The organism is Leptothrix sp. (in: b-proteobacteria), assembly GCF_965250675.1.
Lineage (GTDB): Bacteria > Pseudomonadota > Gammaproteobacteria > Burkholderiales > Burkholderiaceae_C > Sphaerotilus.
The window spans coordinates 113,612-155,613 of the sequence record NZ_CBDFPH010000009.1; the positions used below are offsets into that span (position 1 = coordinate 113,612).

45 protein-coding genes, 4 pseudogenes and 1 riboswitch (1 of these 50 cut by a window edge) are annotated in these 42,002 nt (G+C 68.3%); of the genes and pseudogenes, 35 read left to right on the forward strand and 14 right to left on the reverse strand.

What is annotated here, in order from left to right; translation table 11 throughout:
* A riboswitch (FMN riboswitch) is annotated at positions 1 to 34 on the forward strand (it extends 136 nt beyond the left edge of the window).
* Positions 35 to 124: 90 nt separating this feature from the next.
* Positions 125 to 613, forward strand: a complete 489-nt coding sequence (locus tag AC5IG3_RS13880; RefSeq protein ID WP_491906890.1) for a 6,7-dimethyl-8-ribityllumazine synthase — start codon at positions 125 to 127, stop codon at positions 611 to 613.
* Between the two features lie 22 nt (positions 614 to 635).
* Here AC5IG3_RS13880 and AC5IG3_RS13885 read toward each other — a convergent pair whose 3' ends face one another.
* Positions 636 to 1,646 (reverse strand): TRAP transporter substrate-binding protein, encoded by a 1,011-nt coding sequence (locus tag AC5IG3_RS13885; RefSeq protein ID WP_491906891.1) that lies wholly within the window; start codon positions 1,644 to 1,646, stop codon positions 636 to 638.
* A 63-nt stretch (positions 1,647 to 1,709) separates the two neighbouring features.
* On the reverse strand, positions 1,710 to 2,225 hold the full coding sequence (locus AC5IG3_RS13890; protein ID WP_491906892.1) for a gluconokinase: 516 nt from the start codon (positions 2,223 to 2,225) through the stop codon (positions 1,710 to 1,712).
* A 109-nt stretch (positions 2,226 to 2,334) separates the two neighbouring features.
* Between AC5IG3_RS13890 and gntR the strand changes: the two genes are divergently transcribed.
* The 8 genes from gntR to AC5IG3_RS13930 all read left to right on the forward strand — a co-directional run bounded on the left by gntR (position 2,335) and on the right by AC5IG3_RS13930 (position 10,002).
* Positions 2,335 to 3,369, forward strand: coding sequence for an HTH-type transcriptional regulator GntR (gene gntR / locus AC5IG3_RS13895; protein ID WP_491906893.1), 1,035 nt, complete (start codon positions 2,335 to 2,337; stop codon positions 3,367 to 3,369).
* Between the two features lie 119 nt (positions 3,370 to 3,488).
* Positions 3,489 to 3,785 (forward strand): hypothetical protein, encoded by a 297-nt coding sequence (locus AC5IG3_RS13900; RefSeq protein ID WP_491906894.1) that lies wholly within the window; start codon positions 3,489 to 3,491, stop codon positions 3,783 to 3,785.
* Positions 3,782 to 4,471 (forward strand): DUF2202 domain-containing protein, encoded by a 690-nt coding sequence (locus AC5IG3_RS13905; protein WP_491906895.1) that lies wholly within the window; start codon positions 3,782 to 3,784, stop codon positions 4,469 to 4,471. The genes AC5IG3_RS13900 and AC5IG3_RS13905 overlap by 4 nt, the downstream gene beginning before the upstream one ends.
* 321 nt (positions 4,472 to 4,792) lie before the next feature.
* The gene (locus AC5IG3_RS13910) at positions 4,793 to 5,758 is read left to right on the forward strand and encodes an efflux RND transporter periplasmic adaptor subunit (protein ID WP_491906937.1); all 966 of its coding nucleotides are present in this window, start codon (positions 4,793 to 4,795) and stop codon (positions 5,756 to 5,758) included.
* A 47-nt stretch (positions 5,759 to 5,805) separates the two neighbouring features.
* Positions 5,806 to 9,042 carry an efflux RND transporter permease subunit gene (locus AC5IG3_RS13915; RefSeq protein WP_491906938.1) on the forward strand — a complete coding sequence of 1,079 codons (3,237 nt, stop codon included), beginning with the start codon at positions 5,806 to 5,808 and terminating at the stop codon, positions 9,040 to 9,042.
* A 21-nt stretch (positions 9,043 to 9,063) separates the two neighbouring features.
* Positions 9,064 to 9,282 (forward strand): YgaP family membrane protein, encoded by a 219-nt coding sequence (locus AC5IG3_RS13920; RefSeq protein ID WP_491906896.1) that lies wholly within the window; start codon positions 9,064 to 9,066, stop codon positions 9,280 to 9,282.
* Between the two features lie 11 nt (positions 9,283 to 9,293).
* The gene (locus AC5IG3_RS13925) at positions 9,294 to 9,611 is read left to right on the forward strand and encodes a metal-sensing transcriptional repressor (RefSeq protein ID WP_491906897.1); all 318 of its coding nucleotides are present in this window, start codon (positions 9,294 to 9,296) and stop codon (positions 9,609 to 9,611) included.
* An 88-nt stretch (positions 9,612 to 9,699) separates the two neighbouring features.
* Positions 9,700 to 10,002: a high-potential iron-sulfur protein gene (locus AC5IG3_RS13930; RefSeq protein ID WP_491906898.1), complete on the forward strand. Its 303-nt coding sequence runs from the start codon at positions 9,700 to 9,702 to the stop codon at positions 10,000 to 10,002.
* Between the two features lie 33 nt (positions 10,003 to 10,035).
* On the opposite strand, the gene AC5IG3_RS13935 is transcribed toward AC5IG3_RS13930, so the two are convergent.
* The 4 genes from AC5IG3_RS13935 to AC5IG3_RS13950 are packed head-to-tail and all read right to left on the reverse strand — an operon-like array spanning position 10,036 to position 14,924.
* Positions 10,036 to 10,506, reverse strand: a complete 471-nt coding sequence (locus tag AC5IG3_RS13935; RefSeq protein WP_491906899.1) for an OsmC family protein — start codon at positions 10,504 to 10,506, stop codon at positions 10,036 to 10,038.
* Positions 10,503 to 12,284: a SulP family inorganic anion transporter gene (locus tag AC5IG3_RS13940; RefSeq protein ID WP_491906900.1), complete on the reverse strand. Its 1,782-nt coding sequence runs from the start codon at positions 12,282 to 12,284 to the stop codon at positions 10,503 to 10,505. Before AC5IG3_RS13940 ends, AC5IG3_RS13935 begins: the two co-directional genes overlap by 4 nt.
* A gap of 3 nt (positions 12,285 to 12,287) precedes the next feature.
* Positions 12,288 to 13,967 carry a bifunctional protein tyrosine phosphatase family protein/NAD(P)/FAD-dependent oxidoreductase gene (locus AC5IG3_RS13945; protein WP_491906901.1) on the reverse strand — a complete coding sequence of 560 codons (1,680 nt, stop codon included), beginning with the start codon at positions 13,965 to 13,967 and terminating at the stop codon, positions 12,288 to 12,290.
* Positions 13,968 to 14,015: 48 nt separating this feature from the next.
* The gene (locus tag AC5IG3_RS13950) at positions 14,016 to 14,924 is read right to left on the reverse strand and encodes an MBL fold metallo-hydrolase (protein ID WP_491906902.1); all 909 of its coding nucleotides are present in this window, start codon (positions 14,922 to 14,924) and stop codon (positions 14,016 to 14,018) included.
* 254 nt (positions 14,925 to 15,178) lie between these two features.
* Between AC5IG3_RS13950 and AC5IG3_RS13955 the strand changes: the two are divergent.
* The 3 genes and pseudogenes from AC5IG3_RS13955 to AC5IG3_RS13965 all read left to right on the forward strand — a co-directional run.
* Positions 15,179 to 16,331, forward strand: a pseudogene (locus tag AC5IG3_RS13955) (sigma-54 interaction domain-containing protein); the annotation flags it as partial.
* 101 nt (positions 16,332 to 16,432) lie between these two features.
* Positions 16,433 to 16,552 (forward strand): annotated as a pseudogene (locus AC5IG3_RS13960) (helix-turn-helix domain-containing protein); the annotation flags it as partial.
* Between the two features lie 25 nt (positions 16,553 to 16,577).
* On the forward strand, positions 16,578 to 17,765 hold the full coding sequence (locus AC5IG3_RS13965; RefSeq protein ID WP_491906903.1) for an MFS transporter: 1,188 nt from the start codon (positions 16,578 to 16,580) through the stop codon (positions 17,763 to 17,765).
* Here AC5IG3_RS13965 and AC5IG3_RS13970 read toward each other — a convergent pair.
* Entirely contained in the window at positions 17,744 to 18,361 is a 618-nt protein-coding gene (locus AC5IG3_RS13970; protein ID WP_491906904.1) for a Crp/Fnr family transcriptional regulator, read from the reverse strand. The genes AC5IG3_RS13965 and AC5IG3_RS13970 overlap by 22 nt on opposite strands.
* Positions 18,362 to 18,424: 63 nt before the next feature.
* Between AC5IG3_RS13970 and AC5IG3_RS13975 the strand changes: the two genes are divergently transcribed.
* From AC5IG3_RS13975 to AC5IG3_RS14030, 12 genes are all read left to right on the forward strand, one after another.
* Positions 18,425 to 18,937 (forward strand): hypothetical protein, encoded by a 513-nt coding sequence (locus AC5IG3_RS13975; protein WP_491906905.1) that lies wholly within the window; start codon positions 18,425 to 18,427, stop codon positions 18,935 to 18,937.
* A gap of 173 nt (positions 18,938 to 19,110) precedes the next feature.
* Positions 19,111 to 19,356 carry a cytochrome oxidase putative small subunit CydP gene (gene cydP / locus AC5IG3_RS13980; RefSeq protein WP_491906907.1) on the forward strand — a complete coding sequence of 82 codons (246 nt, stop codon included), beginning with the start codon at positions 19,111 to 19,113 and terminating at the stop codon, positions 19,354 to 19,356.
* Positions 19,346 to 20,914 (forward strand): cytochrome ubiquinol oxidase subunit I, encoded by a 1,569-nt coding sequence (locus AC5IG3_RS13985; protein ID WP_491906908.1) that lies wholly within the window; start codon positions 19,346 to 19,348, stop codon positions 20,912 to 20,914. Before cydP ends, AC5IG3_RS13985 begins: the two co-directional genes overlap by 11 nt.
* A gap of 11 nt (positions 20,915 to 20,925) precedes the next feature.
* A complete protein-coding gene (gene cydB / locus AC5IG3_RS13990; RefSeq protein WP_491906909.1) occupies positions 20,926 to 22,062 on the forward strand; it encodes a cytochrome d ubiquinol oxidase subunit II in 1,137 nt (378 codons plus the stop codon).
* A 2-nt stretch (positions 22,063 to 22,064) separates the two neighbouring features.
* Complete coding sequence (gene cydX / locus AC5IG3_RS13995; protein WP_491906910.1) at positions 22,065 to 22,202, forward strand: cytochrome bd-I oxidase subunit CydX; 138 nt, start codon at positions 22,065 to 22,067, stop codon at positions 22,200 to 22,202.
* Positions 22,192 to 22,482: a cyd operon YbgE family protein gene (locus AC5IG3_RS14000; protein ID WP_491906911.1), complete on the forward strand. Its 291-nt coding sequence runs from the start codon at positions 22,192 to 22,194 to the stop codon at positions 22,480 to 22,482. The genes cydX and AC5IG3_RS14000 overlap by 11 nt, the downstream gene beginning before the upstream one ends.
* Before the next feature lie 4 nt (positions 22,483 to 22,486).
* The gene (locus AC5IG3_RS14005) at positions 22,487 to 22,897 is read left to right on the forward strand and encodes a rhodanese-like domain-containing protein (protein ID WP_491906912.1); all 411 of its coding nucleotides are present in this window, start codon (positions 22,487 to 22,489) and stop codon (positions 22,895 to 22,897) included.
* Between the two features lie 54 nt (positions 22,898 to 22,951).
* Positions 22,952 to 24,613: a cbb3-type cytochrome c oxidase subunit I gene (locus tag AC5IG3_RS14010; protein ID WP_491906913.1), complete on the forward strand. Its 1,662-nt coding sequence runs from the start codon at positions 22,952 to 22,954 to the stop codon at positions 24,611 to 24,613.
* Entirely contained in the window at positions 24,610 to 25,245 is a 636-nt protein-coding gene (locus tag AC5IG3_RS14015; RefSeq protein WP_491906914.1) for a cbb3-type cytochrome c oxidase subunit II, read from the forward strand. Before AC5IG3_RS14010 ends, AC5IG3_RS14015 begins: the two co-directional genes overlap by 4 nt.
* Positions 25,242 to 25,847 carry a c-type cytochrome gene (locus AC5IG3_RS14020; protein ID WP_491906915.1) on the forward strand — a complete coding sequence of 202 codons (606 nt, stop codon included), beginning with the start codon at positions 25,242 to 25,244 and terminating at the stop codon, positions 25,845 to 25,847. Before AC5IG3_RS14015 ends, AC5IG3_RS14020 begins: the two co-directional genes overlap by 4 nt.
* A 1-nt stretch (position 25,848) precedes the next feature.
* A complete protein-coding gene (locus AC5IG3_RS14025; RefSeq protein WP_491906916.1) occupies positions 25,849 to 26,493 on the forward strand; it encodes an SCO family protein in 645 nt (214 codons plus the stop codon).
* Positions 26,490 to 27,074, forward strand: a complete 585-nt coding sequence (locus AC5IG3_RS14030) for a hypothetical protein (RefSeq protein ID WP_491906917.1) — start codon at positions 26,490 to 26,492, stop codon at positions 27,072 to 27,074. The genes AC5IG3_RS14025 and AC5IG3_RS14030 overlap by 4 nt, the downstream gene beginning before the upstream one ends.
* Here the strand turns inward: AC5IG3_RS14030 and AC5IG3_RS14035 are convergent, their stop codons facing one another.
* The 7 genes from AC5IG3_RS14035 to AC5IG3_RS14065 all read right to left on the reverse strand — a co-directional run bounded on the left by AC5IG3_RS14035 (position 27,075) and on the right by AC5IG3_RS14065 (position 31,904).
* Positions 27,075 to 27,692, reverse strand: coding sequence for a class I SAM-dependent methyltransferase (locus AC5IG3_RS14035; protein WP_491906918.1), 618 nt, complete (start codon positions 27,690 to 27,692; stop codon positions 27,075 to 27,077).
* Positions 27,693 to 28,139, reverse strand: coding sequence for a DUF6691 family protein (locus AC5IG3_RS14040; RefSeq protein ID WP_491906919.1), 447 nt, complete (start codon positions 28,137 to 28,139; stop codon positions 27,693 to 27,695).
* Positions 28,140 to 28,158: 19 nt separating this feature from the next.
* Positions 28,159 to 28,599: a YeeE/YedE family protein gene (locus tag AC5IG3_RS14045; RefSeq protein WP_491906920.1), complete on the reverse strand. Its 441-nt coding sequence runs from the start codon at positions 28,597 to 28,599 to the stop codon at positions 28,159 to 28,161.
* 76 nt (positions 28,600 to 28,675) lie between these two features.
* Positions 28,676 to 29,782 carry a YeeE/YedE family protein gene (locus AC5IG3_RS14050; RefSeq protein WP_491906921.1) on the reverse strand — a complete coding sequence of 369 codons (1,107 nt, stop codon included), beginning with the start codon at positions 29,780 to 29,782 and terminating at the stop codon, positions 28,676 to 28,678.
* Between the two features lie 14 nt (positions 29,783 to 29,796).
* A complete protein-coding gene (locus AC5IG3_RS14055) occupies positions 29,797 to 31,095 on the reverse strand; it encodes an FCSD flavin-binding domain-containing protein (RefSeq protein WP_491906922.1) in 1,299 nt (432 codons plus the stop codon).
* Between the two features lie 19 nt (positions 31,096 to 31,114).
* On the reverse strand, positions 31,115 to 31,438 hold the full coding sequence (locus tag AC5IG3_RS14060) for a c-type cytochrome (protein ID WP_491906923.1): 324 nt from the start codon (positions 31,436 to 31,438) through the stop codon (positions 31,115 to 31,117).
* Positions 31,439 to 31,499: 61 nt separating this feature from the next.
* Positions 31,500 to 31,904, reverse strand: a complete 405-nt coding sequence (locus AC5IG3_RS14065; RefSeq protein ID WP_491906924.1) for a thioredoxin fold domain-containing protein — start codon at positions 31,902 to 31,904, stop codon at positions 31,500 to 31,502.
* A gap of 127 nt (positions 31,905 to 32,031) precedes the next feature.
* Here AC5IG3_RS14065 and AC5IG3_RS14070 point away from each other — a divergent pair, with 127 nt between their 5' ends.
* The 11 genes and pseudogenes from AC5IG3_RS14070 (at position 32,032) to fumC (ending at position 41,924) form a co-directional block, all read left to right on the forward strand.
* On the forward strand, positions 32,032 to 32,379 hold the full coding sequence (locus AC5IG3_RS14070) for an ArsR/SmtB family transcription factor (RefSeq protein WP_491906925.1): 348 nt from the start codon (positions 32,032 to 32,034) through the stop codon (positions 32,377 to 32,379).
* Positions 32,380 to 32,423: 44 nt separating this feature from the next.
* Positions 32,424 to 33,751: pseudogene (gene soxC, locus AC5IG3_RS14075) on the forward strand (sulfite dehydrogenase).
* Positions 33,752 to 33,775: 24 nt separating this feature from the next.
* Positions 33,776 to 34,899 (forward strand): annotated as a pseudogene (locus AC5IG3_RS14080) (c-type cytochrome).
* 39 nt (positions 34,900 to 34,938) lie between these two features.
* Positions 34,939 to 35,397 carry a thiosulfate oxidation carrier protein SoxY gene (soxY, locus tag AC5IG3_RS14085; RefSeq protein ID WP_491906926.1) on the forward strand — a complete coding sequence of 153 codons (459 nt, stop codon included), beginning with the start codon at positions 34,939 to 34,941 and terminating at the stop codon, positions 35,395 to 35,397.
* Positions 35,398 to 35,424: 27 nt separating this feature from the next.
* A complete protein-coding gene (gene soxZ / locus AC5IG3_RS14090) occupies positions 35,425 to 35,736 on the forward strand; it encodes a thiosulfate oxidation carrier complex protein SoxZ (protein ID WP_491906927.1) in 312 nt (103 codons plus the stop codon).
* A gap of 10 nt (positions 35,737 to 35,746) precedes the next feature.
* Positions 35,747 to 36,538, forward strand: coding sequence for a sulfur oxidation c-type cytochrome SoxA (gene soxA / locus AC5IG3_RS14095; RefSeq protein ID WP_491906928.1), 792 nt, complete (start codon positions 35,747 to 35,749; stop codon positions 36,536 to 36,538).
* 17 nt (positions 36,539 to 36,555) lie between these two features.
* Positions 36,556 to 37,194, forward strand: a complete 639-nt coding sequence (soxX, locus tag AC5IG3_RS14100; protein ID WP_491906929.1) for a sulfur oxidation c-type cytochrome SoxX — start codon at positions 36,556 to 36,558, stop codon at positions 37,192 to 37,194.
* Positions 37,195 to 37,222: 28 nt separating this feature from the next.
* Positions 37,223 to 38,944: a thiosulfohydrolase SoxB gene (soxB, locus tag AC5IG3_RS14105; protein ID WP_491906930.1), complete on the forward strand. Its 1,722-nt coding sequence runs from the start codon at positions 37,223 to 37,225 to the stop codon at positions 38,942 to 38,944.
* A gap of 15 nt (positions 38,945 to 38,959) precedes the next feature.
* Positions 38,960 to 40,003, forward strand: coding sequence for an MBL fold metallo-hydrolase (locus AC5IG3_RS14110; RefSeq protein WP_491906931.1), 1,044 nt, complete (start codon positions 38,960 to 38,962; stop codon positions 40,001 to 40,003).
* A gap of 49 nt (positions 40,004 to 40,052) precedes the next feature.
* Positions 40,053 to 40,448: a DsrE family protein gene (locus AC5IG3_RS14115; RefSeq protein WP_491906939.1), complete on the forward strand. Its 396-nt coding sequence runs from the start codon at positions 40,053 to 40,055 to the stop codon at positions 40,446 to 40,448.
* A 96-nt stretch (positions 40,449 to 40,544) separates the two neighbouring features.
* Positions 40,545 to 41,924, forward strand: a complete 1,380-nt coding sequence (fumC, locus tag AC5IG3_RS14120; protein WP_491906932.1) for a class II fumarate hydratase — start codon at positions 40,545 to 40,547, stop codon at positions 41,922 to 41,924.
* Positions 41,925 to 42,002: the final 78 nt, after the last annotated feature.

The following is a 42,002-nucleotide window of genomic DNA, read 5'->3' on the forward strand; positions in this document are numbered from 1 at the left end:
CCGACGGTCACAGTCCGGATGAAAGAGAGCGCGACGGCTGGCCCCGGGCTGCGCGCAAGCGTGGCCAGCGTCAGCCATGCGTTCCGTTGCCCTGATTCTGGCCCACCGTCTCAAGAAAGACACCATGAATCAGTCCACTGCCAACTCTCCCCGCACCGCTCCCCGTCTGGCCGCGATCTGCGCCTCCTGGCACAGCGACATCGTGCACCGCGCCCGCGATGCTTTCCTGGCCGAACTGGCCCAACAGGGCGTCACAGCCGAACAGGTCGAACACTTCGACGTGCCTGGCGCCTTCGAGATCCCGTTGCTCGCCCGCCGTCTGGCGGCCACCGGCCGCTACGACGCCATCACGGCGTTCGGCCTGGTGGTGGATGGTGGCATCTACCGCCATGACTTCGTCGCCACGGCGGTGATCGACGGCCTGATGCGCGTGCAGCTCGACACCGAGGTGCCCGTGCTGTCGGCCGTGCTGACCCCGCATCAGTTCCATGACCACGAAGAGCACCGCCAGTACTTCAGCCAGCACTTCGTCGTCAAGGGAACCGAAGTGGCGCAGGCTACCCTGAGCACCGTTGCGCTGCACCGTCAGGTGTCTGCGGCGAGCGCTCGCTGACACCTGACACTTGCGCCGGGCGTCACTTCCGGGCGCGAATCCGCTCCAGCTCGGCGAACATTTCCTTGGCCGTGGCCTCGCTGAATTCCTTGCTGAACTTGGCGACCACCGGCTGCAGCTTGGTGCGCATCCGGGCCTGCTCGGCAGCGGGCAACTCGGTGACCTGCATGCCTTCCTTCTTCAGCTCGGCGAGTGCCTTGTCGCTGAAGTCGCGGATGGTCTTGCGCTCGAACAGCGTCGATTCGCGCGCGGCTTCCTGCACGGCCTTCTTCTCGTCGGGCGTGAAGCCGTCCCAGGTCTTCTTGGACAGCAGCAGCACCCAGGCGCTGTAGATGTGGCGCGAGGTCACCAGGTGCTTCTGGACCTCGTAGAACTTGCTCGCCAGGATGGTGGCGCCGGGGTTCTCCTGGCCGTCGACCGCCTTCTGCTCCATCGCCGAATACAGCTCGGTGAACGGCATCGGCGTGGCGTTGGCGCCGAGGGCGGCGAAGCTCTCGATGAACAGCGGGTTCTGGATCACGCGCACCTTCAGGCCGGCGATGTCGTCGGCCTTGGTGATCGGGCGGCGGCTGTTGGTCAGGTGGCGGAAGCCGTTTTCCCAGAACGCCAAGCCGACCAGGCCTTTTTCAGGCAGCCTTTCCAGCAGTTTCTGGCCGAACGGGCCGTCGAGCAGCGCATCGGCCTCCTGCTCGGTGTTGATCGTCAGCGGAAGATTGATGACGCCGAAGTCCTTGACCAGGCTGGCCAGCGTCGAGCTGTCGGGCACCACCATCTCCTGGGTGCCGCCACGCAGCGCCGAGATCATCGTGACGTCGTTGCCCAGCGAGCCGCTGGCGTAGAGCTTGGCGGTGAGCTTGCCGCCGGTCTTCTGCGACAGCAGTTCACCGAATTTCTTGACGGCCACGCCCTGCGGATGGTCTTCCGAGAGGCCGATGCCGACCTTCAACACTTTTTGCGCCAGCGCCGGGCCGGCGGCCAATGCTGCCATCAGCGCGGCGCTCCACAGCAGGGTGCGGGTTGTCTGGATTGCCATCACGGGGTCCTTGGTGAAAGTTGAGTTGGGTTAAGAGGAAGAGGCGGAAGAGGTGGGGTCGGCTCAGGAAAGGTCCTGAATCCAGTGGCTGACCTGGGCCTGCAATTGCGGCAGCGGCTGCTGAGCGTCGACGCGCAGCACGTCCGGCTCGCCCACGGGCGACTCCAGCGTGGCGAACTGGCTGTCGACCAGGCTGGCCGAGAAGAAATGCGTCGTCTGCGCGGCACGCGCCGCCACCCGGGCCAGCGCGGCGTCGCGGCTGATGTCGATGAAGACGAAGCGCAGGCCGGGTGCGGCGTGGCGCAGGCGCTCGCGGTAGGCACGCTTGAGGGCCGAGCAGCTGAGCGCGATGCCGGCCTGCGCCTGGGCCGCGTCGTGCAGTTGCGCGGCCAGCGTGGTCAGCCAGGCGTCGCGGTCGGCGTCGGTCAGCGCCACGCCCTGGCTCATCTTGGCGCGGCTGGCCGGGCTGTGGAAGTCATCGCCTTCCACGCACACCGCGCCTACGGCCTGCGCCACGGCAGCCGCCAGGCTGGATTTGCCACAGCCGGCCACCCCCATGAAGACGATCGAGGTTTGCATGTTGAACACGTTTCAGGCCCGAAGAATTTTTTGGATAGCGCTATCCTAGATGAGAATCGCGCGCTGTCTTTTCCGTACTTACCCTCAAGCCCGAAGCGGACGCCGCCCCATGACTCCTGTTTCCAAGCGCCCGCGGGCCACTGGTCGCGTCACCCTGGCCGACGTGGCGCAGGCCGCTGGTGTGAGTCCGATCACCGTGTCACGGGCGCTGCGTGGCGAGCGGTCGGTGGACCCGGATCTGGTCGAACGCGCCCAGGCCGCTGCCCGCCTGCTCGGCTACGTGCCCGACCCGGCGGCGCGGGCTTTGGCCTCGCACCGCAGCACGCACGTGGCCGTGCTGATTCCGATGCTGTCGAACGCGCTGTTCGTCGACCTGCTCGAAGCCGTGCAGCACACGCTGCGCCGCGCCGGTTACCAGGCGCTGATCGGCATCACCCACTACGACGGCGCCGAGGAAGAACAGCTGCTGCGCGAGCAGCTGATGCATCGCCCCGCCGGCCTGCTGGTGACCGGGCTGGACCGCAGCGAGGCCACGCGCCGGCTGATCCATGACAGCGGCGTGCCCTGCGTGCACCTGATGGAAACCACGCCCGAACCGGTGGCGGGGCTGTACTGCGTCGGCCTGTCGCAGGTCGAGGCGGCTGCCGCCATGACGCGTCACCTGCTGGCGCGCGGCCGGCGCCGCATCGCCTTTGCGGCGGCGCAGCTGGATCCGCGCACGCTGCAGCGCCTCGAAGGCTGGCGACAGGCGTTGACTGACGCGGGCCTCTACGACGCGCAGCTGGAATGGCTCGACCCGGCGCCGTCGTCGATGGCGCTCGGCGGGCAACTGTTCGGGCAGATCGTGGCGCAGACCGAGCCGCCAGCCGACGCCATCTTCTTCTGCAACGACGACCTGGCGCAGGGCGCGCTGCTGGCCGCCAGCCGGCTGGGTGTGGCGGTACCGGGCCAGGTGGCGGTGGCCGGGTTCAACGACCTGACCGGCAGCGACCTGGTGATTCCGCCGCTGACCACGGTGCGCACGCCGCGCGCCGAGATCGGCGCGGCTGCTGCCCAGATGCTGTTGCAGCTGATGCGCGGCGAGCCGGTGCCGCAGCCCTCGCTGGACCTGGGCTATCGCGTGGTGGTGCGCGAAAGTACTTGATTGATCTGAGGCGTGGTGCCGGATGCGCTTTCGCAAGAGCCGCGCTTCTTCATCGGCGCACCATGAGCTTTCATTCATGAAAAATGGTGAAAGCGATGAAGACAATGCAGTCGATGGTGATGGCTTCAGCTCTCGCCCTGGTGGGCGCCTCCGCGCTGGCCCAGGGCAATCCAGGGGCAGGGCGTGGCCCCATGACCCAGGCCGGCGCCGATGACACCCCGGGCTGGTCCATGATGACGCGCACCGAGCGCAACACGCATCGGGATCAGATGCGCGCCATGAAGACCTATGACGAGTGCACCGCCTACATGGCGCAGCACCACGAGCAGATGATGGCCCGGGCCAAGGAAAAAGGCGGCAAGCCGCTGGCCGCGCCGCGTCGCGATGCCTGTGCCAGCCTGAAGGGGGCGCAATGAGGCTCGTACATCGAATCAAGTACCTGGCTTCTGCCCTGGTGGTCGCGGGCCTGTTCGCCTGTGGCGGGGGCAATGACGCGCCAGTGGTGCTCAGGGTGGAGACCAACGGCACGTCGACGCTGGACGCTGCGGCGTTGGCCGATGTGCTGGTCGACTACGCCCTGGCGCCGCTGTCTTCGGCCGAGGCGGATGGCCTGGCCTTCATGCGCGAAGAAGAGCAACTCGCCCATGATGTTTATGCCGTGAGTGCCACGCTGTATGCGGCCCAGCCGATCTTCGGCAACATCACGGCCAGCGAAGCCACGCACTCTGCCGCGATCCAGATCCTGCTGGACCGCTATCAGCAGACGGACCCGCTGGCCGGCCTGCCCAACGGCACTTTCAGGACGGCAGACTTTCAGACGCTCTATGACACGCTGACCGCAGCCAGCAGTGGCAGCCTGCTGGCTGCGACGCAGGTGGGGCTGGAGATCGAGGAACTCGATCTCCGCGACATCACGCGCCTGAATGCCAGTGTCGACAACGCCGACATCCTGCTGGTGTATGAGCACCTGCTGCGCGGTTCGCGCAACCACCTGCGCGCCTTCTGGACCGTGCTGGTTCAGCAGGGCGGGGCTTACGTGCCCAAGTACATCACCCAGGCCGAGTTCGATGCGATCGTGAGTTCACCTGTCGAGACGGGTTGATTCTTTTGGCGATCTGGGTGGGGATGATGCAGATCAATGGCTTGGCATCAGCGGCAAGCCTCCGTCCTCACTTTGCTTGTATACCCCTTGGTGTATGTTTAGGATGCTTGAACATCAGCACGACATCCTTCGCACAAGGCCTGTATGCAACGCCATTCACCCGTTTCTCAACCTCTTTCTGACGCTGGTTCCTGCCGCCGTGACGGTCACCGTGAGCCGGGGCGATGGAGGACGCTGGCACTGGCGTTGATCGTCGGGTGGGCCGGTTCAGTCATGGGTATTGCGGTGGCTGCAACTGAAGCGGCAACGGTCGTGGCAACCATGGTGATCGGCAGCCCTGCGCCAAACAGCGGCGCCTTGCTGGTGTTCGATGCCAGCGTGCAGCCGCAACGGCAGGCCACGGTTGCCGCACAAAGTGCCGGCACGGTGCTGACGCTGACCGTCAAGGCCGGCGACCGCGTCAAGGCCGGTCAGGTGCTTGCGCGCATGGATGACCGCAACGCCAGCGCGGGCGTACAGCAAGGCGAGGCCGGCATCGCCCAGGCGCAAGCCGCGCTGCGCCTGAGCCGCACGCAACTCGAACGCAGCCGTGAACTGCGCGCCCAGGGCTATGTGAGCCAGGCCGCGCTTGACAGCGCCGAGCAGCAGCACCAAGCCGCGGAGGCCGGTCTACGCCAGGCCCGGGCCGGCGCCAGCCAGGCCACGCTGGCGCGCACCTTCACCACGGTCACGGCGCCGTTTGAGGGCGTGGTGCTGGCTACCCATCTGGATGCGGGTGACCTCGCCACGCCTGGCCGGCCGATTTTCACGCTCTATGCGCCCGGCGCGCTGCGGGCGGTGGTGCAGGTGCCGGCTTCGCAGGCGGCGCGGGTTCGCGCGGCCCAGCGAGTCGAGGTGCAGCTGCCGGACCAACGCTGGGTGGTGCCAGTCAGGAAGGCCAATCTGCCGGGCGCCGATGCGGTGTCGCAGACGGTCGAATGGCGGCTCGACCTGGCCGGCGCCGACAGCGCCCAACTGGTGCCGGGTCAGGCGGTGCGAGTGCGCTTTGCGGTCACGCCGGGCACTGCGCCAACGCAGGCCGCTCTGCCGATGATTCAGAACGCCGCTGTGCTGCGGCGCGGCGAACTGACGGCGGTCTACGTCGTGCAGGGTTCGCAGTTCGTGCTGCGGGCGGTGCGCACGGGCACGCCCCAAGGCGACAGCACCGAAGTGCTGGCCGGCCTGAAGCCCGGCGAGCGCATCGCCATTGATGCCATCCGCGCTGGGCTGACCGGAGCCCGGCCGTGAGTGCGCCGCTAGGCACGGCGCCGCCGCCGCTGGGCGTGTCCGGTCGCATGGCGCGGGCGTTCCAGGCCAACGCGATCACGCCGCTGCTGGCGATCGTGGCGCTGCTGCTGGGCCTGTTCGCGGTGCTGGTGACGCCGCGCGAGGAAGAACCGCAGATCAACGTCACGATGGCCAACGTGCTGATCCCCTTCCCCGGGGCCAGCAGCGCCGACGTGCAGAACATGGTCGCGCGCCCGGCCGAACAGGCGCTGGCTCAGATCGCCGGCATCGAGCACACCTACTCGGTGGCGCGGCCCGGCATCGCCGTGCTGACGGTGCAGTTCCAGGTCGGCGTGCCGCGCACCGAGGCGCTGGTGCGGCTCTACGACGTGCTCAATGCGAATCAGGATTGGCTGCCCGCCGGCCTGGGCGCGCTGGCGCCGATCGTCAAGCCCAAGGGCATCGACGACGTGCCGGTGCTGGCCGTCACGCTCTGGAACCGCGACGGCAGCCCGGCGCTCGACCTGGCGCGCGTGGCCCATGGCATCGAGGCCGAATTGAAGCGCGTGCCCGGCAGCCGCGAGGTGCAGACCCTCGGCGGCCCCGGCCAGTCGGTGCAGGTCAACCTCGACCCGAGCCGGCTGCGCGAGCGCGGTGTCGACGTGCTGCGCCTGCAGCAGACGCTCGCCGCCGCCAACCTGGCGATGCCCGCCGGCACGGTGATCAACGCGCAGTCGGCCCAGCCGCAGATGCTGGCCATCGAGACCGGCGAATTCCTGCGCTCGGCCGAGGATGTCGCCCAGTTGGTGGTCGGCACGAACAACGGCAAGCCGGTCTACCTGAGCGAGGTGGCGACGATCGAAACCGGCGCCGCGCAGCCACAGCGTTACGTCTGGTTCACGCCAGGTTCGGCGAGCGCGGCCGAAAGCGCGGCCAGCGCCGCAACGCCCGGCGGCGTGTACCCGGCGGTGACGCTCACCGTCACCAAGAAACCCGGCGCCAACGCGGTCGACGTGGCCCGCGCCGCACGCGATCGGCTCGACGAACTGCGCAACACGCTGGTGCCCGCCGGCGTGCAGATGAGCATCACGCGCGACTACGGCGAAACCGCCGCCGAGAAGGCCAACAAGCTGATCCAGAAGCTGGCATTCGCGACCGGTTCGGTGATCCTGCTGGTGGGCTTCGCGCTCGGCCGGCGCGAGGCGGTCATCGTCGGCGCCGCGGTGATCCTGACGCTCACCGCCACGCTGTTCGCGAGCTGGGCCTGGGGTTTCACGCTCAATCGCGTCAGCCTGTTCGCGCTGATCTTCTCGATCGGCATCCTGGTCGACGACGCCATCGTGGTGGTCGAGAACATCCACCGCCATCAGCAGTTGCACCCGGGCAAGCCGCTGCTGGAGATCATCCCCGGCGCGGTCGACGAGGTGGGCGGGCCGACCATCCTGGCCACGCTGACGGTGATCGCCGCGCTGCTGCCGATGGCCTTCGTCAGCGGCCTGATGGGGCCGTACATGGGCCCGATCCCGATCAACGCGAGCCTGGGCATGGCGATCTCGCTGGCGATCGCGTTCAGCGTCACGCCGTGGCTGGCGGCCAGGCTGATGAAGCCGCACGGTCACGCCGGCGCACACGCAGCGCCGACCGGCATCGCCGCGCGGCTGCCGGCGCTGTTCACGCGCATCCTCACGCCGTTGCTCGACAGCGCACGCAAGCGCTGGCTGCTGCTGGCCGGCATCGTGGTGGCGCTGTTGCTGAGCGTGGGCCTGGCGGTGGTGCAACTGGTGGTGCTCAAGATGCTGCCGTTCGACAACAAGAGCGAGTTCCAGGTGGTGGTCGAGATGCCCGCCGGCACGCCGCTCGAGGACACCGCCGCGGCGCTGCAGGACCTGGGCGCCTATCTGTCCAAGCAGCCCGAGGTGCGCGACCTGCAAGGCTACGCCGGCACCGCCAGCCCGATCACCTTCAACGGCTTGGTGCGCCAGTACTACCTGCGCGCCGACGCCGAGCAGGGCGACCTGCAGGTCAGCCTGGTCGACAAGCACCAGCGCAGCGAGAAGAGCCACGCCATCGCGCAACGCCATCGCCCGGCGCTGGAGAAGATCGGCGCCGCGCACGGTGCGCGCATCCAGGTGGTCGAAGTGCCGCCCGGCCCGCCGGTGATGAGCCCGCTGGTGGCCGAGGTCTACGGCCCCGACGAAGCCGGCCGCCAGCAACTGGCCGCGCGCATCGCCAGCGCCTTCAGCGCCACGCCCGACATCGTCGGCATCGACACCTCGCTGAAGGAGGACGCACCGCGTGCCTTCCTGCGCGTGCAGCGCCAGCGCGCCGAGTCGCTCGGCATCCCGGTGGCCGCCGTGGCGCAGACGGTGCACGGCGCGCTGTCGGGCGTCGACGCGGCCTGGCTGCACGACGGCCAGAGCAAGTACCCGGTGCCGGTGCGGCTGCAACTGCCGCGTGAGTCGCAGGTCGGCCTGGACGCGCTGCTGCAGCTGCCGATGCGCTCGGCCAGCGGCCAACTGGTGCCGCTGTCCGAGCTGGTGCGGGTCGAAAAAGGCGTGATCGACAAGCCGCTCTTCACCAAGGATCTGCACGGCCTGAGCTACGTGTTCGGCGACATGGCCGGCCGGCTCGACTCGCCGCTCTACGGCCTGTTCGCGATCCGCCCGAAGCTGGCCGAGGCCGCGCTGCCCGGCACCGGTGAACTGGGCGAATACTGGATCCACCAGCCCAGCGACCCGTACCGCCAGTACGCCATCAAGTGGGACGGCGAATGGCAGATCACCTACGAAACCTTCCGCGACATGGGCGCGGCCTACGGCGTCGGCCTGATCCTGATCTACCTGCTGGTGGTGGCGCAATTTCGCAGCTACCTGACGCCGCTGGTCATCATGGCGCCGATCCCGCTGACGCTGATCGGCGTGATGCCCGGCCATGCGCTGCTGGGCTCGCAGTTCACCGCCACCTCGATGATCGGGATGATCGCGCTGGCCGGCATCATCGTGCGCAACTCGATCCTGCTGGTCGACTTCATCGAGCTGCAGGTGGCCCAAGGCATGGCCTTCAAGGCGGCGGTGATGAACTCGGCCGCGGTGCGCGCCCAGCCGATCGTGCTGACCGGGCTGGCGGCCACGATCGGGGCGTTCTTCATCCTCGACGACCCGATCTTCAACGGCCTGGCGATCTCGCTGATCTTCGGGATCATGGTCTCCACGCTGCTCACGCTGGTGGTGATCCCGGTGCTGTATTACGCGCTCTATCACCGCCGCTTCGAGGCGGACGAAACGCCCGCCGTCACGTCCCGCTGAACCAACCGAAGGAGCCTCACCATGACCGTCGACCGCCTGATCCGCATCTTTGCCGGCAGCTTCATCCTGATCTCGCTCGCCCTGGGCGTGGAAGGCAGCCCGCTGTTCGTCAGCAAATGGGCGCTGGCCTTCACCGCCTTCGTGGGCGCCAACCTGCTGCAGTACGGCTTCAGCAACGCCTGCCCGCTGGGCTGGATGCTCAAGAAGCTGGGCGTGCCGGAAACCCGCGCCAGCCGCTGAAAGGCCGCCCGATGGTTGACCTTGCCACACCTCACGCCGAGTCCTGTGCCGCGCCGGCCCTGCAGGACAGCGCCCAGCAGCACGACCTGCTCAACCGCCTCAAGCGCGCCGAGGGCCAGCTGCGCGGCATCCGGCACATGATCGAGCAGCAGCAGCCCTGCCTCGACGTGGCCAACCAGATGGCGGCGGTGCGCAAGGCCCTCGACAGCGCCTACGTGCGCCTGACGGTCTGCTTCATGCAGCAGCGGCTGCGCCTTGGTGACGCGCACGGGGCCGAGTTGGCGCCGCTGCTCGACGAGCTCCAGACCCTGCTGGGCAAGGTGCGTTGAGTCCCTGGTCACCTCCAATACCTGAGGATTGGCGTCAACAAGAGGCGCGGCCTACCATCCCGGCTCCATACAACCCGAGGTATTTCTCATGACAATGCAGCGACGTGTTTTCCTGATGACGGCAGCCGCCTCTGGCGCCCTGTTCAGTGCCGCCACGCAAGCCCAGGCGCTTGTCGATGAAAAAGATCCCCAGGCCGGCGCGCTCGGCTATGTGGCCGAGGCCAAGCGAGCTGACGCCAAGAAGTTCCCGAAGTACGCCGCCGGCCAGAACTGCACCAACTGTGCGCTCTACCAGGGCAAGGCGAGCGACAAGGCCGGCGCCTGTCCGCTGTTTGCCGGCAAGCAGGTGGCCGGTGCCGGCTGGTGCAGTGCCTGGGCCAAGAAGGCCTGAACGAACGCCGCAGGGTGCGGTCGCGCCGGGGCCTCAAGGCTTCAGCCGCTGCCCCTGCGCATCGCGGACCTGGATCGACAGCGCGATGCCCTGCTGCACACTCATCGAGACGGTGCAGAACTCCTCGAACTGCGCCAGAACCCGGTCGAGCCGTTCGATCTCGGCGGCGGGTTTGCCCAGTGTCAGCTCCACCGTGATGCCCTGGATGCGCAGGCGGTTGGCGGCGTTGCGGCCCATCTGGGCGGTGGCCCGGGCGACCAGTTTCCCGGGGTCCTGCTTGAACTTCTGCAGCGCGAACAGCAGGCTGGCCGACAGGCAGTTGGCCACCGCCGACAGCAGCATCTGGTTGGGCGCGGGACCGGTGCCAGTGCCCATCGGGGCGGGTTCGTCGGCCAGCAGTTGAGGCAAACCATCACCAAAATCGACCAGGAACTGGTAGCCGCTCTGGCGCGTGATGGTGACGCTGGCGGACGATTCTGCTGCTGCTGCGGAGGCTTCGCTCATGTCGGTGTGGGGCTCAAGGCGGTTGGACGGGTGGGCGTTTCGGGCGCCAGCACCTCCGGTGTCAGCGCGGCAATGGCCTGGTAGTGGGTCAGGAACACCTGGCCGCTCAGATGGTGCAGGAAGTCGGTGGGGCCCAGCTGGTCCATCACCGGGCCTTTGACTTCGGACAAATGCAGCTGGATGCCGGCGGCGCGCAGGCGGTGCTCGATCGCTTCCAGGCTCTCGAGCGCGCTGGCGTCGATGCTGTTGACGGCCGAGCATTGCAGCACCACCTGCTTGAGCGCGGGCTGCGCCGCGACGGCGTTGTTGATGCAGTCTTCCAGCGTGCGGGCGTTGGCGAAGTACAGGCTTTCATCGACGCGCAGGCTCAGCAGCGCCGGGCTGGTGCGCACGTGGTGGCGCTCGACGTTGCGGAAATGCTCGGTCCCCGGCACCCAGCCCACCACGGCGATGTGCGGTCGGCTGGTGCGCCCCAGGTGCAACACCAGCGACACGCCCACGCCCACCATCAGGCCGGTCTCGACGCCCAGCGTCAACGTGGCCACCAGCGTCGAGGCCACGGCCATGAAATCCGGCTTGGAGTAGGCCCAGGTGCGCTGGAGGATGCTGAAGTCCACCAGCGACAGCACCGCCACGATGATGGTCGCCGCCAGCGTCGCCTGCGGCAGGAAGTACAGCGCCGGGGTCAGGAACAGCGAGGCCAGCGTGATGCCGGCGGCGGTGTAGACCCCGGCGGCCGGCGTCTGCGCCCCGGCGTCGAAGTTCACCACCGAGCGCGCAAAGCCACCCGTGACCGGGAATCCGCCCGTCAGCGCCGCGCCCAGGTTGCTGGCGCCGAGCGCGACCAGTTCCTGATCGGGCGTGATGCGCTGGCGCCGCTTGGCCGCCAGCGTCTGGCCGACCGAGACCGATTCGACAAAACCCACCACGCTGATCAGCAGCGCCGGCATGGCCAGGTCGCGCCACAGCGCGGGGTCGAAGCTCGGCAGCGTCAGCGGCGGCAGGCCCTGCGGAATGGTGCCGACGATCTTGACGCCGGCCTGCTGCCAGCCCAAGCCCCAAGTCAGCCCGGTGGTCGCGGCGATGGCGGCCACCGGTCCGGCCTTGGCGATGACGTCGGCCAGCCTCGGCCCCAGCCCCCAGCCGATCAGCAGCGGCTTCAGGCCCTTGCGGACCCAGAACAGGAAGGCGGTGGTCGCCACGCCCAGGCCCAGCGTCAGCGCGTGGGTGTGGTGGGCCTGCTGCGCCAATGCCATCAGCAGCTCCAGCAGGTTGTGGCCGTCGGCCTTGACGCCCATCAGCGTCTTGAGCTGGCTGGCGGCAATGATCAGCCCCGAGGCCGAGATGAAGCCCGAGATCACCGGGTGGCTCAGGAAGTTGGCCAGAAAGCCTAGCCGCAGCACGCCCATCACCAGCAGCATCAGCCCGGACATGAAGGCCAGCGTGATGGCGCCCGTCCAATAGGCCGGCGTGCCCTGCGCGGCCAGCTGGCCGATGGCCGCTGCCGTCATCAGCGACGCCACTGCCACCGGCCCGACCGCCAGCACGCGGCTGCTGCCGAACACCGCGTACAGCAGCAGCGGCGCCACGCTGGCGTACAGGCCGACCTCGGGCGGCAGGCCGGCCAGCAGCGCGTAGGCCAGGCTCTGCGGGATCAGCATGATGGTGACGATCAGCGCGGCCACGCCGTCGCCGATCAGCGTGTCACGCGTGTAGGCGCGGCCCCAGTCGAGGATGGGCAGCCCCGGCAACCAGCGGGTCCAGGCGGCTTGTGTCATCGCTCAGCCCACCCGCTCGGGTTGCGCCATCCACTCGCGGCCCTTGAGCATGCCTTCCCAGTACAGCGGCGGCAGGATGCGTTCCTTCAGCAGCCAGGCCAGCGAGGACGGCTGGGTGCCGTCGATCAGCCACTTCGGGAAGCTCGGCGCCACCTTGCCGCCGTAGAGGAACTCGGCCAGCACGATCTTGCCGCGCTCCACCGTCAGTGGGCAGGAGCCGTAGCCGTCGTAATGCGCTGCCGCGCCCTGGAGCCGGCCCAGGGCCAGCAGCAGGTTGTGCGCCACCACCGGGGCCTGCTTGCGGGCGGCAGCGGCCGTCTTGGCGTTGGGCGTGTTGCCGGCGTCACCCAGGCCGTAGACGTTGGTATAGGTCTTGTGGCGCAGCGTGGCCGGGTCGATGTCGATCCAGCCGGCGGCGTCCGCCAGCGGGCTGACGCGGATGAAGTCGGGCGCCTTCTGCGGCGGCACGACGTGCAGCAGGTCGAAGCCGGTGGTGACCGCCTCCTTGCGGCCATCGGGCCAGGCGCGCGTGAAGGTGGCGGTCTTGGCCGCGCCGTCCACCGCCGTCAGCGTGTGGGTGAAGTTCAGGCCGATGTCGTAGCGCTTGATGTACTCCATCAGTGCCGGCACGTAGTCGGCCACGCCGAACAGCACGGCGCCGGCGTTGAAGAACTGCACGTCGATGTTTTTCAGCACATCGCTGCGCCGCCAGTGGTCGCACGACAGGTACATGGCCTTCTGCGGCGCGCCAGCGCACTTGATCGGCATGGGCGGCTGGGTGAACACGGCCTTGCCGCCCTTGAGCTGCTGCACCAACTCCCAGGTGTAGGGCGCCAGGTCGTAGCGGTAGTTGGAGGTGACGCCGTTCTGGCCGAGCGTCTCGACCAGGCCGTCGATGCCGTGCCAGTCGAGCTTCAGCCCCGGGCAGACCACCAGCTGCTGGTACTTGACGACGCGGCAGCCGTCCAGGATGACGGCGTTGCGCTCGGGTTCGAAGGCCGCCACCGCCGCCTTGATCCAGTGCACGTTGCGCGGCAGCACCGAGCCCATGGCGCGCGCCGTGGTGACGGGGTCGAACACGCCCGCGCCCACCAGCGTCCAGCCCGGCTGGTAGTAGTGCACGTCGGCCGGGTCGATGATGGCGATGTCCAGGTCGCCGTCGCGCGCCAGCAGGCTGGCCGCGGTGGAAATGCCCGCCGCGCCGGCGCCGATGATGACGATGTCGTGGCTCGCCTCGGCCACCTCGACCGGCGTCTTGCCGCCGTTGGCGATGCGGCGCACCAGCGCCTTCAGGTCGAAACCCGCAGCCTTGGCGATCTCGATGATCTGCGGCATCGGCCGCTGGCGGGCCTGCGACAGCGCCCACATCGTGGTCGAGCGCATGCCGGTGCGGCAGTAGGCCAGCACGGGTTTCGGGCACGCCTGCATCAGCGCGCCAAAGGCCGCGCCTTCGGCGTCACTGACCTTGCCCGACTCGGCCGGCAGGTAGTGCGTGACCAGCCCGAGCGCCCGGGCAGCCTGTTCGATCTCATGGAAGTTGGGCTGATCGGCACCCTCGCCATCCGGGCGGTTGCAGATGACGGCGCGGAAGCCGGCAGCCGCCAGCGCCTTGAGGTCGGCTGCGTGGATCTGCGGCGCCACGGAAAGCTCGGGCGTGAGGGGGCGAAGGTCCGATGCGGTCATGTCTGTCTCCTGTTGTTGTCGCGGTCGTGGGGGTGCGGCGGGCGCTGCTCAGACCGCGTTGAGCGGAATCTTGATGTAGCGGGTGCCGTTGTCCTCGGGCTCGGGCAGGTGGCCGGCGCGCATGTTGATCTGCACGGCCGGCAGGATCAGCACCGGCATCTCCAGCGTGGCGTCGCGGGCCTGGCGCATGGCGACGAACTCTTCCTCGCTGATGCCGTTGCGCACGTGGATGTTCTGCTCGCGCTGCTCGGCCACGGTGCTGACGAACTGCACCTCGCGCCCGCCGGGCAGGTAGTCGTGGCACATGTAGAGCCGGGTGTCGGCCGGCAGGCTCAGCACCTTGTTGATGGAGCGGAACAGCGTGCGCGCATCGCCGCCGGGAAAGTCGCAGCGGGCGGTGCCGTAGTCGGGCATGAAGAGGGTGTCGCCCACGAAGGCGGCCGTCTGCGCGCCGTCCTCGACCACATAGCTCATGCACGCCGGCGTGTGGCCGGGCGTGTGCAGCGCGCGGGCCTGCAGGCTGCCGATGCGGAAGGTCTCGCCGTCGGCCAGCAGGCGGTCGAACTGGCTGCCGTCGCGGGCGAAGTCGCTGCCGGCGTTGAAGAGCTTGCCGAAGACGTTCTGCACCGTGGTGATGTGGCTGCCGATCGCCAGCTGGCCGCCCAGATGTTGCTGCAGATAGGGCGCGGCCGACAGGTGGTCGGCGTGCACATGGGTTTCCAGGATCCAGTCGACCGTGGCGCCCAGTTCGCGCACGCGGGCGATCAGCTGGTCGGCGGTGGTGGTGCGGGTGCGGCCGGACTTGGGGTCGTAGTCCAGCACGCTGTCGATCAGCGCGCAGTGCCGCGTCTCGGCATCCAGCACGATGTAGCTGACCGTCCAGGTGGTCGGGTCGAAGAAGCCTTCAACCTGCAGGCGGGTGGTGGTGTTGGTGGTGGGTGTGGCGGTGGCAGTCATGGCGGTCTCCTGGAGATGGTCTGCACGCATGACACAGCGCGCGATGAATCTTTTCATAACAAGAGCCGTGCCAGCCGTTTCAAAGACACGTCGGTGCACGCAAGTCCTTGTTTTCATTGAAGTCACGCAGATTTCATCCGGCGTCTGGCAGGCGGGCCTGCCACATTGAACTGCCAGATATCACCGTTTTGGCAGTGACTGGCAGCAATCCACCGCCAGCGCCGACAATGCCGGCTCTGTGCAGGAGCCCGCCCATGTCCGATGTTGTTGATGTTTTCCCCGCCCCGCCCGGCGCGCCGCAAGTCCAGGCGCTGATCTCGTTCCTGGAGCACGAGGCCCAGCCGATGATCGTGCTCGACCCGGGCTACAACATCCTGGCCGCCAACACCGCCTACCGGCGCCAGTTCGGTACCGCCGACAAGCCCTACATCGGCCACAAGTGCTACCGCGTCTCGCATCACTACGACGTGCCGTGCGACCAGGCCGGCGAGCACTGCCCGATGAAAAAGGCCTTCGAGTTGAAGGGCCCGGACCGCGTGCTGCACATCCACCACACGCCGCGCGGGCCGGAGCATGTCGATGTGGAACTGCGCCCCATCGTCACCAGCGATGGCGCGGTGGTGGCCTACGTCGAGCGCTTGTCCACGGTGCGCACCGCCTCGGCCACGCCCAGCGCCGAAGGGCTGGTCGGGCGGTCTGCCGCATTCAACCAGGCGCTGTCCTGCCTGCAGCGCGTGGCGCCGTCGATGCTGCCGGTGCTGCTGCTGGGCGAGTCCGGCACCGGCAAGGAACTGTTCGCCCGCGCGGTGCATGAAGGCAGCGAGCGCGCGCGCGGCCCTTTTGTGGTGGTCGACTGCTCGGGCTTCAGCGAAACCCTGTTCGAGAGCGAGCTGTTCGGCTACGAGAAAGGCGCGTTCACCGGCGCGGTGGCACGCAAGCCCGGCCTGGTCGAGACCGCCAAGGGCGGCACGCTCTTCCTGGACGAGATCGGCGACGTGCCGCTGCCCATGCAGGTCAAGCTGCTGCGGCTGATCGAGTCCGGCACCTTCCGCCGTGTCGGCAGCGTCGAAACCCAGCGCGCCGACTTCCGCCTGGTGGCCGCCACCCACCAGCCGCTGGAGCAGATGGTGGCCGACGGCCGCTTCCGGCGCGACCTGTACTACCGCATCGCCGCCTTCCCGATTGCGCTGCCGCCACTGCGCGAGCGCGTGGACGACGTGCCGATGCTGGTCGAGTCCATCCTGCAGCGCAGTGCCCGCCACGGCGTGCGGCTGCAGCTCGAACCGGCGGCGCTGGCGCGCCTGCAGGCCTACACCTGGCCCGGCAACATCCGCGAGCTGCGCAACGTGCTGGAGCGCGCGCGCCTGTTTGCCGACGACGGCGTGATCCGCGCCGAGCACCTGCCCGCCCCCATCGGCCAGACTGAATCGGGCGGCGGCGTGCCGGTGCGGCTACCGGTGCCGATGTCGATGAAAACGCCAGCGCCGATGCCAGCCGCCATCACTCCGGATGCCGACCTGGTCGCCATCGCTGCGGGCTTCCAGGGCACGCGCCGGGAACTGGCCGCGCAGGTCGGGCTGAGCGAGCGCACGCTGTACCGGCGCCTGAAGGCGCTCGGGCTGGCCTGAACGAGACCCTGTCAGGAAAGCCCTCATGAACGTCCAACTGCTGTTGCTCGCCCTCTGCCAGGGCCTGTTCCTGTCCAACAACGTCACCTTCATTGCCGTCAACGGGCTGGTCGGCCTGAGTCTGGCGCCTGCGGCCTGGATGGCCACGCTGCCCATGGCCGCCTACGTGGCCGGCGGGGCGCTGGCGGCGCCGCTGGTGGCGCGGCACCAGCGTGCCTGGGGGCGGCGGCGCACGTTTCAGCTCGGGCTGGTCGTCGCGATGGCGGCCTCGGCGCTGTGCGCCTGGGCGGCCATCAGCGGCAGTTTCTGGCTGCTGACCGCTGCGACCGTGCTGGCCGGCTACTACCAGGCCAACGCCTCGCTCTACCGCTTTGCAGCGACCGAACTGGTCGGCCCGTCGCTGAAGGAAAAGGCGATTTCCTGGGTGCTGGCGGGCGGCATTCTGGGCGCCATCGTCGGTCCCAACCTGGCGACGGCCACCCGCGATGCGCTGCCCCAGCCTTACGCCGGCGCCTACATTGCGCTGGTCGGCGTGGCCTTGCTGGCGATGCTGCTGATGTCGCGCATCCAGTTTCCGCCCTTGACCGAACCCGGCACGCCCGCCGCCAGCGGCCGTCCGCTGCGCGAAATCGCCCGCCAGCCGGTCTTCATCATCGCGGTGGCGGCCTGCGCGCTGGGCTACGGCGTCATGAGCCTGCTGATGTCGGCCACGCCCATCGCCATGGCGCAATGCGCCCACCCGTTCTCGGCCGCCGCCCTGGTGCTGGAATGGCATGTGCTGGGCATGTACGTGCCGAGCTTCTTCACCGGTGCGCTCATCAAGCGCTTTGGTGCGCTGCCGGTGATGGTGGTCGGGCTGGCCCTCAACATCGTCTGCGTGCTGATTGCCTTGTCAGGCGTCGACCTGATGCACTTCCTGGCCGCGCTGATCACGCTGGGGGTGGGCTGGAACTTCCTCTTCATCGGCGGCACCACGCTCGCCACAGAAACCTACCGGCCCGAGGAGCGCACCACCGCGCAGGCGGCGGTCGATTTCTGCGTCTACGCCACCATGACGCTCACTGCCTTCGGCTCCGGCGCGCTGGTCACCACCGGCGGCTGGCAGGCCATGAACCTGGGCTCGCTGCTGCCGCTGAGCCTGCTCGGCGCGGCTCTGGCGTGGCTGGCCGTGCGGCAGCGGCGCAGCGCCGTTCAACACAGCATCAGCGCCTGATCGTCCTGGCGCAGCACGCCTTCGCGCTGAAGCATGGCCAGCGTGCGGTAGAGCGCCTCGTGGGACACGCCCAGCTCGGCGGCGAGGTCTTTCTTGCTGCCGGGCAGGGGCAGGCGGCCGTCTTCGCCCTGGGTGATCAGCAGGTGCAGCAGCCGCTCGCGCACGGTCTTGAGGGCCAGGCGCTCGGCGTGGCCACGCTGGCGGCGGATTTCTGACGACAGCATGCCGATCCAGGCCCAGCGGGTGTCGGCGTCCTGGTCGATGGCCTCGTGCAGCGCGGCCACCGGCAGGGCGATCAGCGCGCAGTCGCTCAGTGCCGTGGCATCGCAGTGGTAGCGCGTGCTGCGCAGGCTGGCCTCGGCCAGAAAGCCGCCTGAGGCGCGTTGCAGGATCAGCAGGCGGCCGCTGCGGTCGGTGCGGCTCATCACCGCTTCGCCGTGGGCGACGTAGAACATCTGGCTCGGCGTCTGGCCGGTCACGAACAGGCTGCAGCCTTTGGCCAGTTGCAGCGGGCGCGCCAGTTCGCGCAGCCACGGCGTGAACTGCGCCAGGGGCGGGCGTTGCCAGACCTCGGGGTGGGATATGACTGCAGTCATAGGCGTTGGGCGCCGGCCTCTTTAGGCTGCGCACTTTTCCACTGTCCTGAAGGGCTGACTGCCATGATCAAACTCCGCTCCCTCGTGCTGGCTCTCGGTCTGAGCGCCGCCGCACTGTACGGCCAGACCGGCGCGTTGGCCCAGCACCACGGCCACGGCCATGGCGCTGCCGCAGCCGATGCGGCCCCGGCGCATGCCGCCGTCCCGGACCTGCGCGAGCTGGTCAAGTACCCGCCCGCGATGCGCGACCACACGCTGGCGAACATGCGCGATCACCTGCTGGCCCTGGCGCAGATCCAGGAGGCGCTGGCTGCCAATGCGCCCGATCGCGCCGCGCAGATTGCCGAGCAGCGGCTGGGCATGACCTCGCTGAAGGCGCACAACGCCCACGAGGCCGCCAAGCTCATGCCGCAGGGCATGCAGGACGTGGGCACCAGCATGCACCGGAGCGCCAGCCAGTTTGCGGTCGAGGCCCAGAACGCCGCCGCCACAGGTGACCTCAAGCCCGCGCTGGCCGCACTGGCCCGCACCACCCAGGCCTGCGTGGCCTGCCATGCGGGTTACCGGCTGCAGTGAACCCGGGGTGATGAGGCTGGCAGTGTGCGGCAGTGCCTGGCAGTCGGGGTGGCAGCCGGAATGGCAGTGATGGGGCCGCTGCCGGGGCTGTGAGGCCGTGAAATCGACGCTTCCCGGGCCAGGCAGCCTGGCACGCTTCTTGGAGTCATGCGCTGCATCAAGGAGCAATTGACGTGAATCTGGCAGCGCAGCGTTTCGTGCAATCCCTCAACCGCCACCTGGTCTGGGTGGTGGTGTTGAAGGTGCTGGTGCTCACCGCGCTGTGGTGGGCGGTGGTGCGCGACCAGCGTGTCAGCGTCGACGCCGATGCCGCCGCCCGCCTGCTGGGCGTGGCGCAGGCCGCGTCGGAGGCTCCTCTCCAGGCATCAGCCCCCACCCCGGACGTCCGGGATACCAGGACCCGTTCCCATGATCAGTGAACAGCTCGTCGACCTGTCGCGGCTGCAGTTTGCCGCCACGGCGATGTACCACTTTCTCTTCGTGCCGCTCACCGTCGGCATGGTCTGGCTGCTGGTCATCATGGAGGCCGTCTACGTGATGACCGGCAAGGTCATCTACAAGGACATGACCCGCTTCTGGGGCAAGCTCTTCGGCATCAACTTTGCGCTGGGCGTGACCACCGGCATCACGCTCGAATTCCAGTTCGGCACCAACTGGGCCTACTACTCGCACTACGTGGGCGACATCTTCGGCGCGCCGCTGGCGATCGAGGGGCTGATGGCCTTCTTCCTCGAATCGACCATGTTCGGCCTGTTCTTCTTCGGCTGGGACCGCCTGAGCCGCCAGCAGCACCTGCTGGTGACGACGCTGATGGCGCTGGGCACCAACCTGAGCGCGCTGTGGATCCTGATCGCCAACGGCTGGATGCAGAACCCGGTCGGCGCCGAGTTCAGCCCAGTGACCATGCGCATGGAGATGACCGACTTCTGGGCCATCCTGTTCAACCCCGATGCGCAGGCCAAGTTCGTGCACACCGTGTCGGCCGGTTACGTGACGGGCGCGATGTTCGTGCTGTCGGTCAGCAGCTGGTACCTGCTCAAGGGCCGTGACGTCGAGTTCGCGCGGCGCAGCTTCCGCATTGCGGCGGCCTTCGGGCTGGCGTCCGTGTGTTCGGTGATCGTGCTGGGTGACGAGTCCGGCTACACCGTGGGCGAGGCGCAGCAGACCAAGATGGCCGCCATCGAGGCCATGTGGGAGACCGAGCCCGCGCCCGCTTCCTTCAACGCCCTGGCCTGGCCGAACGAGGCCGAGGCCAGGAACGACTGGGCGATCGAAATCCCGTGGGTGATGGGCATCATCGGCACGCGGTCGCTGACCAAGGAGATTCCCGGCATCAAGGAAATCAAGGCGAAGAACCGCGAGCGCATCGTCAACGGCATCCAGGCCGTGCTCGCCCTGGAAGCGCTGCGCAAGTCGCCCAAGGACCCGGCGCTGCTGGCGCATTTTGATGGCTTGAAAGCCGACCTTGGCTTCGGCCTGCTGCTGAAGAAGTACACCGACCGGGTGCAGGACGCGACGCCCGAGATGATCCAGAAAGCGGTCGATTCCACCGTGCCGCGCGTGGCGCCGATGTTCTGGAGCTTCCGCGCCATGGTCGGCCTGGGCTTCGCGATGCTGCTGCTGTTCGGCCTGGCGTTCTGGACCACGCTCAAGAGCGAATGCGCTCAAAAGCCCTGGCTGCTGAAGGCGGCGCTGTGGATGCTGCCCGCGCCCTGGCTGGCCTGCGAGCTGGGCTGGTTCGTGGCCGAGTACGGTCGCCAGCCCTGGACCATCTACGGCGTGTTGCCCACCCACCTAAGCGTGTCGACGCTGAGCGTGGGCAACCTCTACGGCTCGCTGGCCGGCTTCGTGGTGTTCTACACCGTGCTGCTGGTGGTGGAGATGTTCCTGATGATCAAGTTCGCCCGCATCGGCCCGGGCAGCCTGGGCACGGGCCGCTACGCGAACGAAGTCGGTCATGCGCCGGCGCACGCCTGAAGGGCAACAAGATGCTGGACTATCCAACCCTCAAGGTCATCTGGTGGCTGCTGGTCGGCGTGCTGCTGGTGGGCTTCGCCATCATGGACGGCCATGACATGGGCGTGGGCACGCTGCTGCCCTTCGTCGGCCGCAGCGACGTCGAACGCCGCGTCGTCATCAACACCGTCGGCCCGCACTGGGACGGCAACCAAGTGTGGTTCATCACCGGCGGCGGCGCCATCTTCGCGGCCTGGCCGCTGGTCTACGCCACCGCCTTCAGCGGCTTCTACTGGGCGATGCTGGCGGTGCTGTGGGCGCTGTTTTTCCGCCCGGTGGGCTTTGACTACCGCAGCAAGATCCACCACCCTGCCTGGCGCAGCACCTGGGACTGGGGCCTGTTCATCGGTGGCGCGGTGCCGCCACTGATCTTCGGCGTGGCGTTTGGCAACCTGCTGCAGGGCGTGCCCTTCGGCTTCGACGACAGCCTGCGCTCGACCTACACCGGCACCTTCTGGCAACTGCTCAACCCGTTTGCGCTGCTGGCCGGCGTGGTCAGCTCGGCCATGATCACGATGCATGGTGGCGTCTACCTGGCGCACCGCACCGACGGCGTGGTGCAGGCGCGCGCCCGGCGTGCCGCCATCGGCGCGGCGCTGCTGATGGTGCTGGCCTTTGTGGCGGCGGGCGTGTGGCTGCAGGCGATGGACGGCTACCGCATCACGTCGGTGATCGACCCGGCCGCGCTGCCTGATCCGCTGGCCAAGACCGTGGTGCGCGAGGCGGGTGCGTGGATGGCCAACTACCGCCTGCAGCCGCTGCTGTGGCTGCTGCCGGCCCTGGGCGTGTCAGGCGCTTTGCTCGCGGCCGGGCTGGTGGCGGTGGGCCGCACGCTGGTGGCGTTCGTGGCTTCGGCGCTGGCCCTGGTGGGCGTGATCGGCACGGCCGGCGCGAGCATGTTCCCCTTCATCATGCCCTCGAGCAGCCAGCCCCAGGCGAGCCTGACGGTCTGGGACAGCGTCTCCAGCCACCTGACGCTGGGCCTGATGTTCTGGGCCACGCTGATCCTGATGCCGCTGATCGTGCTCTACACCTCGTGGGCCTACAAGGTCATGTCTGGCAAGGTCACGGCGGCCTACATCCGCGAAAACGAACACGGAGCGTACTGACCATGTGGTACTTCACCTGGATTCTGGGACTGGGTTTTGCCGTCCTGCTGGCCATCTTGAACGCGATGTGGGGCGAGAACGCCGAAGCGCGACAAGCGGCCCTGCGCCGTCCTGACGGGCATGACCGCGATGGGCACTGAATCACCGCCCGTCCTGTCCACCACCCGCCCGCTGGCCCTGTTGCCGCTGGGCGTGGCGGTGCTGATCATGCTGGGCGTGACGATCTACCCGCGTGCGCTGGTGGGCGCCGACGGCCATGCCGACCACCGCCTGGCGACGCTGGTGTTCTGGGCCATGAGCGCCGGCCTGGTCAGCGGCGTGGGTTTCCTGCCGCGCTGGCGGTTGCTGCGCGTGCTGCTGTCAGGCAGGGCCTGCGGGCTGACCCTGGCGGTAGCCCTGACGATGAAGTTCTGGAGTTGACGCGATGACGATGCATCCCCTTCGAGCCTGGTGGGCCGGCGCTGCCGCTGGCGTGCTGGCCCTGGCCGCCTGCGGCAAGGCGCCGCCCGCCATCGACGTTTCGCAGGCCCAAGCTCAGTTCGCAGCCGGCCAGGCCGTGCTGATCGACGTGCGCGAGCCCGACGAACACGCCGCCGTGCGCGCGCCGGGCGCCACGCTCATCCCGCTGGGCCAGCTGGCCCAGCGTCTGGGCGAGCTGCCGCAGGACAAGGCCACGCCGGTACTGGTGGTGTGCCGCTCCGGCAGCCGGTCGGCTGCGGCCACCGACTTGCTGCGGCAGGCGGGCTACGGCGGCACGCTCAACGTCAGCGGCGGCATGAACGCCTGGGAGCAGGCCGGCCTGCCGGTGCTGCGCGGCGCAGGCGGCGGGCGCTGACCTGCGGCCCTGGCGGTATCCGGTCCCTTCCAAAATCATCAGGAGACTCTTGTCATGGATTTCACCGTGAGCGTTCTGCTCGGCACGTTCTTGTTGTCGATTGCAGCGCTGTTTGTCTTCATCTGGTCGATGTCCAAAGGCCTGTTCGGCGATGGCATGGGCGCGGCCACCGAGATCTTCGCGCCCAATGAGTTGGGCACGGTCGAAGACCCCGCCGCGACTGCGGCACAGAAAGGCGGCTTGCAGCAGGCCATGGATGCCCGCGATGGGGCGGGCCCGCGCATGGCCGAGGCCGACGCGCAGGCCCGCTCGCGGGCGGACCAGTCGACGTCGCTGGTGGTGGGCGTCTGCCTGACGCTGGCCGTGGTCTGGTTGGTGCTGGCGTCGCTGGCCGGCCTGATCTCATCGATCAAGCTGCATGCGCCGGACTGGTGGGTGCAGTACGAGTGGCTGACCTTCGGCCGCATCCGGCCGATCCACCTGAACCTGGTGGCTTACGGCTGGTGCTCGCTGGCGGGCATCGGCGTGGCGATCTGGCTGATTCCGCGCCTGCTCAAGACCGAACTGGTGGGGGCGAAGTACGCGCTCGTCGGCGGGGCGCTCTGGAGCATTGGGGTGTTCGCCGGCTCGGTGGCCATCGGCATGGGGTATTCCGACGGGCTGGAGTGGCTCGAATTCCCCTGGCAGATCGACATCCTGCTGGTGGTGGGCGGCGCGCTGGTGGGCTTCCCGCTCTGGATGACGCTGCTCAAGCGCCGGGTGGAGCACCTGTACGTGTCGGTCTGGTACATCGCCGCCGGCCTGCTGTGGTTTCCGGTGCTGTTCCTGATCGCCAACTGGCCGGGGCTGCACTTTGGCGTCGAGCAGGCGACCATGAACTGGTGGTTCGGCCACAACGTGCTGGGGCTGTGGTTCACGCCGATCGGGCTGGCCGCGTCCTACTACTTCATCCCCAAGGTGCTGGGCAAGCCGATCCACTCCTACAACCTGTCGCTGCTGGGCTTCTGGTCGCTGGCGTTCTTCTACAGCCAGGTGGGCGGGCATCACCTGATCGGCGGGCCGGTGCCGTCGTGGCTGGTCACGATCTCGATCGTGCAGAGCATGATGATGGTGATTCCGGTGTTCGCCGTGGCGGTCAACCAGCACATGACCGTGCTGGGCAACTTCCGCGCGCTGACCTACTCGCCCACGCTGCGCTTCATCGTGCTGGGCGCCATGATGTACACGGCCGCGTCGGTGCAGGGTTCACTGGAGGCGCTGCGGGCGGTCAATGCCGTCACGCACTTCACGCACTACACCATCGCCCACGCCCACCTGGGGCTGTACGGCTTCTTCTCGATGGTGATGTTCGGTTCGATCTACTTCATCATGCCCCGCGTCATGAACTGGGAATGGCCGTATCCGCGGCTGATCTCGCTGCATTTCTGGCTGGTGCTGATCGGCTTTGCGATCTACTTCATCTGGCTGACCCTCGGCGGCTGGCTGCAGGGGCTGGCCATGCTGGACGAGAACACCCCCTTCATGCAGTCGGTGGCGATCACGCTGCCCTACCTGAAGGCCCGCTCGATCGGGGGTGGGCTGATGACGCTCGGCCACCTGGTCTTTGCCGTGCATTTCTTCGCGATGGGCTGGAAGTTCGGCCCCCGGCGCCTGGGGGCTGCCCTGCTGGGCGCGTCCTTGCTGCCGCGCGTTCTGACCCAGGGAGCCGCAGCATGAGCGCCGGCAAGAGTTTCTGGGAAATGGACGAACTGCGCATCATCACCGGTGCCATGGTGATCCTGGGGGGCGCGACGGGCGTGCTGGTCGTGATGCCTTACCTGATGCTGGAGAACGTCAAGCCGCCGCCGGCACTCAAGCCCTACACCAGCGAGCAACTGGTGGGCCGCCAGTCCTACATGGCCAACGGCTGTGTCTACTGCCATTCGCAGCAGCCCCGCGACATCAGCCTGGCCCCCGACGCCAAGCGGGGCTGGGGTCGGGCCTCGGTCGCAGGGGACTACGCCTACGACACGCCCCACCTGCTGGGCACCATGCGCACCGGTCCGGACCTGCTCAACATCGGCGCCCGCCAGCCGAGCATGGACTGGCAACTGGGCCACCTGTACCAGCCGCGCGCCTACACGCCGGGTTCGATCATGCCGCCCTATCCCTACCTGTTCGAGGTGCGCCAGGGCGCGGCGCAACCGGGCGAGACGGTGGTCAACCTGCCGCCGTCGGTGGCCAAGCCGGGCGAGGTCGTGGTGGCCAAGCCCGAGGCCGTCGCGCTGGTGCGCTACCTGCTGTCGCTGGACCGCACCTATCCCGCGCTGGCGCCCTTGCCTGTCAAACCCTCCAAGGACCAGCCATGAACAAATCTGAACGCGCGGCCCTCAACGCCCAACGCCAGCGCGAGCATGCCGACCCCGACGAGGGCGTGCGCCCGCTGCCCTGGTTCCTGGTCATGTTCCTGGGCGCGATGGCCATGTGGGGCGCCTTCTACATCTACATCACGCCGTCGGGCGAGGACTCCGCCTATGGCGACCAGCGCACGGTGGCGACCCTGCGCCCGCCCGTGCCGGTGGCCGGAGCCGCCCCGGCGGTGGACGGCAAGCTGGTTTACGGCAGCAAATGCGCCGCGTGCCACCAGGCCACGGGCCAGGGCGTGGCAGGCGTGTTCCCGCCGCTGGCGGGTGCCGAGTGGGTGATGGGTGACGAGAAGGTGCTCACCAACATCCTGCTGCATGGCGTCAACGGCGAACTGGAGGTCAAGGGCGTGGTCTACAAGGGCGCCATGCCCGCCTGGAAGGCCATGAGCGACGATGAACTGGCCGCTGTCATGACCTATGTGCGCAGCGACTGGGGCAACCAGGCGCCCGCCATCACCGCTGCCACGGTCAAGGCCCAGCGCGAGGCCACGCAGTCCCGGACCGAGCCTTATGCGGGTGGCACCGGACTCAAGGCGCCGTCCTGAGGTGAGCGCTCCCGGTCTGCTGCGCACCTTTGTGGCCAGCACGGCCGTGCTGGTGGCTGCGCTGGCCGGCCTGCTGCACACCACCGAGGGCGGCCGCGCCTTCACGACCGAGACGCTGCGGCGCTCGGCCGTCGAGCGCCAGCCGCAGCCGTTGCCGGACTTTGCCCTGGTCGATGCGGCCGGTCAGGCGACGACGCTGCACCGCCTGCTGGCCGCAGACGAGCGCCTCTGGATCGTGGACTTTGTCTACACCCGCTGCGAGACCGTGTGCAGCGTGCTCGGCTCGGTCTACCAGCAGTTGCAGCAGCAGATCGCCGCAAAGGGCGCGCAGGGGCGGGTGGGCCTGCTGTCGATCAGTTTTGATCCGCAGCGTGACGATGCCGCAGCGCTGCGCGATTACGCCCAGCGCCTGCGCATGGATCCAGCGCTCTGGCAGGTTGTCACGCTGGCCCGGCCGGCGGACCGGCGCCGCCTGCTCGATGCCTTCGGCATCATGGTGCTGCCGGCGCCGCTGGGCGAGTTCGAGCACAACGCCGCATTCCATCTGGTCGACGCCCAGGGCCAGCTGCTGCGCATCCTGCCGATCGAGGCCCCCGCCCAGGCGCTGGACCTGGCGCTGGAACTCACGCAGGCGACCCCACCATGACGCAGGAACGAGGGCCGCTGCCGGCCGCGCTGGTGTCTGGCGTGCTGGCCGTGGCCTTGTCGCTGCCGCCGCTGCGCAGCCTGATCGAGCAGAGCATGGCCTGGCACATGGCGGTGCAGATGCCCTTGCTGGTCTGGAGCGGCTGGTGGTGGGGCCGTGCTGCGACGCGCAGCCGCGTCGCACAGGCGCTGGCGCCCTGGAACCAGTACGGCTTGACCGGCTTCCTGGCTGCCCAGGGCTGGCTGGCGTACTGGATGCTGCCCTCGGCCATCGACCGGGCGGTGGTCGTGCCCGAGGCCGACGGGTTCAAGCTGGCAACGCTGCTGCTCTGCGGCGCGCTGTTACGCCATTCCGCAGAACGCGCGCCCACGGTGATTCAGCTGTTCTTCATGGGCTATGTGCTGTCGATGATGGTGTGGCTGGGCCTGTACCTGCTCAGCACCGACCTGAGGCTGTGCAACGCCTATTCGCTGCAGAGCCAGGTCGATGCCGGCTGGGGGCTGGTGGCCTGGGCCGTGGCCCTGGGGTGCGCGTGGCTGGTGAGCGCGCTGCGCCGATCCAGGCCCGTGGCCCCAGCCTGATCACCCGCGTCGCCGCGCGACCAGGCCGACCAGCGCCGAGCGGCCGCTGTGGCCGCTGCCTTCGTTCATGTCGGCCTCGTACTCGTCGAGCGACACGATGTCCAGTTCGGCAAACGCCTCGCGCAGCAGGGCCTCGGTGTAGAGGTAGGACACCTGCGGCGGCCCGCCGGTGCGGTACTCCAGCTGCTTGGGCGTGTAGCCCTGCAGCAGCAGCGTGCCGCCGGGCTTGAGGCTGCGGACCATGTGCGCGAACAGGCGCGCGCGCAGCGCCGGGTCGGCGAACTGCACGAAGATGGCCGCGACGCCGTCGTAGGCGGCCTGCGGCCAGGCGAAGTTGTCGCAATCGGCGACGGTGTAGTTGACGTGTGCGCCCTGCGCCTCGGCCAGGCGTCGGGCCTTGGCCACGCCGGCCTCGGCGATGTCGAAGGCGTCGACCTGCAGGCCCTGGCGCGCCAGCCAGACGCTGTTGCGGCCTTCGCCGTCGGCCACGCACAGCACGCGCTGGCCGGGTTGCCAGACACCGGCGTTCTGGCTCAGCCAGACGCTGGGTTGGGTGCCGAAGATGTAGTCGTCGCGGCTGGCAAAGCGATCGTTCCAGCCATTGGCGGGTGTGGCCATTCAGGCGCCCGCCTTCCTGGCGAACAGCGTGGACAGGAAGCGGTCGTGCAGCGCCATGCCGGCCAGCATGGCCGCCACGAACCAGACCGCCGGCATGAAGCCGGCGCCGAGCGCCGTGAGGGCCGGGCCGGGGCAGAAGCCGCCGAGGCCCCAGCCAGCGCCGAACAGCAGGCCGCCGACGATCAGGCGGGTGTCGATCAAGCGGCTGTTGGGAATGTCGAGCGTGGCGCCCGACCAGGCGCGCTCACCGCGGGCGTCACGGCGCCTGGCCAGCAGGAAGCCGACGGTGCCTACCGCAATGCCGCCGCCCATCACGAACGCCAGGCTCGGGTCCCAGCTGCCGAACAGGTCGAGAAAGCCCTGCACCTTGGCCGGGTTGGTCATGCCGCCGGCAATCAGGCCGATGCCGAAGATGCTGCCGCTCAGCAGCGCAATGAGGATGTTCATGGGGGGACTCCGTTCGGGTTCAGAGCAGGTGCTTGATGACGTAGACGACGGCAAAGCCCGCGCCCATGAAGGCCAGCACGTTGGCCAGTGACCGCAGCGAAAAGCGGCTCAGGCCGCAGATGCCGTGGCCGCTGGTGCAGCCGTTGCCCATGCGCACCCCCACGCCCACCAGCAGGCCGGCCAGGACGAGCGCGCCGGTGCTGGCGACGTTGACGGTCTCCGGCAGCGGCTTGAACCACTGCCACAGCGTGGGCGCCAGCACCATGCCGCCGATGAAGGCCAGCCGCACGCCCTGGCCTTGCAGCGAGCCGCGCATCAGGCCTTGCAAGGCGCTGCCGACGATGCCGGCAATGCCCGCAATGCGGCCCGCGCCGAGCATCAGCAGGCTGGCGCTCAAGCCGATCAGCAGGCCGCCGATCAGCGATGACCAAGGGGTGAAGTGGGCGAAATCGATGTTCATGGGTGGAAAAAGCCGGGCGGCTCCGAAGCGTTGAACTCAGCGCAGAGTGTAGATCAAACTACCCATGGGGGTATATTTACGCCAACGACCGGGCCTGCCACTTGAGCATGGCCACGGCGCCCATCACGATGGCGGCCAGAGCGATCACGCTGCCCACGCTCAGGGTCGAGATGCCCGACAAGCCCTGGCCGATGGTGCAGCCCAGCGCCGTGACGCCGCCCACGCCCATCAGCGCACCACCGACCAGGTGGTGGCCCAGGTCGTCGGTGGTGCGGAAGCCTTCCCAGCGGAAGCTGCGGGTGGCCAGCGCATGCAGGGTCGAGCCCAGCAGCAGGCCCACGGCCGAAGCCATGCTCAGGCTGATGAGCCGCGAGCTGTCGCTGAAGTACTGCAGGTAGTCGCTGACGTAGGCGATGCTTGCCACGAAGGTGAGCGCCTCCATGCGCCGCGAGCTGGTGGCGATGTGCACGGCCTCCAGCGTCTGCGGGTGCTCAGGCACGAAGCCCAGCCGGCCCGAGATCAGCCAGGCCAGCACCACGATCAGCCCGACGCCGGCGCCGCCCAGCATCAACTCGGCCGACCGGGCCTCGCGCGCGGCCAGAGCCCAGGCGATCAGTCCGCCGCCCACCAGCACCGCCAGCGCGCCGGCCAGCATTGGCACCGGCACGCCGCTGAAGGCGCCCAGCAGCGTCGGCAGGTCCTGGCCGGCGGGCAACTCGATGAACACCGTGTCCAGCCAGCGCACCCGTGCCACCGCCGTGAGGCCCTTGAGCGTGGCAAAGCCGGTGAAGGCCACCACGCCCAGCACTACCACCGACTTGAGGTTGCCCGCGCCGGCGCGCAGCAGGTTCTTGCTGGCACAGCCCGAGGCCAGCACCATGCCGGCGCCGAACATCGCGCCGCCGACCGCCGCCGAGAGCCAGTTCAGCCGCGTGCCGGCATAGATGCTGTCGGCCGCCTTGAGCCAGCCCAGCGCGACCAGGCCGTTGAAGCCCAGCACCGCCACGCCGATGGCCAGCGCCCACATGCGCGCCCGACCCCAGTCGCCCAGGTGCACCACATCGGCCACCGCGCCCATGGTGCAGAAGCGCACCTGCTGAGCCAGTGCGCCCAGCGCAACGGCCAGCGCAAAGCTGGCCCAGAGCACCTGGTGCGTGAGTTGAAGAAGGTCTTGATCCGTCATGCGTTCATGATGGCTCAAGCCAGCGTGTCAGCCCAGATGTTGGTCGCCCACGACAGGCCGTAGGCCGCCTCCAGCTCGCTGGCTGCCGCCGAGACGCCGCCCGAGCCCGGCACCGTCTCGAAGGTCTTCTTCTCGGCGTTGTACTGGTGCACGCTGGCGACGTGGATCACCTTGTCGGGCGAGACGAAGCTGTAGCAGGTGTTCATCACCACCGGCGTCGGGTTGGGCGGCAGGCCGGCAAAGGCATTCAGGATGGCCGCAGCCGCCACCTTGGCGTGCTGGTTGGCCATGTGGCCGGACTTGGGCATCAGCGGCGCCGACAGCGTGGCGTCGCCCAGCACGTGGATGTTCCTGGCGGCGGTGGACTCCATCGTCAGCCAGTCGACCGCGCACCAGCGCTGGTTGGCGTTGATCAGGCCGGCGGTCCTGGCGATCTCGCCGGCGCGCATGGGCGGCAGCACGTTGAGCACGTCGGCACGCACGTCATCGAGCTGCATCTTGGCCGTGAGCGTGCGCGCATCGACCTCGGCCAGCGCGTTGTTGCCGCGGAACTCGACCATGCCCGGGTACAGCTCGGCCCAGGCTTTCTTGAACAGGCCGGGCTTGGAGGTCACGTCCGGGTTGGCGTCCAGGATCAGCACCTTGGAGCGCGGCTTGTGCTGCTTGAAGTAGCTTGCCACCTGGCAGGCGCGCTCGTACGGCCCGGGCGGGCAGCGGTAGGGCGCCAGCGGCACGGCGATGGCGAACACGCCGCCGTCGGGCATGGCCTCCAGCTGCCGGCGCAGCGCCAGGGTCTGCGGGCCGGCCTTCCAGGCGGTGAGGATGCGGCCGTCGGCCTCGGCCGCTTTCAGGCCGCCGATCTGGTCGACCATCAGCTCGACGCCCGGCGAGACGATCAGCCGGTCGTAGGGCAGCGCCTTGCCGCCTTCGAGCCGCACCAGGCGCTTGTCGGCGTCGATGGCCGTGACCTCGGCCTGGACCATGTTGACGCCCAGGCGGCGCAGGCCGTCGTAGCTGACGGTGATGTCGCTCATCTGCTTGCTGCCGCCGATCACCAGGTTCGAGATCGGGCAGGAGATGAAGCTGGCCTGGCGGTCGACCACGGTGACGTCGACCTTGCCCTCACCCCAGCGGCGCAGGTACTTGGCGGCGGTCGCACCGCCGTAGCCTGCGCCGATGATCACCACCTGGGGGCGAGCGCGGCCGATGACGGACGCGCAGCCGCCGAGCGCGAGTGCCCCGAGCGCGCTGCCACCCACCAGGGCGCCACCCAGGATGCGGCGGCGCGAGAGGGTCGATTCAGTGTTCTTCATGAGGTGTCTCCTGCCAGCTTCAGTTCTTTTGTTGGGCGAAATAGCTGGCAACTTGCGTGATCTGCGCGTCGCTATAGCCTTTGGCGATCTGGTGCATGATCGTCGCAGGCCGTTGGCCCGCCTTGTATTCGGCCATCGTGGCGATCAGCTTGTCGGCGGGGTAGCCGGCCAGCGCCACGACCGCGCCCTGGGCGCGGCCATCGGTGCCGTGACAGGCGGCGCAGGTGGCGGCCAGGTTGCGGCCGAGTTGCGGGTCCGGCGTCTGGTTGGCGGTTTGCGCCAACGCACTCACCGAGCCCAGGGCCGCGCCGATCAGCGCGCAGGTTGAAGCCAGTTTTTTCATGGTGTTGTCTCCTCGGAACAGGGATTGGAAGGCCGACGTGCCGGCGCCGTGATGCGCGAGATCAGCCCGCGGCCGATCGGGCCGCCGTGCGCGCCTGGGCGATGCGGGCGTCCAGGTACGCACCAAAGAAGTCGCGTGACAGGCCGACGATGGCCGGCGCGAGTTCGCGGCCGGTGGCACCGAAAAACATCACCGTGGGGGCGAAGCGCGCGCCGTGGGCGCGTGCCAGTTCGGCTTGTGTGGTGCGGGCGCCATGCCAGTCGATCATGGTTTGGGCGTTGCCGATCTCGACCTCGGCCACCGTGATGTCGGCCGGGCCCTGGAGCGCCAGCGGGCGCAGGTAGTGCTGGCGAACGGTGGCGCAGAAGCTGCAGCCTTCCTGCGAGAACAGCACGACGGAAATGGCGCCGGCACGGCGTCCCAGCGCAGGGCTCAGCGGGGTGAGAGAAGGGTTGGCGTTGTCCACCCGCCGATTGAAATCGTGATTGGTCAAGCCGGCTGCTGGGAAAAACCCGAATGCGAATATAAGCATAAACGCATATGCTTATGTTCAATCAAGCAAACTCACCGCTTTGAATCACTTGGAAATCGTCATGGATGAGATGAATGAAGTGTTCGAGTCGGTGGCGCGCTACTTCTCGCTGCTGGCGGACCCGACCCGGCTGCGCATCATGCACACGATCTGTCAGGACGAGAAATCGGTCAATCAGATTGCCGAGGAAGCGGGCTCGACCCAGCCCAATGTCTCGCGCCATCTGGGCCTGCTCTACCAGGCGGGCGTGGTGACGCGGCGGCGCGAGAGCAACCAGATGTTCTACCGCGTGGGCGACAGCGCCTTCACGGAGATCTGCCGCACGGTGTGCATTCGCGTGGCAGGCGAGCTCGATGAGAACAAAGACCTCAAACGCAGCTTCAACGACGTGATCAACGAGTTGAGCTGACCCCCGCTGACGGAGACAAGACATGAAACCCAAGCCCCCCGCAGATGTCCGGCCGCATCCTCAAAGCCCCCGAGGGCCACTTGTCGGATGAACAACTGGAGCAGGCCCGCAAGGCGCGGCGCAGCTTCATGGGCCGGGCGCTGGCGATGGGGGCGGGGGCGACGGCCATGGTGGCGGGGGCGGCGCGCGCAGCCGTGTCAGGGGATGGCGACCCCGCCATCCTGAACCTGCCCGAGCACACCAAGGGCCTGGGCAACCCGGTGGCGGCACTGGGCTACGGCCTGCCGTCGAAGTGGGAAAAGTCGATCCAGCGGCGCGAAAGCCCGGGGCTGACGCGGGTGTCGCAGGCGTCGGTGTCGTTCTGTCCGCTGCAGTCGATGTTCGGCATCCTGACGCCCAGTGGGCTGCACTTCGAGCGGCATCACCAGGGCTGGTGGGACATCGACCCGTCGCAGCACCGGCTGATGATCAACGGCCTGGTCAAGCAAGCGCGCGTCTTCACGATGGACGACCTGATGCGGCTGCCGTCGATCTCGCGCATCCACTTCATCGAATGCGGCGCCAACAGCGCCATGGAGTGGGCCAACTCGGCCGTGCCGTCGGTGCAGTACACGCACGGCATGGTGTCGTGCTCGGAGTTCACCGGCGTGAAGTTGTCGACGCTGCTGGAGCTGTGCGGCGCCGACCTCAAGAAGGGCCGCTACGTGCTGGCCGAGGGCGCCGACGGCTCGTCGATGACGCGCACCATTCCGATGGAAAACGCGCTCGACGACGTGATGGTCGCCTGGGGCATGAACGGCGAAATGCTGCGACCCGAGAACGGCTACCCGCTGCGCCTGGTGGTGCCGGGCATCCAGGGCGTGAGCTGGGTCAAGTACCTGCGCCGCATCGAGGTGGGCGACATGCCGTACCACACCAAGGACGAAGAGGTGCACTACATCGACCTGATGCCCGACGGCACGCACCGCCAGTTCACCTCGATGCAGGAGTGCAAGTCGGTCATCACCACGCCCTCGGGCGGGCAGACGCTGGCTGGACAAGGGTTTCTACAACGTCACCGGCCTGGCCTGGTCGGGGCGCGGGCAAGGTCAAGCGCGTGGATGTCAGCGCCGACGGCGGCCGCAACTGGCGCACCGCGCGCCTGGAAGGCCCGAGCCTGAGCAAGGCCTTCACCCGCTTCAACATCGACTGGGTCTGGGACGGCGGCCCGGCCGTGCTGCAGTCGCGCGCTGTGGACGAGACCGGTTACGTGCAGCCCAAGATCAACCAGTTGCGGGCGGTGCGCGGCACCAAGTCGATCTATCACAACAACGCGATCCAGTCGTGGCGTGTCGGTGAGAACGGCGAAGTCTCCAACGTGCAGATCTACTGAGCCCGGAGACCCCAGATGAAACCCATGCCCACCCTTGCCCGCCTGCGCCAGTTGGCGCTGCCCTTGCTGCTGTCCACCCTGGGAACGGTGGCCCAGGCTGCACCCGCTGCCCCTGCCGTCGCCCCGTCCACCGACGCCATGCGCCAGATCGGTCGCACCGCCACGCCCGCCGGAGGTGCAGGCCTGGGACATCGACGTGCGCCCGGACTTTGCCGGCCTGCCCCGGGGCGCCGGCTCGGTCAGCCAGGGCGAACGCATCTGGGAAGAAAAGTGCGCGTCGTGCCACGGTGCCTTCGGCGAGTCCAACGAGGTGTTCACGCCGATTGCCGGCGGCACCACCAAGAAGGACATCGAGACCGGCCGCGTCGCCAACCTGGCCCGCAACGGACTACCCGCAGCGCACCACGCTGATGAAGGTCTCCACGGTGTCGACGCTGTGGGACTACATCAACCGCGCCATGCCCTGGAACGCGCCCAAGTCGCTCACGACCGACGAGGTCTACGGTGTGCTGGCCTACATCCTCAACCTCGGCGAGATCGTGCCGGCGGACTTCACGCTGAGCGACCAGAACATCGCCCAGGTGCAGGCGCGCATGCCCAACCGCAACGGCAAGGTGTTCTACCGCGACATGTGGGGCACGCACGGCAAGGGCGACGTGAAGAACGCGCTGTGCATGAAAGACTGCCCGCTGGAGCATCCCAGCATCACTTCCAGCCTGCCCGACTTTGCCCGCAACACCCACGGCAACCTGGCTGAGCAGGCGCGCGGCTTCGGCCCGGCGCGTGGCACCGACACCAGCCAGCCGCCCCGGGCGCAGAAGGTCGGCCTGGCCGCGCCGGCTGCCGCCGCGACCGTGCCTGCTGCGAAGCCGGCGTCGGCCGCAGCGGCCGGACCGGACGTGCAGCAACTCCTCAAGGCCAACGCCTGCACCGCCTGCCACGGCGTGACCCACAAGATCGTCGGTCCGGCCTTCCGCGACATCGCCACGAAGTACCAGGGCCGCGCCGATGCGGTCGACTATCTCGCCGGCAAGATCCGCAAGGGCGGCCAGGGCGTTTGGGGGTCCATCCCGATGCCCGCGCAGGCGCAGCTGAAGGAAGCTGAGGCCCGTGCGATGGCGCAGTGGCTGGCCGACGGCGCCCGTTGAAAAAACATCTCTCCGACTGAAGCACTGAAAGGAATTCCCATGAAACAGACCTCACGCCGCGATCTCCTCAAGCAAGGCGGCGTCTGGGCCGCCCTGGTGAGTTGCGGTCTGCTGACCCACCAGCAGGCGCTGGCGGCGGCGGACGCTTCCGCCTACGAAGCCAAGACCATGGATGAAGTGCTCAAGGCCCTGGGCGGCACGCCGGTCGACAGCAAGGAGGTCAGCATCACCTCGCCCGACATCGCCGAGAACGGCGCCGTGGTGCCCATCGCCGTGACCAGCAACCTGCCCAAGACGCAGGAAATCTACATCGTGGTCGAGAAGAACCCGACGCCGCTGACGGCGGGCTTCGTGCTGCCCGAGGGCACCGATGCCTTCGTGGCCACCCGCGTCAAGATGGGCCAGAGCACCAACGTCTATGCCGTGGTGCGTGCCGACGGCAAGCTCTATTCCACCTTCAAGGAAACCAAGGTCACCCTCGGTGGCTGCGGCGGTTGATCGATTTCGAGACTCAAGGAGAACACCATGGCAGACCCGATGCGCATCCGCGCCCAATTCAAGGACGGCGCCACTGAAGTCCGCGTGCTGATGGCCCATGTGATGGAAACCGGCCAGCGCAAGGACGCCGCCGGCAAGACCATCCCGGCGCACTACATCTCCGACGTGGTGGCCAAGCATGGCGACCGCACGGTGCTGACGGCCAAGTGGGGCCCGGCGGTGTCGCAGAACCCGTTCCTGCAGTTCCGCTTCCGCGGCGCCAAGGCGGGCGAGAAGGTCAGCGTCAGCTGGACCGACAACAAGGGTGACAAGCGCACCGACGAAGCTGTCATCGCCTGAGGAAACCACCATGAAGCGCCTGCTGACCACGGCCTGTCTGGCCGCACTGGCCTCGTCCGCCCTGGCGCAAAGCGCCACCGACGAGATCGCCAAGTACCGCGAGATGATTGCCGACGGCAACCCCGCCGAGCTCTACGAAGCCAAGGGCGAAGGGCTGTGGCAGCAGGCGGACGGCCCCAGGAACGCCACGTTGCAGAAGTGCGACCTCGGCCTGGGGCCGGGCGTGGTCAAGGGCGCCTATGCGCAACTGCCGCGCTACTTTGCCGACACCGGCCGGGTGCAGGACCTGGAATCGCGCCTGATGACCTGCATGAGCACGCTGCAGGGCTTCGATGAGGCCGAGCTGGTCAAGACGCCGTTCGGCAAGGGCAAGAAGGCCGATCTGGTGGCGCTGGCCACCTACATCTCGGCCGAGTCCAAGGGCATGAAGGTCACGGTCAAGCCGGTCCATGCCAAGGAAAAAGAGATGTTGGCGCTGGGCCGCAAGGCCTTCTTCATGCAGGCCGGGCCGCATGACTTCTCGTGCGCGGCCTGCCACGGCGAAGAGGGCCGGCGCATCCGCCTGCAGGACCTGCCCAACATCACCACGCCCGAAGGCGCCGCCAAGGGCTGGACCACCTGGCCGGCCTACCGGGTGAGCAACGGCCAGATGTGGTCGATGCAGCACCGCCTGAACGACTGCTTCCGCCAGCAGCGCTTTCCCGAGCCGGTCTACGGCTCGGACCTGACGATCGCGCTGTCCTACTTCATGGCCGCGCAGTCCAACGGTGCGGTCATGGCCACGCCCGGCATCAAGCGCTGAGTCGCAGGAGACATCGCATGAAGTACTACTCAGCCCTCGCTGCCGTTCTGCTGGCCGGCTGCGCTGCCCCCGCACCGCAGGAGCTGCCGCTGCAAGCCCGCTTCGACGCCATGATCAAGGCCGGCTTCCAGGCCAACGGCCAGGCCACGCTGGCCCGGCTCGACCAGGACGCCACGCAGAAGCTCTGCTCCGAAGAAGGGGCGGCCAGCGACAAGACGCTGGAAGCGGCCCGCAGCGCGCTCGAAGAAGCCAACCTCAAGGCGGTCCGCTGGCCCAGTGACGGCCAGTACCTGGGCGACTGGAAGCAGGGCGAGGCCATCGCCCAGAGCGGTCGCGGCCTGACCTGGACCGACGCGGCCGGCACGCCCAACGGCGGCAATTGCTACAACTGCCACCAGATCGACAAGAAGGAAATCTCCTTCGGCACCATCGGCCCGAGCCTGTGGAACTACGGCAAGCTGCGCGGCGTGGCCGACCCCAAGGCGCCCGAGAGCCAGCCCATCGTCCAGTACACCTGGGGCAAGATCTGGAACGCCAAGGCCTACAACGCCTGCTCCAACATGCCGCGCGCCGGCCACATGGGCATCCTGAGCGAAGCCCAGATCCGCCACGTGATGGCGCTGCTGCTCGACCCCAAGTCCCCCGTCAACCAATGACCCAACCAAGCCAACAAGGGGCAGCACCATGAGCCTGGGTCGCCGTGAATTTCTGCAGCTGCTGGCTGCCGCATCTGCCGCCGGCATGACGCTGGACAGCCCGCAGGTGCTGGCCGCCCAGGCCGGCGCGGGTGAAAAGCTCTACGACGTGCCGAAGTTCGGCAACGTCAGCTTCATGCACTTCACCGACTGCCACGCGCAGTTGTTGCCGATCCACTTCCGCGAGCCGAGTGTCAACCTCGGCGTGGCCGGCGCGCTGGGCCGCGCGCCGCACCTAGTGGGCGACAAGCTGCTGAAGGCCTTCGGCATGGCGCCCGGCACGGCGGCGGCACATGCGTTCAGCTACCTCGACTTCGAGCAGGCCTCGCGCACCTACGGCCGTGTCGGCGGTTTTGCGCACCTGGCCACGCTGGTCCAGCAGGTGCGCGCCAGCCGGCCGCACGCGCTGCTGCTCGATGGGGGCGACACCTGGCAGGGCTCGGCCACCGCGCTGTGGACGCAGGGCCAGGACATGGTCGATGCCTGCAAGCTGCTGGGCGTCAACCTGATGACCTCGCACTGGGAGTTCACGCTCGGTGCCAAGCGGGTGCAGGAGATCGTCGAGAAGGACTTCAAGGGCCAGATCGAGTTCCTGGCCCAGAACGTCACGACCACCGACTTCGGCGACCCGGTCTTCGCGCCCTATGCGCTGCGCGAGATGAACGGTGTCAAGGTGGCCGTGATCGGCCAGGCCTTCCCCTACACGCCGATCGCCAACCCGCGCTGGATGGTCCCGGACTGGAGCTTCGGCATCCAGGACGAGAACATGCAGAAGATGGTCGACGAGGTGCGCGCCAAGGGCGCCAAGGTCGTGGTGGTGCTGTCGCACAACGGCATGGACGTGGACCTGAAGATGGCCAGCCGGGTGCGCGGCATCGACGCCATCCTGGGCGGCCACACCCACGACGGTATGCCCGCGCCCAGCGTGGTCAAGAACGCCAGCGGCCAGACGCTGGTCACCAACGCCGGCTCCAACAGCAAGTTCCTGGGCGTGCTGGACTTCGACGTGCGCGACGGCCGGGTGATGGACTTCCGCTACAAGCTGCTGCCGGTCTTCGCCAACCTGCTGCCGGCCGACCGCGCCATGCAGGCGCTGATCGACAAGGTGCGCGCGCCCTACAAGAACAAGCTCGACGAGGTGCTGGCCGTCAACGAGGGCCTGCTCTACCGGCGCGGCAACTTCAACGGCACCTGGGACCAGCTGATCGTCGACGCCATCATGGACGTCAAGGGCGCGGAGATCGCCTTCTCGCCCGGCTTCCGCTGGGGCACCAGCCTGCTGCCGGGCCAGCCGATCACGCGCGACCTGATGATGGACCAAGTCGCCATCACCTACCCGGCCACCACGCTCACCGACATGACGGGCGAGACGATCAAGACCATTCTGGAAGACGTCTGCGACAACCTCTTCAACCCTGACCCCTATTACCAGCAGGGCGGCGACATGGTGCGCGTGGGCGGGCTGGAGTACACCTGCACGCCGAACGCGAAATCGGGCGCGCGCATCTCGGACATGCGCCTCAAGGGCAAGCTGATCGAGGCCGGCAAGACCTACAAGGTCGGCGGCTGGGCGCCGGTGGCCGAAGGCGCGCAGGGCACGCCGATCTGGGACGTGATGGAAACCTACCTCAAGGCGCAGAAGGTCATCCAGCCGCGCAAGCTCAACCAGCCCCGGCTGGTGGGCGTCGAAGGCAACCCCGGCCTGGCCTGATCGGGCTGCTCCGAGATGTGCCAAGCCTGTGACGCTGCCGCAGATCGTGCCGGGCGGCGGCGTGCGCTCGGCGTGTTCGCCGCCGGGCTGCTGACGGGCCTGGTGCCATCGGTGCGGGCCGTCGCTGCAGGGGCGGCATCGGCTGACGCCGAGTTCGAGCCCGTCAGCGTGCCGATGGCGCCGCTGCAGGTGTCCCCGCACTGCTACTACGTGCTGGGCCAGTCGGGTGTGATCTCGGCGGAGAACGAGGGTTTCAACTCCAACGCCGGCTTCGTCGTCACATCAGATGGCGTGGTGCTGTTCGATGCGCTGGGCACGCCCGCGCTCGGCCGGCAGCTCCAGACCGTGATCGGCGGCGTGACGCCACAGCCGGTGCGGCGCGTGGTCATCAGCCATTACCACGCCGACCACCTCTACGGCGTACAGGCCTTCCAGGCGCCGGGGGTCGAGGTCTGGTCGCATGTGCGGGTGCGCGACTACCTGGCCAGCGAGGCGCCGGTGGCGCGGCTGGCCGAGCGGCGCCAGTCGCTCGCGCCCTGGGTCAACGCCCGCACGCGGGTCGTGCCGCCGGACCGCTATGTGGGTGAAGACACCCGCTTCACGCTGGGTGGGCTGACCTTCCGCCTGATCCACGCCGGCCCGGCGCACACGCCCGAGGACCTGATGATGCTGGTCGAGGAAGACGGCGTGCTCTTCGTTGGCGACCTGGTCTTTGCCGGGCGCATTCCCTTCGTGGCCGATGCCGATGTGGGCGCCTGGATTGCCGCGCTCGACCGCGTGCTGCAGTTCAAGCCGCGCGTGGTGATCGGCGGCCACGGCGTGGCGTCCACCCGAGGCGAGGCCGACCTGGCGCTGACCCGCGATTACCTGGTCTACCTGCGCGGGCAGATCGCCGCAGCGTTCGAGGAGGGGCTGGATTTCAACGCCGCCTACCGCCGCATCGACTGGTCGCGCTTTGTGCACCTGCCCGCGTTCGAGGCCGCCAATCGCCGCAACGCGTACCAGACCTATCTCAATGTCGAGCAGGATGCGCTGCGCGGCATTCAGACTGGCCAGTGACCCTCAGGAGCCTGCTGTGAAGAATCTGCTGCGGACGGCGTTGTTGACCATGGGACTGCTGATCGGTGCCTTGACCCAGGCGGCCGAGACGCCCATCCAGGCGGTCTATCACCTGATGGAAGGCCTGCCGCAGGCCAGCCGGGCCATGAACAACATCCGCAACCACCTGGACGCCGACCCGACGGCACGGATCGTGGTCGTCACGCACGGCCCGGGCATCGAGTTCCTGCTTGATGGCGCGCAAGACGCCCAGGGCCGGCTGTACGCCGGGCCGATTGGCGAACTGGCCAACCGGGGCGTGCAGTTCCGCGTCTGCAGCAACACGCTGGTGACGCGCCACATTGACCGCGACAAGGTCGTGATGGAAGCCAGCATCGTGCCCTCGGGCGTGGCCGAGGTGGCACGGCTCCAGGCGCGCGAAGGTTTTGTCTACCTCAGGCCCTGAAAACGCAAGAACGTGCAGCCGTGAAAACGGCCTGCCGAGAGGTGGCGGGTGTAGCGTGTACAGGTCTGAAGACCGTTCATGCACCCGGACCACCCCATGCCCACCACCCCCACCACCCGCACTGAAACCGACAGCTTCGGCCCCATCGAGGTGCCACTGGACGCCCTCTGGGGCGCGCAGACCGAGCGCAGCCGGCGTTTCTTCGCCATCGGCGCGCAGCGCATGCCGCTGGAACTGGTGCATGCGCTGGCCGAGATCAAGCGCGCAGCGGCCGAGGTTCACCGCGACCTGGGCCTGATGGACGCGGTCAAGGCCGAGGCGATCGCCGCCGCCGCTGCCCGCGTGGCCGCCGGGGAGTTCGACGCGCAGTTTCCGCTGTCGGTGTGGCAGACCGGCTCGGGCACGCAGAGCAACATGAACGTCAATGAGGTGGTCGCCGCGTTGGCGTCCACCGCACTGGCGCAGCGCGTCCACCCGAACGACGACGTCAACCGTGGCCAGTCGTCCAACGACGTTTTCCCCACCGCCATGCACGTGGCGGTGGCGCTGAAGATGCGCCCGCTGCGGGCGTCGCTGGCGCGGCTGCGGCAGGCGCTGCAGGTCAAGGCGGACGGTTTTGCCGACACGGTCAAGATCGGCCGCACGCACCTGCAGGACGCCACGCCGGTCACGCTGGGCCAGGAGTTTGGTGGCTATGCCGCGCAACTCGCGCTGGCCGAGGCCGCGCTGCAGCAGGCGCTGCCGCATGTGCAGGCGCTGGCCATCGGCGGCACGGCGGTCGGCACCGGGCTGAACACGCACCCGCAGTTTGGCGCCCGGGTGGCAGCGGTGCTGGCGGCGCGCCTGGGCGAGCCGTTCTGCGTGGCCGACAACCTGTTCGCGGCCATGGCCGGGCATGAGGCGCTGGTCGGCCTGCATGGCGCGTTGCGCTTGCTGGCGGTGGCGCTGACCAAGATCGCCAATGATATCCGGCTGATGGGCAGCGGTCCGCGCGCCGGGCTGGGCGAGTTGCGCCTGCCGGAGAACGAGCCCGGCAGCTCGATCATGCCCGGCAAGGTCAACCCGACCCAGGTCGAGGCGCTGACCATGGTGTGTGCCCAGGTGATGGGCCACGACGTGGCGATCGGCTTTGCGGCCAGCCAGGGCCACTTCGAGCTGAACGTCTACAAGCCGCTGATCGCCTACGACGTGCTCGACAGCCTGCGTCTGCTGACCGATGCGATGGCGAGTTTTTCAGCGCACTGCGTCGAGGGCATCGAGGCCCACGCCGCGCGGGTGCAGGAACTGCTGGGCCGCTCGCTGATGCTGGTGACGGCGCTCGCGCCGCACATCGGCTACGACCGCGCCGCGCAGATCGCCAGGCACGCCAGCGCGTACGACCTCAGCCTGAGGGACGCCGCGCTGGCGGTCGGCGGCGTCAGCGCCGCCGACTTCGACGCCTGGGTCGATCCCCGCCAGATGCTGGGACCGGCCTGAGGCGCCGCGACTTCAGACGCCGTGGTCTTTCAGCCAGTCGCGCGTGAGCTTGGTGGCGTAGGTGGCGGCGGTCTTGTC

Excerpts from the sequence above, each read along its gene's own strand:
- fumC (WP_491906932.1), top strand. The coding sequence starts at position 40,545 with ATGCCCACCACCCCCACCACCCGCACTGAAACCGACAGCTTCGGCCCC.
- AC5IG3_RS14030 (WP_491906917.1), top strand. The coding sequence starts at position 26,490 with ATGACGCAGGAACGAGGGCCGCTGCCGGCCGCGCTGGTGTCTGGCGTG.
- AC5IG3_RS13940 (WP_491906900.1), bottom strand. The coding sequence starts at position 12,284 with ATGACACAAGCCGCCTGGACCCGCTGGTTGCCGGGGCTGCCCATCCTC.
- AC5IG3_RS13915 (WP_491906938.1), top strand. The coding sequence starts at position 5,806 with ATGGCGCGGGCGTTCCAGGCCAACGCGATCACGCCGCTGCTGGCGATC.
- AC5IG3_RS13935 (WP_491906899.1), bottom strand. The coding sequence starts at position 10,506 with ATGAGCGAAGCCTCCGCAGCAGCAGCAGAATCGTCCGCCAGCGTCACC.
- AC5IG3_RS14005 (WP_491906912.1), top strand. The coding sequence starts at position 22,487 with ATGACGATGCATCCCCTTCGAGCCTGGTGGGCCGGCGCTGCCGCTGGC.
- AC5IG3_RS14055 (WP_491906922.1), bottom strand. The coding sequence starts at position 31,095 with ATGAAGAACACTGAATCGACCCTCTCGCGCCGCCGCATCCTGGGTGGC.
- AC5IG3_RS13950 (WP_491906902.1), bottom strand. The coding sequence starts at position 14,924 with ATGACTGCCACCGCCACACCCACCACCAACACCACCACCCGCCTGCAG.
- AC5IG3_RS14020 (WP_491906915.1), top strand. The coding sequence starts at position 25,242 with ATGAACAAATCTGAACGCGCGGCCCTCAACGCCCAACGCCAGCGCGAG.
- AC5IG3_RS14060 (WP_491906923.1), bottom strand. The coding sequence starts at position 31,438 with ATGAAAAAACTGGCTTCAACCTGCGCGCTGATCGGCGCGGCCCTGGGC.
- AC5IG3_RS14050 (WP_491906921.1), bottom strand. The coding sequence starts at position 29,782 with ATGACGGATCAAGACCTTCTTCAACTCACGCACCAGGTGCTCTGGGCC.
- AC5IG3_RS13880 (WP_491906890.1), top strand. The coding sequence starts at position 125 with ATGAATCAGTCCACTGCCAACTCTCCCCGCACCGCTCCCCGTCTGGCC.
- AC5IG3_RS13970 (WP_491906904.1), bottom strand. The coding sequence starts at position 18,361 with ATGACTGCAGTCATATCCCACCCCGAGGTCTGGCAACGCCCGCCCCTG.
- gntR (WP_491906893.1), top strand. The coding sequence starts at position 2,335 with ATGACTCCTGTTTCCAAGCGCCCGCGGGCCACTGGTCGCGTCACCCTG.
- AC5IG3_RS13965 (WP_491906903.1), top strand. The coding sequence starts at position 16,578 with ATGAACGTCCAACTGCTGTTGCTCGCCCTCTGCCAGGGCCTGTTCCTG.
- AC5IG3_RS14115 (WP_491906939.1), top strand. The coding sequence starts at position 40,053 with ATGGGACTGCTGATCGGTGCCTTGACCCAGGCGGCCGAGACGCCCATC.
- AC5IG3_RS13925 (WP_491906897.1), top strand. The coding sequence starts at position 9,294 with ATGGTTGACCTTGCCACACCTCACGCCGAGTCCTGTGCCGCGCCGGCC.
- cydX (WP_491906910.1), top strand. The coding sequence starts at position 22,065 with ATGTGGTACTTCACCTGGATTCTGGGACTGGGTTTTGCCGTCCTGCTG.
- AC5IG3_RS14110 (WP_491906931.1), top strand. The coding sequence starts at position 38,960 with ATGTGCCAAGCCTGTGACGCTGCCGCAGATCGTGCCGGGCGGCGGCGT.
- soxY (WP_491906926.1), top strand. The coding sequence starts at position 34,939 with ATGAAACAGACCTCACGCCGCGATCTCCTCAAGCAAGGCGGCGTCTGG.
- cydB (WP_491906909.1), top strand. The coding sequence starts at position 20,926 with ATGCTGGACTATCCAACCCTCAAGGTCATCTGGTGGCTGCTGGTCGGC.
- AC5IG3_RS13945 (WP_491906901.1), bottom strand. The coding sequence starts at position 13,967 with ATGACCGCATCGGACCTTCGCCCCCTCACGCCCGAGCTTTCCGTGGCG.
- soxZ (WP_491906927.1), top strand. The coding sequence starts at position 35,425 with ATGGCAGACCCGATGCGCATCCGCGCCCAATTCAAGGACGGCGCCACT.
- AC5IG3_RS13910 (WP_491906937.1), top strand. The coding sequence starts at position 4,793 with ATGGTGATCGGCAGCCCTGCGCCAAACAGCGGCGCCTTGCTGGTGTTC.
- AC5IG3_RS13975 (WP_491906905.1), top strand. The coding sequence starts at position 18,425 with ATGATCAAACTCCGCTCCCTCGTGCTGGCTCTCGGTCTGAGCGCCGCC.
- AC5IG3_RS13930 (WP_491906898.1), top strand. The coding sequence starts at position 9,700 with ATGACAATGCAGCGACGTGTTTTCCTGATGACGGCAGCCGCCTCTGGC.
- AC5IG3_RS13905 (WP_491906895.1), top strand. The coding sequence starts at position 3,782 with ATGAGGCTCGTACATCGAATCAAGTACCTGGCTTCTGCCCTGGTGGTC.
- AC5IG3_RS13890 (WP_491906892.1), bottom strand. The coding sequence starts at position 2,225 with ATGCAAACCTCGATCGTCTTCATGGGGGTGGCCGGCTGTGGCAAATCC.
- AC5IG3_RS13985 (WP_491906908.1), top strand. The coding sequence starts at position 19,346 with ATGATCAGTGAACAGCTCGTCGACCTGTCGCGGCTGCAGTTTGCCGCC.
- AC5IG3_RS13900 (WP_491906894.1), top strand. The coding sequence starts at position 3,489 with ATGGCTTCAGCTCTCGCCCTGGTGGGCGCCTCCGCGCTGGCCCAGGGC.
- soxB (WP_491906930.1), top strand. The coding sequence starts at position 37,223 with ATGAGCCTGGGTCGCCGTGAATTTCTGCAGCTGCTGGCTGCCGCATCT.
- soxA (WP_491906928.1), top strand. The coding sequence starts at position 35,747 with ATGAAGCGCCTGCTGACCACGGCCTGTCTGGCCGCACTGGCCTCGTCC.
- AC5IG3_RS14045 (WP_491906920.1), bottom strand. The coding sequence starts at position 28,599 with ATGAACATCGATTTCGCCCACTTCACCCCTTGGTCATCGCTGATCGGC.
- AC5IG3_RS13885 (WP_491906891.1), bottom strand. The coding sequence starts at position 1,646 with ATGGCAATCCAGACAACCCGCACCCTGCTGTGGAGCGCCGCGCTGATG.
- AC5IG3_RS14015 (WP_491906914.1), top strand. The coding sequence starts at position 24,610 with ATGAGCGCCGGCAAGAGTTTCTGGGAAATGGACGAACTGCGCATCATC.
- AC5IG3_RS14010 (WP_491906913.1), top strand. The coding sequence starts at position 22,952 with ATGGATTTCACCGTGAGCGTTCTGCTCGGCACGTTCTTGTTGTCGATT.
- AC5IG3_RS14035 (WP_491906918.1), bottom strand. The coding sequence starts at position 27,692 with ATGGCCACACCCGCCAATGGCTGGAACGATCGCTTTGCCAGCCGCGAC.
- AC5IG3_RS13920 (WP_491906896.1), top strand. The coding sequence starts at position 9,064 with ATGACCGTCGACCGCCTGATCCGCATCTTTGCCGGCAGCTTCATCCTG.
- soxX (WP_491906929.1), top strand. The coding sequence starts at position 36,556 with ATGAAGTACTACTCAGCCCTCGCTGCCGTTCTGCTGGCCGGCTGCGCT.
- AC5IG3_RS14040 (WP_491906919.1), bottom strand. The coding sequence starts at position 28,139 with ATGAACATCCTCATTGCGCTGCTGAGCGGCAGCATCTTCGGCATCGGC.
- AC5IG3_RS14000 (WP_491906911.1), top strand. The coding sequence starts at position 22,192 with ATGGGCACTGAATCACCGCCCGTCCTGTCCACCACCCGCCCGCTGGCC.
- AC5IG3_RS14070 (WP_491906925.1), top strand. The coding sequence starts at position 32,032 with ATGGATGAGATGAATGAAGTGTTCGAGTCGGTGGCGCGCTACTTCTCG.